Genomic DNA, 54,711 nt, shown 5'->3' with positions numbered 1-54,711 from the left:
CGGAGGCGAAGGCACGCGCCTGCGCCCCATGACCTCTAGCATGCCCAAGCCGCTCCTGCCGGTGGTCAACCGGCCGATCATGGAGCATGTGCTACGGCTGCTCAAAAGGCACGGGCTCACCGAGACCGTCGTCACCGTGCAGTTCCTGGCATCCCTCGTCAAGAACTACTTCGGAGACGGCGAAGAGCTCGGCATGGAGCTCACCTATGCCAATGAGGAGAAGCCACTCGGTACCGCCGGAAGCGTCAAGAACGCCGAAGAGGCGCTGAAGGACGATGCCTTCCTCGTGATCTCCGGTGATGCCCTGACCGACTTCGACCTCACCGAGCTGATCAATTTCCACAAGGAGAAGGGCGCGATGGTCACGGTCTGCCTGACCCGCGTGCCCAATCCACTGGAGTTCGGCATCACCATCGTCGACGAGGAAGGCAAGGTCGAGCGCTTCCTGGAGAAGCCGACCTGGGGGCAGGTCTTCTCCGACACTGTCAACACGGGCATCTACGTCATGGAGCCCGAGGTCTTCAACTACGTCGAAGCCGATGTACCCGTCGACTGGTCCGGCGACGTCTTCCCGCAGCTGATGAAGGAAGGCAAGCCGATCTACGGCTATGTCGCCGAGGGCTACTGGGAGGACGTCGGCACGCACGAGAGCTATGTGAAGGCCCAGGCGGACGTCCTCGAAGGCAAGGTCGACGTCGACATCGACGGCTTCGAGATCTCCCCCGGCGTGTGGGTGGCCGAAGGGGCCGAGGTGCACCCCGACGCCGAACTGCGCGGGCCGCTGTACATCGGCGACTACGCGAAGGTCGAGGCCGGCACGGAGATCCGTGAGCACACCGTCGTCGGCTCGAACGTCGTCGTCAAGAGCGGTGCCTTCCTGCACAGGGCCGTCGTCCACGACAACGTGTACGTCGGGCAGCACAGCAATCTGCGCGGCTGCGTCGTCGGCAAGAACACCGACATCATGCGTGCCGCCCGGATCGAGGACGGCGCGGTCATCGGTGACGAGTGCCTGATCGGTGAGGAATCGATCGTTCAGGGCAACGTCCGGGTCTACCCGTTCAAGACCATCGAGGCCGGCGCCTTCGTCAACACCTCGGTCATCTGGGAGTCCCGGGGGCAGGCCCACCTGTTCGGCGCCCGCGGGGTGACCGGCATCCTGAACGTGGAGATCACTCCCGAGCTGGCCGTGCGGCTCGCCGGCGCGTACGCCACGACCCTGAAGAAGGGCTCGACCGTCACCACCGCCCGTGACCACTCCCGAGGTGCCCGGGCGCTCAAGCGCGCCGTGATCTCGGCGCTCCAGGCCAGTGCCATCGACGTACGCGACCTGGAGAACGTGCCACTGCCCGTGGCCCGCCAGCAGACCGCGCGAGGAAGTGCCGGGGGCATCATGATCCGGACCTCGCCCGGCGTGCCGGACTCGGTCGACATCATGTTCTTCGACGGCAACGGCGCGGACCTCTCCCAGGGCAGTCAGCGAAAGCTGGACCGGGTCTTCGCCCGGCAGGAGTACCGGCGGGCGTTCCCCGGCGAGATCGGTGACCTGTACTTCCCGGCGAGTGTCTTCGACTCGTACACCGGGTCGCTGCTGCGGAACGTCGACACCACGGGGATAGCGGAGTCGGGTCTCAAGGTCGTCGTGGACGCTTCGAACGGAAGCGCCGGCCTCGTGCTGCCCAGTCTTCTCGGCAAGCTCGGCGTGGACTCGCTGACCATCAATCCCGGTCTGGACGAGTCCAGGCCCACCGAGACGGCCGAGGTGCGGCGCAACGGGCTGGTGCGGCTCGGGGAGATCGTGGCGTCCTCCGGTGCCGCGTTCGGTGTGCGCTTCGACCCCGTCGGCGAGCGGTTGTCGCTGGTGGACGAGAAGGGCCGGATCATCGAGGACGACCGGGCGCTGCTGGTGATGCTGGACCTGGTGGCCGCCGAGCGGCGCAGCGGGCGGGTGGCGCTGCCGGTCACCACCACCCGGATCGCCGAACAGGTGGCCGCTTACCACGGCACCCAGGTCGAATGGACCACCACCTCGCCCGACGACCTCACGCGCGTGGGCGGTGAGGAAGGCACCATCTTCGGCGGTGACGGAAAGGGCGGATTCATCGTCCCGGAGTTCAGCAGCGTGTACGACGGCACCGCGGCCTTCGTGCGGCTGATCGGGCTGGTGGCGAGGACGCAGCTGACCTTGAGCCAGATCGACGCCCGGATTCCGCGGGCGCACGTCCTCAAGCGGGATCTGGCGACGCCGTGGGCCGTCAAGGGTCTCGTGATGCGGCGGGTGGTCGAGGCCGCCGGGGATCGATTTGTCGACACGACCGACGGTGTGCGGGTCGTGGAGGCCGACGGGCGCTGGGTGATGGTGCTGCCCGACCCGGCCGAGGCGGTCACCCATCTGTGGGCGGAGGGTCCCGACGACGCCTCGGCGCAGGCCCTGCTGGACGAGTGGGCGGCCGTCGTGGACAGCGCCGGCCGGTGACGACGGGAAGGCCCGGGGCCGTCGGCAGGCGTCCCCGGGCGTGATCCGCCGTCGCAGGACGGCAGAAACGGCTGCACGCGTGCGTGCCGGACAAGTGTCCCCAAGGGGGCCTGTCCGGCACGCCGGTGGGGCCGTTCGGAGGTACCGCTCGCGGCATGCGACGATGTGCGGCATGCCGCAGCAACCCCCCGTTCGGAGCAGCCCCACGCGGCCGCAGCGCCCGGACGCCTCCATGTCGTTGATCACCAACGTCATGGATCACAGCCTCGACGACGGGTACGCCGAGGCCGCCGCCCGGAAGAAGTCCCAGGGCGAGGGTGGGCTGCCGAAGACGCTCCGGGCCAAGCTGGTCCTGGCCGCCGGTCTCGTCCTCGCGGCGCTCGTTGTGACCGTGGGGGCGGCACAGGCACGCGTGACGGCGCCCGTGGTGGCCAAGGAGCGCCAGGAGCTGATCGACCGTATCGACAGCGAGACCGCGGCCGCGGACAAGCTCGAGAGCACCGTTGACGAACTGCGCGACGACGTCGGCGCGCGCCAGCGGGCGGCCCTGAAGTCGAGCGGGGGCAGCGCCGACGCCGACCTCGCGGGCCTGCTGTCGGGTGCCACGGCGGTACACGGCCCGGGCGTCAAGCTGGTCGTGAACGACGCCAAGGAGGCCGGCACCGGCGGTGGCGGCGCCAATCCCCGGGAGACGTCGGACTTCTCGGACACCGGCCGGGTGCGCGACCGCGACATGCAGCGCGTGGTCAACGGCCTGTGGGCCTCCGGAGCCGAGGCGATCTCCATCAACGGGCAGCGGCTGACCGCCCTGTCCGCGATCAGGGCCGCGGGTGACGCGATACTGGTCGACAACAGGCCGCTGGTGCCGCCGTACACGGTGCTGGCGGTGGGGGACGGGGACAGGTTGAGCACGGGGTTCCAGAACAACGCCGACGGCCTGTATCTGCATGCCCTGGAGGAGCAGTACGGGATCCGCGCGACCATCTCGACGGAGGGCGAGCTCCGGTTGCCCGCCGCCCCCAGTGTGATCGTACGTACAGCACAGCCGAAGTCCGAGAAGACCGAGAAGGGCACATCGTGATCGCCGTACTGGGCCTCGTCGTGGGAGTCGTGGCCGGCCTGTTGGTCCGGCCCGAGGTTCCGGCGGTCGTCGAGCCTTATCTGCCGATCGCCGTCGTGGCGGCGCTGGACGCCGTCTTCGGCGGCCTGCGGGCCATGCTGGACGGCATCTTCGACGACAAGGTCTTCGTGGTGTCGTTCCTGTCGAACGTGGTCGTCGCCGCCCTCATCGTGTTCCTGGGGGACAAATTGGGCGTGGGCGCCCAGCTGTCCACGGGTGTCGTCGTGGTTCTGGGGATCCGGATCTTCTCCAACGCCGCGGCGATCCGGCGGCACGTCTTCCGGGCGTGACACCGATGAGTGAACAGAACGACCGGAACGACCGGAACGATCAGCCCGACAACCGGCTGCGCAGGGAACTGCCGGCCGAGGTGCCCGCGCCTTCGCCGGGGGCCGCGCCCCCGTCCGGGGCCGGGCAGGCGCCCCAGGAGCAGCCCCAGCCGCCGCTCACGGGCCGGCAGCGGCTCGTCAAGGGCCTGTGGCCGCCGCGCTTCACCCGGGCCCAACTCATCGTGGCGCTGCTGCTGTTCGGCCTCGGTTTCGGCCTGGCCGTGCAGGTGGCGTCCAACAGCGACACCGACAGCGCGCTGCGTGGCGCACGCCAGGAGGATCTTGTGCGCATCCTCGATGAACTCGATTCGCGCACTCAGCGTCTTGAGGACGAGAAGCAGGGACTGGAAAAGCAGCGGCAGGAGCTGCAGAGCAGCTCCGACCAGGCCGCGGAGGCGCGCAAGCAGACCGCCGAGAAGGAAAAGCAACTCGGCATCCTCGCGGGCACCGTGGCGGCACAGGGCCCCGGCATCACCATGGCGATCGAGGACACGAAGGGGACGGTCCAGGCGGACATGCTGCTCGACGCGATCCAGGAGTTGCGCGCCGCCGGCGCGGAGGCGATCCAGGTCAACGGGGTCCGGGTGGTCGCCGGCAGTTACTTCACCGACTCCGGCAACGGTGTGAGCGTCGACGGGAACAAGATCAACGCCCCGTATCGTTTCCAAGTCATCGGCAAGCCGCAGGACCTCGAGCCGGCGCTGAACATCCCTGGAGGCGTGGTGCAGACTCTGGAGAAGGAGCAGGCCACCGTGACGGTCGAGCGGTCGGACAAGATCGTCGTGGACGCCTTGCGACAGGCGAAGCGGCCTGACTACGCTCGGTCGTCCTCCCGGTGAACCGGTGGTGCATGGGGGTCGTCCGGCAGGGGCATGAGGTTGCGGGGGGTCGGCGCACCGAAGGAGTGGTGCGTGGTGGAAACTGTTTGGTGGATACGGACGTTGTGAGAATGTCCGGCTCGGCCGGTGTAGGCAATCAGGGTTCGTCCTGCCCCACGGGCGGGTCTGTTTCGGTCAAGGGGAATCGCCCGTGAAGTTGTTTGCGAAGTTGTTCGGGAAGAGCGCGCGAGAGGGTAGCGGCAACGCGACCGCTCGTCATCGTGCACAGCCTGACGCGGAGGGCCAGCGCCCGTTGTTCCGGGACCAGGTCGCTGGGCCGGGCGGGGACATTTCCGGAGGTCAGGGCGCGGCGTCTGTTGACCCTGCCCAGTCCGGCGGCATAGGTTTCGGGCAACCGTCAACCTCAGGTACGGGTGGAGGGTTTGGTCCCGGCCCGTACGCGTCCAACGCCCCGGCGGGGCAGCCGCGGCAGGAGGATCCGTCGATGTCGGTCCTGGTATGTACGAGGTGCGGTAACCGCAATGCGGAGAACGCCCGATTCTGTTCCAACTGTGGGGCGCCGCTGCGTCCCGGGGTGGCGCCGGAGCGGGCCTCCGAGACGACCTCGACGATCTCGATCTCGGGGCTCGAGGCGTACGACTCCGAGGTGACCGGTCAGACGCCGCTGCCGATGCTCTCTCCGGAGGCGCAGGCCGCGGTGGACGCGCTGCCGATGGGTTCGGCGCTGCTGGTGGTGCGCAGGGGTCCGAACTCGGGCAGCCGCTTCCTGCTGGACAGCGACCTGACGACGGCCGGCCGTCACCCGCAGAGCGACATCTTCCTGGACGACGTGACGGTCTCCCGGCGGCACGTGGAGTTCCGGCGCTCTCCTGACGGCTCCTTCACGGTGGCCGACGTGGGCAGCCTGAACGGCACGTACGTCAACCGCGAGCGCATCGACCAGGTGGCTCTGGCCAACGGCGACGAGGTGCAGATCGGCAAGTACCGGCTGGTGTTCCACGCGAGCCGGCAGGGCATCTGAGCCGCCCCCGGGCCGACGCCCGGGGGGACCCCAGGGAAGGTCCATGCCTCAAACACCGAGCGGCGGTGCCGGAAGCGGTACCGCCGCCAGGGACAGTGGGCTGATGAGCATCGGCACGGTGCTGAACGTGCTGCGCGACGAGTTCCCCGAAGTCACCATCTCCAAGATCCGCTTTCTGGAGTCGGAGGGGCTCGTCGAGCCGCGTCGGACCGCGTCGGGATACCGCAAGTTCAGCGCCGATGACGTCGAGCGCCTCGGTCACGTCCTGCGGATGCAGCGGGACCACTATCTGCCCCTCAAGGTGATCCGGGAGCATCTGGACGCCATGGGGCGGGGCGAGGCCGTCCCGCTGCCCCTGGTGGGGCGCCAGCGCACCGCTGAGGACGTGCCGGCGCCGGTGGAGGGGCCCACGGTGGCCAGGGTCGGCAAGGCCGAGCTGCTGGCCGCGGCGGAGCTCGACGAGGCCGAGCTGAAGGAGTGGGAGTCCTATGGGCTCATCGCTCCGCTGGAGGACGGGGTGTACGACGCCGAGGCCATCACCGTGGCCTCGCTCGTCGCCGAACTGGGCCGGTTCGGGATCGAGCCACGCCACCTTCGGGTGATGAAGGCCGCCGCCGATCGTGAGGCCGGTCTGGTCGACCAGGTGGTGGCCCCGCTCAAGCGCCACCGCAACCCGCAGACCAGGGCACATGCCGAGGCCCGTACGAAGGAACTGGCGGCCCTCACGATGAAGCTGCACGCGGCCCTGGTGAAGACCGCGCTCGGAGTGCGGTTCCCCTGAACCGGCGGGCGGACGTGCGGTGCGAGCGCGGGGGTGACGCGGCCACCGGCGGCGCCTTCCGGGAGGCCGGATCGGGCAGCTGTTCCCGGCCCGACTACCCAAACGTCCCGGGCACGGCCTAGGGTTGCTGTGTGAACGAGCTCGATGTCGTAGGTGTCCGGGTCGAAATGCCCTCCAACCAACCGATCGTGCTCCTGCGCGAAGTGGGGGGCGACCGTTACCTCCCCATCTGGATCGGGCCGGGGGAGGCGACGGCGATCGCCTTCGCCCAGCAGGGCATGGCCCCCGCGCGACCGCTGACCCACGACCTGTTCAAGGACGTGCTGGAGGCCGTCGGCCAGGAGCTGACCGAAGTGCGTATCACCGATCTGCGGGAAGGCGTCTTCTACGCGGAGCTGGTGTTCGCCAGTGGGGTCGAGGTCAGCGCCCGCCCCTCTGATGCCATAGCGCTTGCCCTGCGCACCGGTACGCCGATCTATGGCAGTGACACGGTGCTGGACGACGCGGGCATCGCCATTCCGGACGAGCAGGAGGACGAAGTGGAGAAGTTCCGCGAGTTCCTCGACCAGATCTCGCCCGAGGACTTCGGTACCAGCAGCCAGTGAACCGCGGGGCCGGCCGCCTGGCCCGGGGATTCCTCGGGCGCGGTCAGCGGCTCCGCAGGGTCGGCGCCCCGGCAATTGCCTCCGGCCAGTGAGAGCGTCCTACGGCTCCCCGTGAGCGCATTCGGCTAGCCTTTCCCCGCGGTGGGACACGGGAAACCACTCCTAGGGTGATTATCACTCGGCGTGCCGAGTGTGGCGATCGTTGACGCACCCCTGGTGACTGCCTACCGTCGAGAAGGCAGGTCAAGGACGGAGGTCGGCGTGAGAACCAGCGGCGACAGTACGGCTGGGGGTGCCCCCGGACGCAGTCTCGGGGAAAGCGGTCCGTACCCGCCCCCGAGTTCGCGGCTGAGCTCAGGCGGGGGACATGTCCGTCCAGGCAGCGCGGTGGAGCACGCGCCGCAGCTGTCGACGGCGGTGCCGAACGGCGGAGGGGGGGCGTCCATGACGTCCGAGGAGATCGGCTATCGCGGGCCCACGGCCTGCGCCGCTGCCGGCATCACCTACCGGCAGCTCGACTACTGGGCCCGTACCGGTCTCGTCGAGCCCAGCGTGCGGCCCGCCTACGGGTCGGGCACCCAGCGTCTGTACAGCTTCCGGGACGTCGTCGTCCTGAAGATCGTGAAGCGGTTCCTGGACACCGGGGTGTCGTTGCAGAACATCCGCACGGCCGTCCAGCACCTCAGAGAACGCGGTTTCCGTGACCTGGAGCGGATGACCCTGATGAGCGACGGCGCCACGGTGTACGAGTGCACCTCGCCGGACGAGGTCCACGCCCTGCTCCAGGGGGGTCAGGGCATCTTCGGAATCGCCGTCGGCGTGGTGTGGCGGGACGTGGAAAGCGCCCTCTCCCAGCTGCACGGCGAGCGCATCGACACCGGCGAGACCCTCGTCGGGCAGAACCCCGCGGACGAGCTGGCGAGGCGCCGCAACCGGGCGGTCTGACCGCCGGACCGCTGAGGGGGCGCCCCGGCACCACCGCATTGTCAGTGCCGTGGTGCAGCATCGGAGATGTGAGAAACGCGCCCACGATCCTGCATCTCGACATGGATGCCTTCTTCGCCTCGGTGGAGCAGGCATCCAAGCCGAGCCTGCGCGGGAAAGCGGTCGTCGTGGGCGGGCTCGGGCCGCGCGGTGTGGTGGCCACCGCGTCGTACGAGGCACGGGTGTTCGGGGTCCACTCGGCGATGCCCATGGCACAGGCGCGTCGGCTGGCACCCAACGCCGCGTACCTGGTGCCGCGCTTCACGCTGTACCGGGCGATCAGCGAGCAGGTGATGGCGCTGCTGCGGGAGCTGTCCCCGCTGATCGAGCCGCTGAGCCTGGACGAGGCGTTCGTGGACCTGGACGCCGGGGGAGTGGCCTGGGACGAGGAGTCGGCGCGGCGGGCCGGGACGAAGCTGCGCGAGGACATCCGGGCGGTCACCGGGCTCACCGGGTCGGTGGGGCTCGCCGCCTCCAAGATGCTCGCGAAGATCGCCTCCGAGCAGGCCAAGCCTGACGGCCTGGTGCTGATCGAACCGGGGACCGAGCGCGCGCTGCTGGCCCCGATGTCCGTGCGCACGCTGCCGGGGGTCGGACCGGCCACCGGCGACCATCTGCGCCGGGTCGGCATCAGCACGGTGGGGGAGCTGGCCGAGGCGGGTGAGGACGAGCTGGTACGGCTGCTGGGCAAGGCGCACGGGCACGCGCTGTACGCCATGGCACTGGCCCGGGACGAGCGTCCGGTGGTGGCCGAGCGGGAGGCGAAGTCGGTGTCGGTGGAGGACACCTACGACGTGGACATCCACGACCGGCTGCGCGTCGGTCTGGAGGTGCAGCGGCTGGCCGACCGGTGCGTGGGGCGGCTGCGCGGGGCCGGACTGTCCGGGCGGACGATCGTGCTCAAGGTACGGCGGTACGACTTCTCCACCCTGACCCGCTCCGAGACGCTCAGAGGGCCCACGGACGATCCGGCGGTCATCCGTGAGGCGGCGGCGCGGCTGCTGGACTCCGTGGACACCACGGGCGGGGTGCGGCTGCTCGGGGTGGGTGTGTCCGGGCTCGCCGACTACACGCAGGAGGACCTGTTCGCGCAGGCGATGCCGGTGCCGTCGGCGGAGGAAGCGGACAAGAGTGCGGTCGAGGTCGTGGTGGAGCGGCCGACGCCGGCCGAACGGCACTGGCGCGCCGGGCAGGATGTGCGGCACGCCGAGTACGGGCACGGGTGGGTGCAGGGGAGCGGCCTGGGGCGGGTCACCGTACGGTTCGAGACGCCGCAGTCCCCTCCGGGACGGGTCCGGACACTGCTCGTCGACGATCCTCTGCTGGAGGCCGCCGATCCGTTGCCCTTGGTGGCGGACCCCGACGTGGCCGCGGGCCGGGAGCACGGCGGGGACCGGGACGTGGGCGCGGACCGGGACCGCGGCGGCGGTGGAGGCTCGGGCGTGGGACGGGACGGTGGCGGCGGTGGGGACGTGGGCGTGGGACGGGAGCGTGGCGGCGGTGGAGGCTCGGGCGTGGGACGGGAGGTGGGCGCGGGCCAGGACGTGGGGCGGGTGGCCTCCTCCGAGCCCGTTCAGGTCTCCTCCGAGCCCGCCAGTTTGCCGAAGTCGTGGTCCGGGACCGTAGGGGGTGAGGCCACGTCCAGGCCGTAGTGGTGGTAGAGCTGGAGTTCCTGTTCCGGGGAGAGGTGGCGGCCCACGCCGAAGTCGGGGGCGTCCTTGATTAGGGCGCGGTCGAAGGGGACGCGCAACGTGCCCTCGACGAGTTCGCTGGGCTCCAGGGGGACGAAGGCGTCCCGGGAGAACAGGCCGGTGCGTATGGCCGCCCATTCGGGCACGCCGGTCGCGTCGTCCAGGTACACCTCGTCGATGGTGCCGATCTTGGTGCCTTTCCGGTCGAACGCCTTGCGGCCGATCAGGTTGCGCGGATCGATGTCGGTCTGCACGGCCCTTCTCCCTCCACTTGGTCGCAACTCATCCGTAAGCACTACAAAAGAGCACATTCAAGGTGGCGGCCACTCGAAGGCTCCGGCATTGACCTCGCTGGTAGGCTGACAGCGGCTGCTGAACCCGTGCGGGAGAGTCCTCCGATCATCTCGGAGGCGCCGAAGGAGCAACTCCTCCCCGGAATCTCTCAGGCTCACGTACCGCACGGACGAGGTCACTCTGGAAAGCAGAGCGGATGCCGATGGCTCCCGCTCTCACCGACGGTGAAAGCCGGCGCCCCCGTGCGTCGGTGAAGCTCTCAGGTCGAGATGACAGAGGGGGAGGCCGTCGGGGTACCCGCGCCGGGGTACCCCTCGCAGGTCGCGTCAGACCAGGAGGCCTCCGCAATGACCGCCCATCGCATTCCGCTCTCCGAGCTCGAAGCCGGCATTCCGTTCGAGCAGCGCCACATCGGGCCCGACCAGGAGGCGCGGGCCAAGATGCTCGCGCACGTCGGCTACGGCTCGCTCGACGAGCTGACCGCCGCCGCGGTCCCGGATGTGATCAAGAACGCCGACGCCCTGGACCTGCCGGGTGCCCGGACCGAGGCGGAGGTGCTCGCCGAGCTGCGCTCGCTGGCCGACCGTAACCAGGTCCTCGACTCCATGATCGGCCTGGGGTACTACGGCACCTTCACGCCGCCCGTCATCCTGCGCAACGTCATGGAGAACCCGGCCTGGTACACGGCCTACACGCCGTACCAGCCGGAGATCTCCCAGGGCCGCCTGGAGGCCCTGCTGAACTTCCAGACGACGGTCGCCGAGCTGACCGGCCTGCCCACCTCCGGCGCCTCCCTGCTGGACGAGGGCACCGCGGCCGCCGAGGCGGTGGCGCTGTCCCGCCGTATGGGCAAGAACAAGAAGGGCCTGTTCCTGATCGACGCGGACGCCCTGCCGCAGACCATCGCCGTGATCGAGACGCGTGCCGAGCCGACCGGCGTCGAGGTCGTCGTCGCCGACCTCAGCGAGGGCATCCCGGCGGAGATCGCCGAGCGCGAGATCAACGGCGTGCTGATCCAGTACCCGGGCGCTTCGGGTGCCGTACGCGACATCAAGCCCGTCATCGACCAGGCGCACGAGCTGGGCGCGCTGGTGACCGTGGCCGCGGACCTGCTGGCGCTGACCCTGCTGACCTCGCCGGGCGAGCTGGGCGCGGACATCGCCGTCGGCACCACCCAGCGCTTCGGTGTCCCCATGGGCTTCGGCGGGCCGCACGCCGGTTACATGGCCGTCCACGAGAAGTTCGCGCGCAGCCTGCCCGGCCGTCTGGTCGGCGTCTCCGTCGACGCCGACGGCCACAAGGCGTACCGGCTCGCGCTGCAGACCCGTGAGCAGCACATCCGCCGGGAGAAGGCGACCAGCAACATCTGCACCGCGCAGGTGCTGCTCGCCGTGATGGCCGGCATGTACGCCGTCTACCACGGGCCCGAGGGCCTGAAGACCATCGCCCGGCGCACCCACCGCTACGCGACCATCCTCGCCGCGGGCCTGAGGGCCGCGGGTGTCGAGATCGTCCACGGCGCCTACTTCGACACGCTCACCGTGCGCGTGCCCGGCAAGGCCGCCGAGGTCGTCGCCGCGGCCCGGGACAACGGGGTCAACCTGCGGCTGGTCGACGCCGACCACGTGTCCATCGCCTGTGACGAGACCACCAAGCGGGCCCAGGTGGCCGCCGTCTGGGCGGCCTTCGGTGTCGAGGCCGACATCGAGGCGCTGGACGCGACCGCCGAGGACACCCTGCCCGAGGCGCTGCTGCGCACCGACGCGTACCTCAACCACCCGGTCTTCCGGCAGTACCGCTCCGAGACCTCGATGCTGCGCTACCTGCGCAAGCTGTCCGACCGCGACTACGCGCTCGACCGCGGCATGATCCCGCTGGGCTCGTGCACCATGAAGCTCAACGCGACCACGGAGATGGAGCCGGTCACCTGGCCGGAGTTCGGGCAGCTGCACCCCTTCGCCCCGGCCGAGCAGGCGCAGGGCTACCTCACCCTCATCCACGAGCTGGAGGAACGTCTCGCCGAGGTCACCGGCTACGACAAGGTCTCCCTCCAGCCGAACGCCGGTTCGCAGGGCGAGCTGGCCGGGCTGCTGGCCGTCCGCGGCTACCACCGCGCCAACGGTGACGAGCAGCGCACCGTCTGCCTGATCCCGTCCTCCGCGCACGGCACGAACGCCGCCAGCGCCGTGATGGCCGGCATGAAGGTCGTCGTCGTCAAGACCGCCGGGGACGGCGAGATCGACATCGAGGACCTGCGCGCCAAGATCGAGCAGCACCGCGACGAGCTGGCGGTGCTGATGATCACCTACCCGTCGACGCACGGCGTGTTCGAGGAGCACGTCGCGGACATCTGCGCCCAGGTCCACGAGGCCGGCGGCCAGGTGTACGTCGACGGCGCCAACCTCAACGCGCTCGTCGGCCTGGCCAAGCCGGGTCACTTCGGCGGCGACGTCTCCCACCTGAACCTGCACAAGACCTTCTGCATCCCGCACGGCGGCGGCGGCCCGGGCGTCGGCCCGGTCGCGGTCCGCTCGCACCTGGCGCCGTACCTGCCCAACCACCCGCTGCAGCCGGAGGCCGGCCCGGAGACGGGCGTGGGCCCGATCTCGGCGGCCCCGTGGGGCAGCGCGGGCATCCTGCCGATCTCGTGGGCGTACGTCCGCCTGATGGGCGGCGAGGGCCTGAAGCGGGCCACTCAGGTGGCCGTGCTGTCGGCGAACTACATCGCCAAGCGCCTGGAGCCGCACTACCCGGTGCTCTACACCGGCCCGGGCGGCCTGGTCGCGCACGAGTGCATCATCGACCTGCGCTCGCTGACCAAGGAGACCGGCGTCAGCGTGGACGACGTGGCCAAGCGCCTGATCGACTACGGCTTCCACGCGCCGACCATGTCCTTCCCGGTGGCCGGCACGCTGATGATCGAGCCGACCGAGTCCGAGGACATCACCGAGCTCGACCGCTTCTGCGACGCGATGATCGCCATCCGCGCGGAGATCGAGAAGGTCGGCGCGGGCGAGTGGCCCGCGGAGGACAACCCGCTGCGGAACGCCCCGCACACCGCCGCCGCGCTCGGCGGTGAGTGGCAGCACGCCTACAGCCGCGAGGAGGCCGTCTTCCCGGCCGGTGCCCCCGCCGCGGACAAGTACTGGCCGCCGGTGCGCCGCATCGACCAGGCCTTCGGTGACCGCAACCTGGTGTGCTCCTGCCCGCCGCTGGACGCCTACGAGGACTGAGTGAGCGAGGCCGAGGGCCCCGTCCGTGCCGCGGACGGGGTCCTCACCCGTTCCTAGGCCGTCGCCAGCGAGACCTCCGTCGACTTGATCAGGGCGACGACGTCGGAGCCCACGAAGAGGCCGAGGTCTCCGGCCGCGTCCTTGGTGATCGCGGCGGTCAGCTCGCCGCCGTCCACGGCGACCTTGACGGAGGCCATGGACTCGCCGAGCGTGAGACGGATGACCGTGCCGGGGAGCTGGTTGCGGATCGACAGGCCCTCGACCCGGCTGCTGGCGAGGGAGACCTCCGTCGACTTCACCAGTGCGCGCACCGCGGAACCCGGGGCCAGGCCGAGTTGCTCCACGGCCTCGAGCGTGATGGCCGCGGTCAGCACCTGGCCGCCGGTGAGCCGGACCTTGACGGTCGCCATGACTTCGCCCGCGTGCACCTCGGTGATGGTGCCGGGCAGCTGATTTCGGATGCTCAGGGTCATGGGCACCCACGGTAGAGCTCCGGTCCGGTCAGGCCAGGTATGCGTGGGTCTGCGTCGCTTTGACCGTCGCCCAGACCGACGCACCCGGATGCAGGTCCAGCTCGGCGGCGGCGACCGTCGTCAGGTCGGCGGCGAGCGGCAGTTCGCCGGCGAGGTCGGCGCGGATCTGGTCGCCGTGGGTCTCCAGCCCGGCGACCTCGCAGCGCCACAGGTTGCGGGCGCTGGCGCCGGAGGGCCGGTCACGGAACAGGGTCACCGCGGACGGCGGGAACGCCACGAAGACCGGTCCGGACAACTCCTCGGTGGTCGTGATCGCGGGCCCCTCGTCGAGCCGTACCGTGTGCCCGGCGGCCTGCCCGCGGTAGAGGTTGAGGCCGACGAGCTGCGCGATGTAGTCCGTGCGTGGATGCCGGGCGATGTCGGCGGGGGTGCCCTCCTGCACGACGCGGCCGTGCTCCACGACCACCAGCCGGTCCGCGAGCACCATGGCGTCCAGCGGGTCGTGGGTGACCAGCACGGAGACCGCCTCGAACTCGGCCAGATGGTGGCGGAGCTGGGCGCGCACCTCCAGCCGGGTTCGGGCGTCCAGGGCCGCCAGCGGCTCGTCCAGGAGCAGCAGCCGGGGCCGGGTGGCCAGGGCGCGGGCGAGGGCCACGCGCTGGGCCTGGCCGCCGGAGAGGCGGCGCGGTTTGACGCCCGCGTGGGCCGCCAGGCCCATCCGCTCCAGCCAGGCCGCGGCCTGGGCCCGGGCCTCGGTCCTGCTCGCGCCCCGGCAGCGGGGGCCGAAGGCGACGTTGTCCAGGGCGGACAGGTGCGGGAAGAGCAGATAGTCCTGGAAGACCACGCCGACCGGACGGGACTCCGGAGGAGTGTCCTCCAACGAGGTGCCGTCCAGGCACAGGTGGCCGTCGGTGAGAGGGGTGAGACCGGCGAGGGCGCGCAGGGCGGTGGTCTTTCCGGCACCGTTGGGGCCGAGGAGGGCGACGACGTCTCCGGGGGCCGCGGTCAGGGTGATGTCCAGGCGGAAGGCGGCGCGGCGGACCACGAGGTGGGCGTCCAGGCCGGCGCCGTCGGGTGCCGTACGGCGGCTGTCCGTCATGATGTCGTCATCCAGCGGTCCCTGAGCCCCGCCAGTACCGCGATCGACACGGCGAGCAGTACCAGGCTGAGGGCGACGGCGGCCTCGGGGTCGTTCTGCAGCGCGAGGTACACCGCGAGGGGCATGGTCTGGGTGCGGCCGGGGAAGTTGCCCGCGAACGTGATCGTCGCGCCGAACTCGCCGAGTGCCCGGGCCCAGGCCAGCACCGCGCCGGCCGCGACGCCGGGCGCGATCAGCGGCAGCGTGACGCGCCGGAACGCGGTGAAGCGGGACGCGCCCAGTGTGGTGGCCGCCTCCTCGTAGCGCGGGTCGGCGGCGCGCAGGGTGCCCTCGACGCTGATCACCAGGAACGGCATCGCCACGAACGCCTCCGCGATCACGACCCCGGTGGTGGTGAACGGCAGGGTGATCCCGAACCAGGCGTCGAGCCACTTGCCGATGACGCCGTTGCGGCCCAGCGCGAGCAGCAGTGCCACACCGCCCACCACCGGCGGCAGCACGAGCGGGAGGGTCACCAGGGCCCGTACCAGGCCCCGGCCGGGAAACTCCGTACGGGCAATCAACCACGCCAGCGGCACGCCGAGGACGAGGCTGACGGCGGTCGCCGCGGTGGCGCTGAACAGGGAAAGCTGGAGCGCCTGCCACACCTCGGTGCTGGTCAGCTGGTCCGGCAGGCTGCGCCAGGGCGCGCGGACGAGCAGCGCGAGCAGGGGCAGCAGCAGGAACGCCAGCGCCAGCAGGCCGGGCAGCAGCAGCGGCAACGGCACCCCGCGTCGGATCCCCGCGCCGACGCTGCGACGCCGCGGCCGGCCCGTGCGGGGGCCGGCTGTGACGCCGGGCTTGTCGAGCGAGGTCACGGCTTGAGGAACCCGGCCTCGCTCAGCACCTTCTGGCCCTCGGCGGACCGCACGAGAGCGATGAACGCCTTGGCGGTCTCGGCGTTCGGCGCGTTCTTCAGCAGGGCGATCGGGTAGTCGTTGATCGCCTTGGCGGACTCGGGGAACTCCACGCCCTCCACCTTGCCACCCGCGGCCTTCACATCGGTCTTGTAGACGACGGCCGCGTCGGCCTCCTTCAGTTCCACCTTGTTCAGGGCGCTCTTGACGTCCTGCTCGTAGGAGGCCGGGGTGAGCTTGAGCTTGCCGGCGTCCAGGGCCTTCTGCACGGCGGCGCCGCACGGCACGGTCTTGTCGCACAGGACGACCTTCAGACCGGATGTGGTCAGGTCCTTCAGGGAGGACACCTTGTCGGGGTTGCCCGGCAGGGTGGCGATCTCCAGCTGGTTGCGGACGAAGGTGGCCGGGGTGCCGGTCGCGTCGCCCTTGTCCGTCACGATCTTCATCGTCCTGGGGCTGGCGGCGGCGAAGACGTCCGCCGGGGCGCCGCCGGTGATGCTGGCGGCGAGGGTGTCACTGCCGCCGAAGTTGAAGCTGATCTTGGTGCCGGGGTGCTTGTTCTCGAACTCCTTGCCCAGGGCCGAGAAGCTCTCCTTCAGGGAGGCCGCGGCGAACACGGTGACGTCGCCGGACAGCTTCAGGGAGGTCGACGCGTCCGGGGAAGCGGCCGCGTCCTTCGAGTCCGACGAGGAGGAGCAGGCGCTGAGTGCCATCAGGGCGGCGGCCCCCGCACCGGCCAGCTGGAGTATCCGGCGGGTCCGGCGCACGGAACGGGTCATCACTGATCACTCCTCGGGTTCTGAGGGACAACGGTCGCGCCCAGGCACGGCCGGGCATCGGCCGTGCGGCGATGATACTGCCGCATCTGCCAGGTGAAAGTCTCCTGTCGCATCGCATGAGCTGCGCACCCGCGACTTGTAGCTTGCATGTGCGTTTGTACGGCCCTGCCGGGCGGGTACGGTGCTGCGGGAGGTGGTCGACGGTGACGCTCACGGAACTCGCCCTGACCGGCGATCTGGTACCACCGGCCCGGATGACCGTGCCGGATCTGCTGCGCCGGCCGCAGCACCGGGCGGACGTCAGCTTCGACTGCGCGACCAGCGGTGTCCAGCACCACCGGTTCGCCGGCCCGCGCCTGTACGACGTGCTCTGAACGCGCCGGGTCAGACGCGGTCGATGTGCACGTTCGTGGACTTCACGCGCGCGGTGGCCTCCATACCGACCTCCAGGCCCAGCTCCTCGACGGCTTCCCGGGTCAGCAGCGAGACGAGCCGGTGCGGGCCCGCCTGGATCTCCACCTGCGCGGCGACGTCGCCGAGCTTGATCGCGGTGACGATGCCGGGGAAGGCGTTGCGCACGGAGGTGTGCGAGGCGTCGTCCTCGCCACCGCCGCCCTTGGCCAGCTCGACGGAGAACGCGGCGAGGTCCCGGCCGTCGATGAGCCGTCGTCCGGCCTCGTCGCGGTGGGTGGCCACACGGCCGGCGTCGGCCCAGCGGCGGGCGGTGTCCGGGCTGACGCCGAGCAGCCGCGCGGCCTGGCCGATCGTGTAGGACTGCATGCCGGTCACGATAGGGCCAAGGACCGGGAACCCTGGACGTGGGGTTGGCCGTCGGGTGTAACGCGATACGACTCCAGTGCGCGCCCGGTTCCGTGCCCCGGTCTCAGCCGGTGTGCACCCGCGGCCTTCGCTCCCGGTTCGGTTCCGCCTCGCGCAGTACCTCGCGGGTGACCGGGGCGACCTCGCCCTGGCCGAAGAGGAAGAAGCGCAGGAAGTTGGCGAACGGACTGCCCTCGGTCCACTCGAAGTAGATGTGCGGGGTGCAGCCCGTGACGTCACGGACGTGCAGCAGCAGCGCGGCGAGGGCGTTCGGGATGGAGGCGGACTCCAGTGTCAGCACCCGGTAGCGGCCGTGCAGCACCTCGCCGCGCACGGTCAGTCCCGCCTCGAACTCGGACGGGTCGGTGACGGTGACCTCGGCGAAGACGAAGTCCTCCTGCTCGGGCATGTCGTTGTCGGCGCGGATCTGCTCGACCTTGTCGCGGTACTCCGCCTTGTCGCGGTGGCCCGGCTCATTGGCGATGAACCGTATCTTCCGGCTGGCCATGTCCCGGATGAAACGTTCCGCCATCGGATCGAGCGTCACGCTCGTCACGCGCAGCTCGAAGGCACGGGCCAGCCGGGACAGCAGCGAGACCAGCATGATGCCCGCGATGAAGCAGGCGCCGATCTTCACACCGTCCGGGCGCTCGATGACGTTCACCACGGTCGTGTACAGGAACACCGCCGCGATCACCCCGAACCCGATGGTCCAGCCCCGCTGATCCGCCTTGTGCGCGGCGATGGTCACCGCGATCGCCGCCGAGCTGATCAGCACCAGCACACCGGTGGCGTAGGCGCTGCCCTGCTTGTCGACGTTGGCGTCGAAGATCCAGGTCACCAGGAAGGCGACCAGCGTGAAGACGATGACCATCGGGCGGACCGCCCGCGCCCAGTGCGGGGCCATGCCGTAGCGGGGCAGATAGCGCGGCATCAGGTTGAGCAGGCCGGCCATGGCCGAGGCGCCCGCGAACCACAGGATGGCGATGGTCGAGACGTCGTACACCGTGCCGAAGCCGCTGCCGATGTACTCGTGCGAGAGGTAGGCGAGCGCGCGGCCGTTGGCCGCGCCGCCCGGCTTGAACTCCTTCTCCGGGATCAGCAGCGTGGTGATGAAGCTGGTGGCGATCAGGAAGCAGCTCATGATCAGCGCGGCCGTGGTCAGGAGCTTCTTGGTGTCCCTGATCCGGCCGGCGGGCCGCTGCTCGGTGTCGCCCGGGTCGCCCTGGACGTGGGGCATGACGGCGACGCCGGTCTCGAAACCGGACAGACCGAGGGCGAGTTTCGGGAAGACGATCAGCGCGACACCGATCATCACGAAGACGTTTCCGTGCTCCGCGGTCAGAGCGCTGCTCCAGTCGGTGACGACATGCCCGGCGGTGACGACGTGCCACAGGCCGACGATCACGACGACGACGTTGAGCGCGAGGTAGATGCCGACCAGGGCGACCGCGACGCCGATCGCCTCCAGGAAGCCCTTGAGGAACACCGCGCCGAGCAGGGCCACCAGGAACAGGGTGATCACCATCTGATGGCCGTGCAGGGTGCCGGTGAGGTGCGGGTTCTCCACCAGGTGGGTGGAGGCGTCGGCGGCCGAGAGCGTGATGGTGATCAGGAAGTCGGTCGCCGCGAAGCCCAGCAGGGTGAGCACGAAGAGCTTGCCCTGCCAGAACGACAGCAGCCGCTCCAGCATCGCGATGGAGCCCTCGCCGCGCGGGCTCTCCTCGGACACCCGCCGGTAGACCGGCAGGGCGCCGGCCAGGGTCACGACGACCAGCACGATCGTCGCGATCGGTGACAGCAGGCCGGCCGCCAGGGCCGCGATGCCGGGCTGGTAGCCGAGGGTGGAGAAGTAGTCGACACCGGTCAGGCACATCACCCGCCACCAGCGCTGTCCCTGGTGCGGGGGCTCCGGCTCGGCGTGCGGTCCGGTGTGCCCACCGCCCTTGCCCATGTCGGACAGGCCCTCCAGCATCCAGGCGCGCAGGCGGCTGGTACTGGGAGGGCGCTCGATCGTGGCCATCGCGTGCTCCTGACGTGCGGCTCAGCTCTTTCCGGCCATCACGCGGACGGCGGCACCAGCGTAAGCAGAGCGTGACGCTCGGGCCCACGGATCACGGGGTCGGAGGCGTCAAGCCTGCGTTAAGAATCGCCTGGCGGCGGAGAGACCGCGCGAAGAAGGGGAGGCCGGGGGCCGTGGCCTCGCGGCGGGACCGAACGGGTGACCGGACCGGGGCCGGCCGGACGGCTGACGGACGGCCACGAGCGTCATGGCCTACGACCACCGAGCGTCATGGCCTACGACGGCCGGAGCCACCCGCTCGCCCAGCGCGTGGCCGCTGCTCCACGCCCGACGACCAGCTGATCCCGTACTGGATCCGTCATTCCCTGCCGGACGCCTGGCCCATCACTCCATGCCGGACGCCCTGAACACCTCCAGGGCCGTTTCGCTGTCGAGGTGGTGGGCCAGCCGGCGCAGGGCGGTCCTGCCGCACAGCAGGGTGCCGGTCGCCTCGGTGCGGCGGGCGCCCTCGTCGAGCCGGTACCACAGGTCCGGGTTGCCGATCAGCACCTCGGGATCGATCTCGACCCGGTCGCCGAGGGCGTCGAGCAGCACCAGCCGCCGGCTCACGCCGTCCACCGGACGGTGTCCTCGCACAGCGCCGAGGTGTGGTCGCGGTGTCTCTCACAGGCCCCGGGTGTCGATGCGCAGGTGCCATGTGCAGCGCCGGTGTACGGACAGCAGCTCGGACTGCAGCGGGGACGGGGGTACCGCCAGGACGGGGCAGACCGCGTGGGCCAGGCAGTGCCGGGAGACCCGGCCCGCGAAGGCCCGCCGCAGACCGCGCCGCCCCGCGCCCACGACCAGCACGTCGTCGTCCCGGTCCGCGGTCGCCACCAGGGCCGGGCCCGGGGCGCCGCGCACGACGACGGGGTGCATCGGCACCCCGGGCCCCTCCGTGCCGAAGATCTCCTCGAGCACCGAGGCCAGCCGCTGCTTGGCCAGTCGCTGCCACTCCCCGACCGGCAGACCGGCGGCGGGGGAACGCCGCGCGGCGGAGTCCCCGCCCGGTGGTTCCCAGGCCAACACCGGCCACAGCTGCGCGCCCACTCGGCGGGCGAGCGCGGTGGCCCGCCGCAAGGCCGTGACGCTGCCCAGGGATCCGCTCACGCCGACCACCACTCGCGCGACCGCCGGGGTCTCGTAACCGGACATGCTTCCACCGTTCCGCGCGGGCGCCTGCGGGGTGCACCCGCGGCGCGCCCGTCCGCAAGGACTCCGCCTCCCTTTCTCCATCCCACTCCCGCACCGGCGATTCGACCAGCCGGACAGCTCGGACACACCCCACAGCCCACTTCTGCCGCTGAGGTTCGGCGCCCGAGCCGAAAGTTTCGGCTCCCTTGCGGAGGCGAGCGCGCGGATCCGCGGCGACCCCGTCGTCCTCGGTTCGCACCGCGGACGGTCATCGGCGGGTGCGTCACCGAGGGTCGCGCCGCCTTCGACCGGTTCGGCCGCGCTCCGCCCCCTCGTGTGCGACATCTTGACGCTCCCCACGCGCCTTTCTAGAGTCGCGGTTCGGAACGTTCGGTAAATCAGTCGAATGTTTCGGCTCCACCGTGTTCCGGCGGACAGTTCGGCGACCCTCGGTGGTGCCCGCCTTCTTGGTCGGAACCCTCTCCGAAGCAACTGCGAAAGTTTCGAAGGAGCACATGATGGGCGACCCTGCACTGTCCCGCCGCGGCTTCCTCACGGCCTCCGTCGCCGCCGGTCTCGGTGCGACTGCGCTCAGCGGCTGCGGCGGAGGCTCGGACGGAGGGTCGTCCTCGGGGACGACCACCATCGAGTGGTGGAACATCTCGACCACGGAACCGACCAAGACCGTCTGGGCCGGCCTCGCCAAGAAGTTCGAGGCCCAGCACCCCAAGGTCAAGGTCAAGATCGTGCAACTGGAGAACGACGCCTACAAGTCGAAGATGACCGCGCTGACCGCCTCCGGGAAACTGCCGGACATCTTCCACACCTGGGGCGGCGGCGTCCTGAAGCAGCAGGTCGACGCGGGGCTCGTCGAGGACCTCACCGACAGCACCAAGAGCTGGGCCGACGGGCTGCTGCCGGTCGCGAAGGAGCCGTACCTCCTGGACGGCAAGGCGTACGGCATCCCGTTCGACATCGGCATGGTCGGGTTCTGGTACAACAAGGCGCTCTTCGAGAAGGCCGGGATCGGTGCGCCGCCGACGACCTGGAGCGGCCTCCTGGACGCGGTGAGCAAGCTGAAGTCGGCGGGTGTCACCCCCCTCGCCCTGGCGGGCAAGGAGAAGTGGCCCGAGATGTACTACTGGGCGTACCTGGCGATGCGCACGGCCGGTGTCGAGGCGCTCCGGCAGGCCGCCGACAGCAAGGACTTCACCGGCGCCGGATTCGTCGAGTCCGGAGAGCACCTGAAGGAGCTGGTCGCCCTCCAGCCGTTCCAGAAGGGCTTCCTCGGCGCCGCCTACTCCACCCCGACCGGCCAGGCCGCCACCGTCGGCAACGGCAAGGCGGCGATGGAACTCATGGGGCAGTGGGCCCCGGTCGTGGAGGCGGACGCGGGCAAGGGTCTCGGCGCGAAGCTGGGCTTCTTCCCCTTCCCCGAGGTCGAGGGCGGCAACGGGAAGATCACCGAGGTGTTCGGCGGAGGCGGCGGTCACGCCCTGCGCAGCGGAGCCCCCGAGGCCGCCGCCGACTTCCTGAGGTTCTTCGCCACCGAGACCACTGACCGGGAACTGGTGAAGAGGACCGGGGTCCTGCCGGTCGTCCCGGCCGCCGAGAGCGTCCTCACCGACCCCAACCTCAAGGCCGTGCAGACGCAGTTGAAGGCCGCCACCGGCTTCCAGCTCTACCTCGACCAGGCGTACGCGCCCGCCGTTGGCCAGGAGGTCAACGACAGCGTTGCCGCGCTCGTCGCCGGGTCCAAGTCACCGGAACAGGTCGCGCGATCCATCACCAGGACCGCCAAGGAAGCGCAGTAAGCGGCGATGACCTCCACCTTCCTCCCGGACAAACGCGGCGGCCCGGCCGTCGGCCCGCCGCCCCCGGCCGTACGCGCGGCCCGTGGGCGGTCCCGGCGGCGCGTGCTGAACTGGCTCACCGCGGTCGGCTTCCAACTGCCGGCGCTGGTGCTGTTCATCGCGCTGGTGCTGCTGCCGATGCTGTTCGCGCTGTACGCCGCCTTCTTCCGCTGGGGCGGCTTCGGCATGCCCTCCGACTACACCGGCGGCGACAACTTCACCCAACTCTTCCAGGACGACGTCTTCCTGGGCGACCTGTGGCGCTGCCTGGTCCTGGTCGTGCTCTCGCTCGCGCTCCAACTGCCCTTCGCGCTCGCCATGGCGGTGCTGCTCAACCAGCGGCTGCGGGGCCGGGCCGTGTACCGGATGCTGTTCTTCGCGCCGTACGTCCTGTCCGAGGCCATCACCGGCGTGCTGTTCAGCATGGTCTTCGCCCCGGAGGACGGACTGGCCGACCACGTCCTGGGCGCCGTCGGACTGGACGGTCTGGGCGGTGAGTGGTTCGCCGACCCCTCCTCGGTCATGGCGGTCCTCTTCCTCGTCATGACCTGGAAGTACTTCGGCTTCCACATGATGCTCTACCTGGCCGGACTGCAGTCCGTCCCGCCCGAGTTGACCGAGGCGGCACTGATCGACGGCGCCAATGCCTGGCAGCGGTTCCGCAACGTCACGCTGCCGCTGCTCGCACCGACCCTGCGTATCAGCGTCTTCCTTTCCGTGATCGGGTCGATCCAGCTGTTCGACCTGGTCTGGGTGATCACCCAGGGCGGCCCGGACCACCACTCCGAGACGATGGCCGTGACGATGTTCCAGTTCGGCTTCAGGCGCTACCAGGCCGGCTACGCCAGCGCGATCAGCGTGGTCATGTTCGGTATCTGCCTCGTCTTCGCCCTCGCCTACCAGCGGTTCGTGCTCCGCCGCGACCTCGAGGGCGCCACCACGACGATGAGGGGGGACGGCAAGTGACCCGGAAGACCAGGGCCGTACGGGCCCTGCCGCTGCACGGGATCCTCGTCGCGGTCGGCGCGCTGATGGCCGTGCCCCTGCTGTACGCCGTGCTGTCGGGTTTCAAGTCCACCGACGAACTCTCCCGCAACCCCTTCGGGATGCCCGAGCACTGGCTGACCGGCAACTACACCGGCATCCTCGGCTCGGGCGACTTCTGGCGGCTGGTCGGCAACAGCACGCTGATCGCGGTGGGCACGACCGTGCTGGTGGTCGCCGTGTCCGCGCTCGCGGCCTTCTCCTTCGCGCGGTTCGCCTTCCGCGGCCGGGAGGTGCTGTTCACCGTCTTCACGATGGGGCTGATGTTCCCCTTCGCCGTGGCCGCCCTGCCGCTGTTCCTGCTGCTGCGCCATGTGGGTCTGCTGGACAACCCGCTGGGTGTGGTCCTCCCGCAGGCCGCCTTCGGGCTGCCGATGACGATCATCATCCTGCGGGGCTTCTTCCGGGAGATCCCCGGCGAACTGGAAGAGGCGGCCACGCTCGACGGATGCACCGCCTTCGGGTTCTTCTGGCGGGTGCTGCTGCCCATGGCCCGGCCGGCGCTCGGCACGGTCTCGGTGCTGGCGGTGGTCACCAGCTGGAACAACTTCTTCCTGCCGCTGCTGGTGTTCACCGACAGCACCTGGTGGACGCTGCCCATCGGTGTCCAGCAGTTCCAGGGGCAGTACTCGGCGGAATATGCCCGCGTCTTCGCCTATCTCGTCCTGGCCATGGTCCCCGCCCTCGCCTTCTACACGGTCGCCGAACGCCAGCTGGTCGGCGGTCTCACCGCAGGGGCCACCAAGGGATAGCCCTCTCGCCTGGTGTCCGGCCACGGTCCGCGGCCACCTTCGGGCATGCGTCGGGGCCGGTCGCACCGGGATGCGTGCGGCCGGCCCCTCGGGTCACTGTGCCGTGCTCAGGCGGCGGTCATCACCTGATCCGCACCGAGCGGACGGTGCGGGGCGATGATGCGGCCGTCGGGCAGCAGCTCGCCGGTGTCCTCGAAGAGCAGGACGCCGTTGCACAGCAGGCTCCATCCCTGTTCCGGGTGGTGCGCCACGAGGCGGGCACACTCCCGGTCGGCGGATTCGGCTGGCGGGCAGGGCGGCTGGTGCTGGCACATGGGCGGGATCTCTCGGTCTGTTGTGATCATGTCCGTCCCCCGTGATGAAGAGTCGGTCTGCAACCAGTGTTGTCCTCCGCGAGTCATTCCGCAGGGATTTCACAGCACCGCTTCTCATAGGTTCATGACGCGTCACCCGCGCGGACGGTTCAGTCCAACTGCACTGTCACTTTGGGTGGTTCGCAGTGGTCGGATAGGACTAGTCCGGATGGCGGGTGGCGCGGACCGACGAAAAAACAGTCGTACCCCGCTTCCCTTCCGGGCAGCGGGGTACGCGGGCGTCGATCAGGCGGGCGAGCCGAGCACAGGCGAGCCGAGCAGGGGAAGAGGAGTCGCCCGATGGGTCAGTACCGGAAGCAACTCGGCGACCCGGAAGGGCCGGTGGGCCGAGATGCCGGGAGGGGCCGGCGCCAGTGGGACGAGCAGGTCGGTGGCGGCCGGATGGCCCTCCGTGCCGTCGCCGGAGCAGTCCCCGTGCAGCCACAAGGTGAGCATGTACAGACCGGGCACGGACAGCAGTCGCGCCTGGTACGGCTGTGGCAGCGCTTCGGCCTGTTGCAGCGCGCGCTCGGTGGAGACGACGTACGGACCCTCGAAGAAGTGCGAGAAGGCCCAGCCGTCGGGAGTGAGCATGGTCTCGGCCGCGGCCACCGCGCGATCGCCGCACCGGATCAGGAAGCGCCAGCCGGCCAGCCGGGTCGAGGACAGACCTTGCGCGGTGATCCGGTCCAGCACGTGGACGGGGAGCGGGAGTTCCGGTGTCGTCGGCCCCTGCGCGGCGCGCAGGGAGGGGGTGCGGGCCTCGCGGACCGCGGTGGGCGAGCCGAGGGCGGTGAGGACGGAGCGCAGGGCAGGCGCGGGGGCAGGGGGCACGTGCAGCGGCATGTGGGTCGCCTCTCATCTGACAGGCGCGGCGGCGCGAGGAGGGGTGGGGCGGACGGCGCTGTCTGCTCACGGAAGGCCGGAGAGGTGGGGGCCCAGGTCGGTGTGAACGAGGGTGCGGCTCGGTCTGCCGCCCGTCAACCGGGGCGGCAGGAACTCCTCGGAAACCAGGACCGAGGCTGCCACCTTCTGCCTTGTGAGCGAAGTTTATACGACGCGTGTTCGGCCGATGTTTCGGCTATCCGATTCCGGTTCGCGAGGCAAGGCTGAATTGCGCCGACGATTTGCGGAAATCATCCCCATTTCCGAGCCGGTCCCCGCGTCTGACCTCCCGATACGCGCCGGTAACGGTCGGCCGATTGTCGTCGGCGTTTTTCACGAGGCGTTCGGGGCACTCGAAGGTGCACCTTGCGGCATGCCTCGTGAATGTGCCGCCGGGAACATTGCGACAGAGTAGCGGGCAGCGGCCCCGCGCGGGACGTTATCGATCGCTTCGGCTGGGCATCATCCCACCTGACCCGGGAGAGCCCGGCGGCCGGATCGTCGGCCCGCCCATCCGAGGAGGGACACTTCGATGGGGGAGAAGGTGGTGGCGGGGCAGTTCGATCTGTCCGATCGCCAGCGCTACCGCGAAAAGCTCCAGCAGTGCTTGACGGGACTGGAGCGACTGTTGGGCGAGAAGCGATTCGACCGTCCCAAGAACCTCATGGGAGTCGAGATCGAACTGAATCTCGCCGGGTCCGACGGCATGCCTAAAATGTTGAACGGGCAGGTACTGGAGCGGATCGCCAGTCGCGATTTCCAAACAGAACTCGCCATGTTCAACCTGGAAGTCAACATCGCCCCGCACCGCTTGGGCGGCCGGGTATTCGACCGGCTCGCCGAGGAGCTGCGTACCTCGCTCGCCTACGCCGACCGCAAGGCCGGCGAGGTGGACGCGGGCATCGTGATGATCGGCATCCTGCCCACCCTCGACCGGGACGACCTGGTCTCCTCCAACCTCTCCGAGGTCGACCGCTACACCCTCCTCAACGACCAGATCGTCGCCGCCCGCGGAGAGGACTTCCGCCTCGACATCGAGGGCGAGGAGCACCTCGTCTGCACGTCCAAGTCGATCGTCCCCGAGGCCGCGTGCACCTCCGTGCAACTGCACCTCCAGGTCACCCCGGGACGGTTCGCGGACGTGTGGAACGCGGCCCAGGTGGCCTCCGCCCCCCAGATCGCCGTCGGCGCCAACTCGCCGTTCCTCTTCGGGCACGAGCTGTGGCGCGAGTCCCGGCCCCCGCTGTTCCTGCAGTCCACCGACACCAGGCCGCCCGAGCTGCAGGCGCAGGGCGTACGGCCGCGCACCTGGTTCGGCGAGCGGTGGATCTCCTCCGCCTACGAACTGTTCGAGGAGAACCTGCGGTACTTCCCGGCGCTGCTGCCGATCTGCGACGACGAGGAGCCGCTGGAGGTCATCGAGGCCGGCGGGGTGCCCCGGCTCGCCGAACTCGTCCTGCACAACGGCACGATCTACCGCTGGAACCGGCCGGTGTACGGCATCGCGGACGGCGTTCCGCACCTCAGGGTGGAGAACCGGGTGCTGCCGGCCGGGCCGACCATCACCGACGTGATCGCCAACGCGGCCTTCTACTACGGACTCGTCCGCGCCCTCGCCGAGGACTCCCGGCCGGTGTGGACGCGGCTGCCGTTCGCCGCGGCCGAGGCGAACTTCGACGCGGCGTGCCGGCACGGCATCGACGCGCGCTTCGTCTGGCCCCGGCGGGGACGGTACGGCGGCACGGGCGAGGTGGACGCGGTCACACTCATCCGTGACGAGCTGCTGCCGCTCGCCTCCGCCGGGCTGGACGCGTGGGGCGTGGAGGCCGCCGACCGGGACCTCTACCTGGGCGTGATCGAGGAACGCTGCCGGCGCCGGGTCAACGGCGCGTCCTGGCAGGCGGCCACCTTCCACCGGGCACTGGAGCAGGGGCTCTCCCGCGAGGCGGCCCTGGCGGCGACGACACGCCGGTATGCCGAGCTGATGCATGTGGGCGAGCCGGTGCACACGTGGCCGGTGGGGCTGCCGGAGGCGGTGCCGCTCGGCTGAGGGCCGGTTTCTCCGGGCGCGGCCGCGAGTGGCCGTACCCTTCTGCGATCCTTGCCGGGCGAAGGTGGGCCAGTGGCCCGTGAGCCGGCTGGAGGCAGGGGTGCAGGTGGAGGCTGACGCGGTGGGCGAATCCGTGGCCCCGGAGCGTGATCCGCGGCGGATCCTGCGGGACGAGACGCTGCTCGTCCTCGGGCTCTCACTCGGGGCGAGCGGAGTGTCCGCGCTGATCAGCTTCATCGGCTCGGTCACCAAGCCGGGCGGTCTGAAGGACCAGGCGGCCACCCTCAACGCCTCGGCCGCGCCCGGCCGTCCGTGGCTCGACCTCGCCTGGCAGCTCTTCGGCATCGCCTCCGCGCTGGTCCCCGTGGCTCTCGTCGCCCACCTGCTGCTGCGCGAGGGCCGGAGCATGCGGACCCTGGGCTTCGACCGCACCCGGCCCTGGCCCGACCTGGCCCGGGGCGCCGGGATCGCGGCCGTGATCGGCAGCACCGGCATCGCCTTCTACCTGGCCGCCCGCGGCCTCGGCTTCAACCTCACCGTCGTACCCGAGGCACTTCCGGACGTGTGGTGGAAGTACCCGGTGCTGATCCTCTCCGCGATGCAGAACGCGATCCTGGAAGAGGTCATCGTCGTCGGCTACCTGCTGCGCAGGCTGGGCCAGTTGGGCTGGACCCCGGGCACCGCGCTGGTGGCCAGCGCCGTCCTGCGCGGCTCGTACCACCTCTACCAGGGCATCGGCGGTTTCCTCGGCAACATGGTCATGGGCGTGGTGTTCGTCTGGCTGTACCGCCGCTGGAACCGGGTCGGTCCGCTGGTCGTCGCGCACTCCCTGCTCGACATCGGCGCCTTCGTCGGCTACGCCCTCCTCGCGGGCAAGGTGGGCTGGCTGCCGACGGCCTGAGCGCACGGGCCGTCGGCGGACCGTTCAGGCGCGCAGCTCACCCTCGATGACCGTCACGGCGCGGCCGATGAGCAGGGTGCGCTCCGCGCGGAGACCGGTCCGGACCAGTCCGGTGCGGCGGGATGCCTGGAGGCCGGTGAGGTCGTCGCGGCCCAGGCGGGCGGACCAGTACGGGGCGAGTGCGGTGTGGGCGCTGCCGGTCACCGGGTCCTCGTCGATGCCGACGTTCGGGAAGAAGCAGCGGGAGACGAAGTCGTAGCCACGGGCGGGATCCCCGGCGCGGGCGGTGGCGATGATGCCCCGCGAGGAGTAGGCGCCGAGGGCCTTGTGGTCGGGGGAGAGGCCGAGGACGGTCTTTTCGTCGGCCAGCTCCACCAGCAGGTCGCCGACGTTCGGGCCGGTGTCGAAGGCGGCGACCGGTTCCGCGCCGAGCGCCCCGGCGATCCCGGCCGGGACCTCGGCCGGGGTGAGCGGGGCGGTCGGGAAGTCGAGCGTGATCGAGCCGTCCTCGGCGGGCGTGGCGGTCAGCACACCGCTGCGGGTGGCGAACCGCACCGGCCCCTCGTGGGCGCCGGTGGTGTGCAGGACGTGGGCCGTGGCAAGGGTGGCGTGCCCGCACATCGCGACCTCGGCGACCGGCGTGAACCAGCGCAGCGCCCAGTCGGCCGCACCGCCCTCGGGCAGCCGGTGCGCGAACGCCGTCTCGGCGTGGTTGACCTCCATGGCGACGTTCTGCAGCCAGTCGTCGTCCGGGAAGACGTCCTCCAGGAGCAGGACTCCGGCCGGGTTGCCGGCGAAGGGGCGGTCGGTGAAGGCGTCCACGATTCGTATGCGCATGACGCCGACGCTAGTGCCCGCGCCGGCCCGCGGACCAAGGCCAATTCACGAGTCCCGGATCGTTTCCCGCCCGGCCGTCAGGCGTGCGCGGCCATCGGGCGAGCCGGGCGATGCCGAACGACGTTCGAGGCGGACCAGGTCATCGAGGACCAGCAGCCCTGTCTGGGGTCCCTCGGCTCCTGGGAGGCGTGGGAACGGTGGCGGGACGTGGTGGTCGAGCGCTACGAGGCTCAGGGGGACGAGCGCCCGCTCGGGTCGCTGTTCACCCGCGTTGTCGACCAGGACGTCGATACGGCCGCCGGGGACCTCGGTCGCCTCGCGCACCAGGGCCCGGAAGGCGGCGGCGCTTCCGTCCTGCGACCAGCAAATCGGACTTGCGAGTCCGGAATCTCACCCTGTCCTTCGCGAGCCCTCCTGGGCCCCTTCCCGTCCCTCCCCCCGCTGTCTCCTGTGACCCGCCCGTCCTTTGCGGGAACAAAACGCTCATCGCTGCCCTGGCCGCAGACGGCACCCCGCTCGCTGCTGGTCATTACCACCCAGCGAACGGCACCACCGAGATCGGCGGTGTCGGCACCCTTCCCACCGCCCGCCGCCAGGGCCTGGCCGCCGCCGTCACGGCGGCACTGGTCACCCACGCTCGCGACAACGGGGTGGGCACCGTCTTCCTCGCCTATGCGGAGGACACCGTCGCTCGCATCTACTCACGTCTGGGCTTCCGCCCTGCCGGCAGCACCCTTCTGATCGCCAACCAACCCGCGCGGTCGTAGGTTCGCAGGCTGGAAAAGCTTGCGCTGGTGGTCGGGAGCGTGCCGGCGCTTGCGTGTGCCGTCGTGCCAGTGCAGCCAGAACGGCTGTGAGGCGACCGCGACCACGTGCGGATCACGGTCCAGCAGGATCAGTCGGTCCCTCTCCAGCCACGGTTCGTAACCCACGTGATCCCGCATCGTCGACGAGCAGTACCAGCCGGCGAACCCCTGGCTGTCCTTGTGCCAGCTGAACTCCCGCACCAAAGAGGGTGGTCGGAGGGGGTTGTCAGCGACTTGCTTCCGATATATCGTTGAAGCATCGCGAACGATACGCGATGCATACGTGACAGATCGGCGATGGAATGGAGTGATCGCGATGCGTACCCACGGATTCGAGCGGGGACATCGGCACGAGGGCCGCGGCCGCCGGGGCATGGGCGGCTTCGAGGGCCGGCGGGCCGCCTTCGGTCCGTTCGGGCCTGGCGGTCCGGGCGGTCCGGGCTTCGGCCCCGGCGGACCTGGTTTCGGACCGGGCCCCTGGGGGCCGCGAGGGCGGGGCGGCCCACGGGGCCGGGCGCGGCGCGGGGACGTGCGCGCCTCGATCCTGGCCCTGCTCACGGACCGGCCCATGCACGGCTACGAAATGATCCAGGAGATCGCCGAACGCAGCGGCGGCGCCTGGAAGCCCAGCCCCGGCTCGGTCTACCCCACCCTCCAGCTGCTGGAGGACGAGGGCCTGATCGCCAGCGAGAGCGAAGGCGGGAAGAAGCTGTTCGCCCTGACCGAGAGCGGACGCACCGCCGCCGAGGGGGGTCCGGAGGCCCCCTGGGAGGAGGCTTCGCGCGGAGTCGACTGGGAGGCCCTCACCGAGATCCGCCAGGCGGGCTTCGGGCTGATGGAGGCATTCGGCCAGGTCTGGAAGACCGGCAGCAAGGAGCAGCGCGAGAAGGCGCTGGCCGTCGTCAACGACGCCCGCAAGAAGCTGTACCTCATCCTCGCCGACGAGCACTGAGGCTCGTACGGCAGCCCTGGGCGCCCCGTGCGGAATCCGCGCGGGGCGCCCTGGTGCGTGCTGCGCTCAGGACACCAGGCCGCCCAGCTTGCGCAGCGACTCGTGCAGGGCGCCCGTCGCCGAGTCCTTGAGCCTGCCCGCCATCAACGACACCGCGGCACCGGTGAACTCGCCGTCGATCCGGACCGTCGTGGCCTCGCCGTCCGGGATCAGCGTGTAGCGGGTCGCGACGGTCACCGCCATCGGGCCCTTGCCGCGGATGGCGAACAGCCGGGCGGGCTCCAGCTCCTCGATGGTCCAGTCGACCTCGGCCGGGAAGCCCATCAGCTTCATGTTCTCCTGGAACGTCCCGCCCACGGCCAGGGTCGCGGGGCCGCCTCCGGGGAAGCTGGTGTGGGTCGCGTTCCACGCCCCGTACGACGGCCAGTCGGTGAGCTGGGCCCACACCTTCTCGGCCGGTGCCTGGATGCGTGCCTCGGCGCTGACTTCGGCCATGCGACCACCCCTTCGGGTCGGGCGTATCGGGCTACCGTGTCGCGGAACGTAGCCGGAGGGGCGCCAACATTCAATACTGATGAACCGTCAGATCGGTTCGGGAGGCCGGCCCGGACCCACGCGCCGTATCAGCGCCGTGTCGAACAGCTCCCACGCGCGCGGGCGGGCGCTCTCGTCGTGGCAGTGCCACGCCTGCCGGAACAGGTCGGCGAGCAGCCCGTCCTCCGGAGCGTGGACCCGGTACACGTCCTGCTTGCCGTCGACCGCCGGCAGCGCCACAAGCCAGCACCCGCGTGCGCTTCCCATGTTGCTGTGGGACGTGCACCGGCACGCCGCGGTTGCTTTCGAGGCGCAGGGCAAGTCGGCACGCGCCCCCTTGCGCGGGATCGGCCGGATCTCCTCCGCAAGGATGAGATCCGGGTCGGCCATGTCCACTCCCCGTGGGACGCGGAAATGGTTCCCCTCGTGGATGCCCCGATCCGCGGCGGCTGATGAGCTAGGGGGTGTGCAACCCCGTACAGCCCGCCTGACCGCCCACGGCGCAGCGGTTCCGCACCAGGACGGCGCTGCCTGGCTCGATGCCGCGCCGGCAGCGGTGGTCGCCGGTGCCCGCCGCAGGGCCGTCCGGGACCGGGACCGGCAGACCGACACCGCCCATCTGCTCCACGCCCTGCTGGAACACGACCCCGAGGTCCGCGCCGCCGTGGGCGAGCCCCGGCGACTCGCCCGGCTCCTCGGCTACCTCGCGCAGCGCAGCATCGGCTACGGACTGCGCTGGCAGGGCAGCGTGGAGGATTCCGGCGCGATCCCCCCGGCCGCCGCCCCGGCCGGCCCCGAGGGGCCTACCGGAGCGGCCGAGGACCGGACCGCCGCCGCGCCTCCCGTCCCCGCCGCCGACCGGGACGGTGCCGACCGGCACCGTCCCGGCCGGGACGCCGGGAGCTGGTCTCCCGCCGCGGCCATGGCCCTCGCGGACGCCCGCGCCCGCGCCCGGCGCCGGGGCGCGCCCCGCGTCACCGGCACCGACCTGCTCGCGGCGCTCGCCGCGAACCCGCGGTGCCGGGCCGTCGAGGTCCTCGAACGCGCCGGCGTCCCGGCCCGCGAACTGGCCGCGCGGATCGAGGCCGGGGGCGGCGAGTACGCCCCCGAGGGGGAGGCGATCTGCTGACGGCCGGGCCGTCCACCAGCTGAGACAGGTGTCAACAGGGGTGACGCTCCTGTCGGCGGCTGTCATCATGTGCCGGTGCATACGTCTGTGAGCAATCAGAGCCCCGGCAAGGGAGCCGGACTCGGCCTCGCGCTCGCCTCGGCGCTGGCCTTCGGCGGATCCGGTGTGGCCGCCAAGCCGCTGATCGAGGCGGGACTCGACCCGCTGCACGTGGTGTGGCTGCGGGTGGCGGGCGCCGCCCTGGTGATGCTTCCCCTCGCCGTACGGCACCGCGCCCTGCCGCGCCGCCGGCCCGCCCTGCTCGCCGGGTTCGGGCTGCTCGCCGTCGCCGGTGTGCAGGCGTGCTACTTCGGCGCGCTCTCCCGGATCCCGGTCGGCGTGGCCCTGCTCGTCGAGTATCTGGCGCCCGCCCTGGTGCTGGGGTGGGTGCGCTTCGTGCAGCGGCGGCCCGTCGCGCGCGCCGCCGCGCTCGGCGTGGTCCTCGCCGCGGGCGGCCTCGCCTGTGTGGTGGAGGTCTGGTCGGGGCTGAGCTTCGACGCGCTGGGCCTGGTGCTCGCCCTCGGTGCCGCCTGCTGCCAGGTCGGCTACTTCGTCCTCGCCGACCAGGGCAGCGACGCGGGCGAGACGGCGCCCGACCCGCTCGGCGTCATCGCCTACGGGCTGCTCGTCGGCGCCGCCGTGCTGACGGCCGTCGCCCGCCCCTGGAGCATGGACTGGTCGGTGCTGGCCGGCTCAGCGGACCTGAACGGCACCGCCGTACCGGCCGTCGCCCTGCTCGCCTGGGTGGTGCTGGTCGCCACGGTGATCGCGTACATCACCGGCGTGCTGTCCGTGCGCCGGTTGTCGCCGCAGGTCGCCGGGGTCGTCGCCTGCCTGGAGGCGGTCATCGCGACCGTGCTGGCCTGGGTGCTGCTCGGCGAGCACCTGTCCGCGCCGCAGGTCACCGGCGGCGCGGTCGTCCTGGTCGGCGCGTTCATCGCCCAGTCCTCGGCCCCCGCCAAGAACTCCACGGAACCGGTCGCCTCGGGCGGCGCGGAGCGGGAGTTGTCCGCCCGTGGCACCGCTGCCTGAGGTGCGGACCATGCCGTCGAACGCACTCGGCCTTCCGTCTCCGGCCGTTTGAGGCGGGGTGCCGGGACACCGGCCCTCCGCCCGGCTGCTCATGGGCGAGCGGCTCGGTGCCGGCGGGAGCGGCGGCCGCCGGGCCGGCCGTGCTCAGCCATGCTCAGGACGGGCTCACCCTCGGGATCCAGTCCGGTCAGCGGCTCACGGCCACCTCGGCGGCCGGCACCCTGCTGATACTCGGAGCCGTCGCGGGCCTCGCGGTGCGCGAGACCCGCGGGGCCGGCCCCGGTGAGGTCGTCGGTCACAGCACTAGCGAGGCGCCAGGTACTCCGGCAGGTCGATGCCGGGCGCCAGGTCGGCGTTGGCGACCGGGGTGTCGTACCCCTTGCGGAGCGGGACGACCCCGGCCCAGTGCGGCAGGGAGAGGTCTTCCGGCTCGTCGTCGGCGCCGCCCGCGCGGACCTTGGCCGAGACTTCCTCCAGATCCAGGCGGATGACCGCGGTGGCGGCCAGCTCCTTCTTGTTCGCGGGCCGGGAGTCGGCGGAACGGCCCGGTACGACGTGGTCGACCAGCGCGTCCAGGGCCAGCCGCCGCTCCTCGGGGTCGGTGACTTCGTGCGCGATGCCGTGCACCACGACCGAGCGGTAGTTGATCGAGTGGTGGAAGGCGGAGCGGGCCAGCACCAGCCCGTCGACGTGGGTGACCGTCAGGCACACCGGCAGGCCGGGGTCGGTCCGGCCCGTCATCCGCAGCGGGCGCGAACCGGTGGACCCGTGGACGTAGAGCCGCTCGCCGACCCGGCCGTACAGCGTCGGCAGCACCACCGGGGCGCCGTCCCGGACGAAACCGAGGTGGCAGACGTATCCCTCGTCGAGTATCGCGTGCACCAGCTCCTTGTCGTACGAGGCCCGCTCCGCGGAGCGCGTGGGCACGGTCCGGTCGGTCGGCGTGTAGGCGGCGGCCCGCGGTTCCTCGGTCGTGCCCTGCATGACGTGGCCCTCCATGGTGATCGGGGTTTGAGAACTGTTTTCCACTAGTGCATAATGCTGTTTGTGCTAGGAGAATATCGGATCACGGGGCGTGGTGCAGCCGAGATCGCGGCGGACATCGAGGAGGCGGTCGGCGCCGGGGAGCTGGAGCCCGGCCAATCCCTCCCGCCCATGCGGGAGTTGGCGACGCGGCTGGGCGTGAACCCGAACACGGTCGCCGCCGCCTATCGCACCCTGCGCGAACGCGGGGTGATCGAGACGGCCGGCCGCCGGGGCAGCCGTATCCGCCCCAAGCCCGCCACCACCGGCCGTGCGCAACTGCGGGTGGAGGTGCCCCCCGGAGGCCGTGACCTCTCCACGGGCAACCCGGACCCGGCCCTGCTGCCCCGCCTGGCCCCGGCCCTGGCCGCGGCGGCCGAGCAGAGCGACCGGCGGCCCGCCCTCTACGGCGACGATCCCGTCGACGCCGGTCTCGTCCGCATCGCCCGCGCCGAACTCGACGCCGACGGCGTCCCCGCGGGCCCGCTGACCGTGACCTCCGGCGCACTCGACACCATCGAGCGCGTGCTCATCGCGCACCTCAGAGCCGGTGACACGGTCGCCGTCGAGGACCCCGGCTGGGGGAGCGTCCTCGATCTCGTCCCCGCCCTGGGCCTGCACACGGCCCCGGTCCGCGTGGACGACGACGGGCCCCGCGCGGACGACCTGCGCCGCGCCCTGGAGGCCGGGGCCCGCGCCCTGATCGTCACCGGCCGCGCCCAGAACCCGACCGGTGCCTCGGTGAGCGCCACACGCGCGGGTGCCCTGCGCGCGGTGCTGCGGGACCACCCGGGAACTCTGCTGATCGAGGACGACCACGGCCACGGCATCGTCGACCTGCCGCTGCACCCCCTCGCGGGCGTCACCCGTCACTGGGCCTTCGTCCGTTCCGCCGCCAAGACCTACGGCCCCGACCTGCGCCTGGCCGTCCTGGCCGGCGACCCCGTCACCGTCGACCGGGTCCGGGGCCGCCAGCGCCTGGGCCCCGGCTGGGTGAGCCTGCTCCTGCAACGGACCGTGACCCACCTGTGGACGGCCGGCGCGGTGGACCGGGCGGCGGTGGCGCGGTCGTACGGCGCCCGCAGGGACGCCCTGGTCGAGGCACTGGCGCAGCGCGGGGTCACCGCCCACGGCCGCAGCGGCATGAACGTCTGGGTACCGGTACCCGACGAGACGGGTGCGGTGGCCCGTCTCGTGCAGAGAGGCTGGGCGGTCGCCCCGGGGGCCAGCTTCCGCATCGCCTCCCCGCAGGGCATCCGCGTCACGGTCTCGACGCTCACGGCGGCGGACATCACCCCGCTGGCCGACGCGGTGGCGGCAGCGGTTCGCCCGAGCCCGGCGCGGGTCTACGGATAAGGGACCGCTGAGGGGGCCGCGGGACACGTGCGCACAACCGCACACCGGCCCCCGCGCCCGGGCATCCCCTCAGGCGCTCTTCGGCCTGAACTGAGTGAGTGCGGCCCCCGCGATGACGATGACCGCTCCCACCGGCGTGGTCCAGCGCAGCGACTCCCCGAGAATCGCCACGCCCGCAGCCGTGGCGATGACGGGGATGAAGTACGTGACCATCTGAGCGGTGGTGGGCCCGACCTCGGCGACCAGCCCGTACTGGATGAGCACCGCGAGCCCCGTGCCCAGCGCGCCCAGCGCGGCGACGGCCAGCAGCGGAACGAACGAGAAGTGCTCGGGAACGGTGGTGAACAGCGGGGTCACGACGGCCAGTTGCACCGTGGCCAGCAGCAGCTGCCCGCCGGTCATGGACAGATGCGAGTTCCCCGTGCCGGCCAGCGTCCGGCGGACGTAGATCCAGCCCACCGGGTAGCTCAACGAGGCCAGCAACGCCATCGCCGTGCCCGTGGCGTCCAGGCCCTGGAAGCCCTGCCAGACCCCCAGGACCGTCAGCACGCCCAGGAAGCCGAGCGCGAGGCCGGCGACCCGGACCCGGGTGGGCCGGTCCTCGGACAGCGCGACCAGCGACAGCACCATGCCCCACAGGGGAGACGTGGCGTTGCAGATGCTGGCCAGCGTGGACGGGACCGTCAGCTCGGAGTAGGCGAAGAGGGAGAACGGCAGGGCGTTCAGCAGGAAAGCGGCGACCGCCATGTGCCCCCACGGCCGGGCCCCGCGCGGCAGCCGCTCCCGCTTCACGGCCATCGCCGCCACCAGCACGGCCGTACCGAACGCGAGCCGTCCGAGAGTGACCTGGAACGGTGCGTACCCCTCGGTCCCCACCTTGATCAGCAGAAAACTGAAGCCCCAGATCAGCGACAGGGCGCCGAAGCGGAGCCGCCAGTCCAGGCGGGGACGGGCGGGGGCGGATGCGGAGGACCGCGTGCGGGACGTGGTGACCGTGCTCATGGGATCAAAGATGCCGGAGGCGACCTCGTAGGACAATCGAGAATTCACTGCGGATATCTCTTAGGATTGCTTACATGTTGAACCTGGAGCGCCTGCGCACCCTGGACGCACTGGCCCGGCACGGCTCGGTCAGCGCCGCCGCCGGCGCGCTGCACGTCACCACGTCCGCGGTATCGCAGCAACTGGGCAAGCTGGAACGGGAGATCGGCCAGCAGCTGCTGGCCAAGAACGGCCGCGGGGTACGGCTGACGGACGCCGGCCGACTGCTGTCGGAGCACGCGGCGCGCATCCTGTCGCAGGTCGAGCTGGCCGAGTCCGACCTGGAGGCGCACCGCGGCCAGGTCGTCGGCGAACTCCGGCTGTCGGCGTTCCCGACCGCCGCCCGCGGCCTGTTCCCCGCCGCGCTCGGCGCGCTGCGCACCGAGCACCCCGGCCTGCGCGTGCGCTCCAGTGAGCTGGAACCGGAGCAGGGCATCGCCGGGGTGGTCCGCGGCGATCTCGACCTCGCGGTGGTCCTGGACTGGTACAACAAGCCGATGCCCGTGCCCGACGGCCTGGTCAAGGCGCCCCTGCTGGACGACCCGGCCGATGTCGCCATGTCCGTCGGGCACCGGCTCGCGGACCGGGACGAGGTGGACCTGACCGAGTTCGCGGAGGACGAGTGGATCACCTGGGGTGAGGGCGAGTTCTGCCACGAGTGGCTGCTGTTCACCCTGCGGTCCAAGGGCGTGGAGCCGATCATCGGCCACCGTGCCGGCGAGACGCACACCCAGCTCGGCCTCGTCGCGGCCGATCTCGGCGTGTGCATCGCGCCGCTGCTGGGCCGGCAGCCGCTGCCCGAGGGCGTGACCCTCGTACCGCTCAAGCAGCGCGTGCGCCGCCATGTGTACGTGATCTGGCGGGCGGACGCCGACCGCCGCCCCTCCATCCGGGCTGCCGTGGAGGCGTTGCGCGAGACCGCCCGGAAACTCGGCTGACGCAGGACCGCCCGGGAAGGGTGACGCGCGGGGGCCGCCCGGGAAGGGTGACGCGCGAGGACCGCCGGAAAGGGCGACCCACGGGGACCGCCCGGGAGGGCTCACGCACGTGGGCCGTCCCGCACCCGCCGGAAGGCGCATCGGAGAACTCGCGCAGCCGCCCGGAAGGCGTCCCGAAGACCCCGGCGCCCCTACGCCCCGCCCAGCTTCCGGAAGTCCCAGGAGACGATCTTCTCCGGGGTCAGCCGGGCCCAGGCGTGGCGGCCGTCGTGCGGCATCTCGTCCAGGCCGAAGTTCTTGCGGGCGAACAGCGTCTCGGCCGTGTCCAGTTCCGCGCACAGCTCACCGGTGCGCGGCGCCTCGCCCACGAACTCCACCCGGCCGGACAGCTCCACCCCGCGCAACTGGTCGTACTCCTCGCCGGAGTCGACCACGACGGCCACCCGCGGGTCGCGGCGCAGCTGCGTCCAGCGCCGGCTGCGCACCACCGAGTACAGCCACAGCGAGGTGCCGTCCCAGGCGAACCACAGCGCGCTCACGTGCGGTGTGCCGTCCGCCGACACGGTCGCGACCCGGCAGGTGCGCTGCGTGGTGAGGAACTCGTCCAGTTCGCCCGGCGTCATCATGATCTTCCGGCCCCGGCGCTGCTCCGTGACGGTCATGCCGCCCCCTCTTCCTTCACGTCGTGTCGGATGAACTCCTCCGCTGTGGTGATCCTCTGACATGACGTCAGAAAAGGGAACCCACCCGGCTTCCGCTCGCCCCCCGATGTGGTTACGCTCACCGCCCGGACCCCGGCGAAAGGGTGGGCGATGCCGTCGTACGAGCAGCTCGGCGAGGTTCTCGATCCCGTGAGTACCGTCCTGCTCACCGTGGAATGCCAGCAGGGCGTCGTGGGACCGGACAGCGCCCTGCCCGAACTCGCCCGTGAGGCGCGCTCCTCCGGCGCCCTGCGCAATGTGGCCCGGCTGGTCGCAGCCGCCCATGAGACAGGGGTGCAGGTGATCCACGCGATCGCCGAGCGGCGCCCCGACGGCCGGGGCGCGAACCGCAACGCCCGCCTGTTCCGGGCCGCCGAACGGCTTCCCGTGCACCAGCTGGCCGGCAGCACGGCGGTCCGGGTCGCGCCCCCGATCGAGGTCACCGAGGAGGACTTCGTCCTACGGCGGCTGCACGGGCTGTCCCCGATCCACGGCACCGACGTCGACGCCCGGCTGCGCAATCTGGGCTGCCGCACGCTGATCGTCACCGGGGTCTCGGCCAACGTCGCCGTGCCCAACGCGGTGTTCGACGCCGTCAACCTCGGTTACACCGCCGTCGTCCCGGCCGACGCCATCGCGGGCGTGCCGGCCGACTACACCTCCGCGATGATCCGCAACACCCTCGCGCTGGTCGCCACGGTCGCGACCACCGACGAGGTGCTCCGCGGCCTGAAACGGGCGTACGGACGGAGCTGAGCCCGCTCACGCCAGCTTGATCTCGTCGCCGGAGACGGTGATCTTCGCGGTGGCCAGCGGCTGCGTCGCGGGCCCCTTCTTCACACTGCCGTCCTCCGCCGAGAACTGGCTGTTGTGGCACGGACAGAGGATCACGCCGTCCGCCACGCTGCCCACCGTGCAGCCCCGGTGGGTGCACGTGGACGAGAACGCCTTGTAGGTGCCCGCCGCCGGCTGGGTGACCACGACACCCTGGTCCTTGAAGACCTTGCCGCCGCCTTCGGGGATGTCCGCCGTCCTGGCGAGCGCGGCGCCGCCACCGTCCTGCGCGGAGCCGGTCGAGCCGGCCCCCGGGTCGGCGGTGTCGGAGTCGTCGCCCGAGCCGCAGGCGGTCAGCGCGGCGGCGAGCCCCGCCGCCCCGGCCGCCGCCACGACGGTGCGACGGGCCGGTCCCGCCGCGGGGTGGAGCGATGCGCTGGTCATGTGGGGTTCCCTTCCGCGGAGCTTCTCGTCGTCCGTCAGGGGGTACGGCCCCCGGGCGGCGGCCGTTCAGACCGGCGGCCGGATCCTCGCCGTCCGGCGACGAGCGGGCCGTGAGCCGGGGCCGCGCGTCAGCTGCCGGCCGGCCGCCCGGCCGCACCCGACCCCAGTAACCTGGGGCGATGCTCAAGGAAGTCACCGCGACCCGCTACATCACGCCCCTGCGTGAGGGGGGCTCGCTGCCGGGGCTCGTCGAGGCCGACGACTTCGGGACCTACGTCATGAAGTTCACCGGCGCCGGACAGGGCCGCAAGACCCTGGTCGCCGAGGTGGTGTGCGGCGAACTCGCCCGCCGCCTCGGACTCCGCGTGCCGCGGCTGGTCACCGTCCTGCTGGACCCGGTCCTCGGTCTCGGCGAGCCCGAGCAGCAGGTGCAGGACCTGCTCCGGGCCAGCGGCGGCACCAACCTCGGCATGGACTTCCTGTCCGGCGCCCTCGGCTACGACCCGCTCGCCTTCCCGGTGCGCCCCGAGGAGGCCGGCCGGATCGTCTGGTTCGACGCGCTGATCAACAACGTCGACCGCTCCTGGCGCAACCCCAACCTCCTGGTGCACCGGGGCGAGCTGTGGCTCATCGACCACGGCGCCACGATGATCTGGCACCACAACTGGCCCTCCGCCGAGACCTCGGCGGCCCGCCCCTACGACGCCTCGGACCACGCCCTCGCCCGGTTCGCCCCCGACATCGCGGCCGCCGCGGCCGAGCTGGCGCCCCGCGTCACCGAGGACCTGCTCGCCGAGGTCACCGCGGAGATCCCGGACGCCTGGCTCATCGACGAGCCCGGCTTCGACACCCCGGACGAGCTGCGCCGGGCCTACGCACGGCCCCTGCTCGCGCGGGCGGTCGTCATCGCCGGGCGGATCACCGGCATCGGCCCCGGAACCGAGGAGGGCAAGTGAGCGAGCGCCACATCCACATGGCCGGACACGTGACCGAGCGGCACATCACCCGGGCGGGCCAGGGCGGCGACCGGGACGTGTTCGAGTACGCGCTGCTGCGGGTCGTACCCCGGGTGGAGCGCGGGGAGTGCATCAACGCGGGTGTGGTCGTCTACTGCCGTGCCCGGGCCTACGTCGGTGCCCGCACCCATCTCGACGAGTCCAGGCTGCTCGCCCTGGACCCGGCCGCCGACATCGCCGCGGTACGCGCCGCGCTCGGGGCGATCGAGCGGCACTGCGCGGGCGGCGAGGAGGCCGGACAGGCGGCCGGCGACGACGCCGGGCGCCGTTACCGCTGGCTGATCGCGCCCCGTTCCACGGTGGTCCAGCCCGGGCCCGTGCACACCGGCCTGACCACCGACCCGGCCGCCGAGACGGAGCGGTTGCTGGACCTCCTGGTGAGGTAATGGATCACACCGGCCGGGTGTGCCGTTGACACCGGGTGCCAGGGCTTCTAGCGTCACGGGTGCTGAAGGTACTAAGCGGTCGCTCACCGCACGAGGGACTCTCTCCGAGGGTCCGACAGGTTCTCTCAAGGGCGAGGAGAAACAGCAATGTCCACCACTGAACAGCGGGTCGCGGTAGTCACCGGTGCGGCGCGCGGCATCGGCGCCGCGACTGCCGTACGGCTGGCCGCCGAAGGTCACGCGGTCGCCGTGATCGACCTGGACGAGGCCGCCTGCAAGGACACCGTCGAGAAGATCACCGCCGCCGGCGGCAAGGCCGTCGCGGTCGGCGCGGACGTCTCCGACGAGGCGCAGGTCGAGGCGGCCGTCGCCCGGATCGCCGAGGAGCTGGGTGCCCCGACGATCCTGGTCAACAACGCGGGCGTGCTGCGCGACAACCTGCTGTTCAAGATGAGCGCGTCCGACTGGGACACGGTCATGAACGTGCACCTGCGCGGCTCGTTCCTGATGACCAAGGCCGTCCAGAAGCACATGGTGGACGCGGGCTGGGGCCGGGTCGTCAACCTCTCCTCCTCGTCGGCGCTCGGCAACCGCGGCCAGGCCAACTACTCCGCCGCCAAGGCCGGCCTCCAGGGCTTCACCAAGACCCTCGCCATCGAACTGGGCAAGTTCGGCATCACCGCCAACGCCGTCGCCCCCGGCTTCATCGCCACCGAGATGACCAAGGCCACCGCCGACCGCGTCGGCATGGGCTTCGACGACTTCAAGAAGGCCGCCGCCACCCAGATCCCGGTGCAGCGCGTCGGCGAGCCGGAGGACATCGCCAACGCCGTCGCGTTCTTCACCGGCGAGGCGGCCGGCTTCGTCTCCGGCCAGGTGCTGTACGTCGCCGGCGGACCGCTCAACTAAGGGATTCAGAGGTAGCACGGACATGACTGAACTCCCGGAGCTCTCCGGCAAGGTCGCGATCGTCACGGGCGCGAGCCGTGGCATCGGCTACGGCATCGCCGAGGCGCTGGTCGCGCGCGGCGACCGCGTGTGCATCACCGGCCGCAACGAGGACGCCCTGAAGGAGGCCGTCGAGCAGCTCGGCGCCGAGCGGGTCATCGGCGTCGCCGGCAAGGCCCACGACCTGGACCACCAGGCCGCGGCCGTCGAGCGCACCATGGAGGTCTTCGGCCGGGTCGACTTCCTGGTCAACAACGCGGGCACCAACCCGGTCTTCGGGCCGATCGCGGACCTCGACCTGGATGTCGCACGCAAGGTCTTCGAGACCAACGTGATCTCCGCCCTCGGCTTCGCCCAGAAGACCTGGCACGCCTGGCAGAAGGACAACGGCGGCGCGATCGTCAACATCGCCTCGGTCGCCGGGCTCGCGCCCTCGCCGTTCATCGCCGCCTACGGCGTCAGCAAGGCCGCGATGATCAGCCTGACCCAGCAGCTGGCGCACGAGTTCGCACCGAAGGTGCGGGTCAACGCCATCGCCCCGGCCGTGGTCAAGACCAAGTTCGCGCAGGCCCTGTACGAGGGCCGCGAGGAGGAGGCCGCGGCCGCCTATCCGCTCGGCCGGCTCGGCGTCCCCTCCGACATCGGCGGGGCCACCGCCTTCCTCACCTCCGCGCAGTCCGACTGGATCACCGGTCAGACGCTCGTCGTGGACGGCGGCATCTTCCTCAACGCCGGCGTGGGCTGAGCCACCTTCCGGGCGCCGATATCCGGACGGATCGGCGCCCGGAACACCCCAGGGAATCCGCACAGCGAACTGACAACGTCGTCATCGCCGAATCGATCAAGAAGTCCTGTTCCGGGGGAGGTTCAGGCGCCCGAGCGCTGCGGTATGGTCTGCCGACCCTTGGTATGGCAGATCGAGGAGCGTGCGCGTGTTCAACCGGAACCGATTCCTGCGGAGAGTCGCGGCGATCGCGTCCATATCGCTGGTGGCCGGATGCAGTCTGCTGTCCGACGGCGACCCCGACGACCAGAAGCCGATCGTCGTGGGCACCACCAGTGTCCCCAGCACGCTGGACCCGGCCGGTGCCTGGGACGGCTCCTGGGAGCTGTACCGGAACATCTTTCAGACGCTCCTCGCCTACCCGAACGGCGCCACCACCCCCCAGCCCGACGCCGCCCAGAGCTGCGCCTTCACCGACTCCACGAGCCGGACCTACCGCTGCAAGCTGCGCGCCGGCCTGAAGTTCGCCGACGGCGACCCGCTGACCGCCGAGGCCGTCCGGTACTCGATCGAGCGCATCCGCACCATCGACGCCCCCGGCGGGCCCGCCGGGCTGCTCGGCAGCCTGGACCGGGTGGAGACGTCCGGCGACCGCGAGGTCGTCTTCCACCTCAACCAGCCCGACGCCACCTTCCCGTTCGTGCTGGCGACCCCCGCCATGTCGGTCGTCGACCCGGACGACTACCCGGCCGAATCCCTGCGCAAGGGCACCGACGTGCACGGCTCCGGGCCGTACAAGCTCCAGTCCTACCAGGAGGACGGCGAGGCCGTCCTGGTCCGCAACGGCAACTACCAGGGCTTCGCCAAGCGGGAGAACGACGCGGTGACGATCCGCTACTTCAAGGACTCCGCCGGCATGGTCAAGGCGCTGCGGGACAAGCAGATCGACGTCACCTACCGTGGCCTCGCCGCCGACGACATCCTCGCCCTGCAGGAGCACGACAGCGAGGACCTGCAACTGGTCGACGGCGCCGGCACCGACATCAGCTACCTGGTGTTCAATCCCAAGGACCCCTGGGCCAAGCAGCCCGCCGTACGCAAAGCCGTCGCCCAGATCGTCGACCGGGGCGCGATCGCGCACAAGGTCTACAAGGACACGGTCGACCCGCTGTACTCGATGGTCCCCAAGGGCCTGACCGGCCACGCCACCGGCTTCTTCGACGACTACGGCGACCCCAGCGTCCCCAAGGCCCGCAAGATCCTCTCCGATGCTGGCATCACCCAGCGCGTACCGCTCACCCTCTGGTACACCACCGACCGCTACGGCTCCGAGACGGCCCTGATGTTCCAGGAGCTGAAGCGGCAGCTGGAGGACTCGGGCCTGTTCACCATCACCCTCAAGAGCCGCCCCTGGAAGACGTACGTGGTCGGCTACCAGAAGGGCGAGTACCCGGTGTTCGGGCGCGGCTGGTTCCCGGACTTCCCCGACGCGGACAACTTCATCGCCCCGTTCGTCGGCGAGCACAACGCCCTCGGTACGCCCTACCCGGCCAAGGACATCACCGGCAGGCTGCTGCCGCACGCGCGCGCGGAGAGCGACCGGGCCGAGACCGTCAAGGACATGGAGGCGGCCCAGCAGATCTTGGTCGACGACGCCCGGCTGATCCCGCTGTGGCAGGGCCGGCAGTTCGTGGCGGCCAGCGTCGACGTCTCCGGCGGCGAGCAGGCCCTGGACCCGTCGACGATCATGATGATGTGGACGCTGCACCGCAAGACCAGCTGGTGAGCGGCGCTCGGGGCACCGGTTGTCAGTGGTCGCCTGTAGGTTCTGAATCCTGCAAGTGACCGCACGCCGAAGTTGCTAGACATCGTGAGGACGTTGACGTGACCGACATCGCCATGCTGCCCGAGTCCTGGCGCGGGGTTCTGGGCGACGAACTGCAGCAGCCCTACTTCAAGGAGCTGACCGAGTTCGTCGAGGACGAGCGGGCGAAGGGTCCCGTCTACCCGCCCCGCGAGGAGGTCTTCGCGGCGCTGGACGCGACGCCGTACGAGCGGGTGAAGGTCCTCGTCCTGGGCCAGGACCCGTACCACGGCGAGGGCCAGGGCCACGGCCTGTGCTTCTCGGTCCGTCCCGGTGTGAAGACCCCGCCCTCGCTGCGGAACATCTACAAGGAGATGCAGGAGGAGCTGGGCCTGCCCGTCCCCGACAACGGCTATCTGATGCCGTGGGCCGAGCAGGGCGTGCTGCTGCTCAACGCCGTTCTCACCGTGCGGGCCGGTGAGGCCAACTCGCACAAGGGCAAGGGCTGGGAGAAGTTCACCGACGCCGTGATCCGGGCGGTGGCCTCCCGCCCCGACCCGGCGGTCTTCGTCCTGTGGGGCAACTACGCGCAGAAGAAGCTCCCGCTGATCGACGAGACCCGTCATGTGGTGGTCAAGGGCGCGCACCCCTCGCCGCTCTCCGCTAAGAAGTTCTTCGGCTCGCGCCCGTTCACGCAGATCAACGAGGCGATCGCCCGCCAGGGCCACGACCCGGTGGACTGGCGCATCCCGAACCTGGGCTGACGCCGCGCGCGGCGGCCGGGGCCGGCCGGCGTCCGTAGTGGCGCGGGGCCGTGACGGTGCGCGGCCCAGCCACCGGGGCGCGACCGGTCACCAGGGACCCGTGGTCGACCACGGGCCCCGCGCAACGGCGGGACCGGCGGTCGACCACGGGCCCCGCGCAACGGCGCCGCCTGACCAGGAATGCTCGCGGCGCCGGTTAGCGTCAGCAGCGGACCATTGCCGACGGCCCGGAGGAACACCGTGGCGGAGCGACAGGAGCAGGCGGCCCCGGATGCCGTGCTGACGCGGATCGGGCAGGTCGTGATGCTGCACCACGGCGGCGACCGTGAGGAGGCCCGCAGCCGTTTCCTGGACCTGTGGGCGGAGATCGGCGAGGACGGCGACCCGCTGCACCGCTGCACCCTGGCCCACTACCTGGCCGACACCCAGGACGACCCGGCCGACGAACTCGCCTGGGACCTACGGGCCTTGTCGGCGGCCGAGGAGGTGGCCGGCGGCCACGCGGGCGGCGACCCGGCCAGCGTGCAGGGCTTCTTCCCGTCCCTGCACCTCAACCTGGCCGCCGACTACGTCAAGCTCGGCCGCGCCGAGGCCGCCCACAGCCATCTGCGCAGCGCCCGCAGCGCCGCGGGTTCCCTGGCCCACGACGGCTACGGCGAGGGGGTCCGGTCCGCGATCAGCAGGCTCGCGCTGCGGCTCGAGGAGGACGGCACCCCGGGCAACGACGGCTGGAGCCCGCCCCGGCAGCGCTAGGCGCTCCGCGGTGGTGCCGCCCGGTGAGCGGTTGTCGGGCCGCCGCGCGTGCCGCGCGGCGGGAGGTGTGGGGCCGCTGTGCGTGCCGACCGGTGAGCGGCTGTTCGGTCGCGGCGGCGTCGTGGGCGGTCGCACCCGCGCGGCGCATGTCCACGGTGTCCGGGGGCGGCCCCGAAGTCCCCGGGTGCCGCACCGTCACACAGCCGGAGAGGGCCGAGACGGCCACGGTGACCAGTAGCGCTGCGGTGGTCGTCGTTCGACGCACCCGCGCAACTCTGCCGGCTCACCACCCGCCTTGACACCGGTGAGCCGAACACCATGCACCGTACGGGTGACCGCGTACCCCGGGCGGAGGGTTCCGCCGTGCCGGAGCTGACGTTCAGTCGCCGGTGGCGCCGTCGATCCGCTCGCGGATCAGGTCGGCGTGGCCGTTGTGCCGCGCGTACTCCTCGATCATGTGGGTGTAGATCCAGCGGAGGTTGAAGGGCTGGCCGGTGGACCTGCTCGTGCCCTTGGAGAAGTCGTCGAGCGCGAGGCCCGCCGTGTTGCGGCGGGACGTGTCGATCTGGGCCCGCAGGGCGGCGTACGTCTCCTCCCAGGTGTCCGCTTCCGTGATGTGGAAGTCGCCGTCCGGGTCCTCCTCGGTGCAGTACAGGACACCCGGGTCCTCGTCCAGCAGCACCTCGTGGAACCAGAACCGCTCCACCTCCGCCAGGTGCCGGGCCAGGCCCAGCAGGGTCAGCCCGGAGGGCGCCACGGACCGGGTCCGCAACTGGGCGTCGGTCAGTCCTTCGCACTTCTGGACGAGGGTCTGGCGGTGGTAGTCGAGCCAGCCCTCCAGCATGGTGCGTTCGTCGGCGTGCGTGGGCGGCTCTTCCCGCTTGATCGTCATGCCCACATCCTGGACTTTGGGGGCCGGTGCCGGCCAGGGGTTTTCAGGGGCGGAGCATCCCGTGAGCGTGCGGCTCCGACGGCAGCGCCGACCGGTGGCCCCCGTATGCTTCCGTCAGACAACACGCAGGCCAGCGGTAGAGGAGAGCACGTGAAGGTCGGCTGCATCGGACTCGGGGACATCGCGCAGAAGGCTTACCTGCCGGTGCTGGGCGCGCAGCCGGGGCTCGACCTCCATCTGCAGACCCGCACGCCCGCCACACTGGACCGGGTCGGGGACACCCTGCACCTGCCCGGCGAACAGCGCCACACGACCCTGGACTCGCTGCTCGCCGCCGGCCTGGACGCGGCCTTCGTGCACGCGCCCACCGCCGTCCACCCCGAGATCGTCGCCCGGCTGCTCGAAGCCGGCGTCCCGACGTACGTGGACAAGCCGCTCGCCTACGAACTCGCCGACTCCGAGCGGCTGGTCGAACTCGCCGAGCGGCGCGGTGTCTCACTGTCCGTCGGCTTCAACCGCCGGTACGCCCCCGGGTACGCGCAGTGCCTGGACCACCCGCGCGAGCTGATCCTCATGCAGAAAAACCGGGTCGGGCTGCCCGAGGAGCCGCGCTCGATGATCCTGGACGACTTCATCCACGTCGTCGACACCCTGCGGTTCCTGGTGCCGGGCCCGGTCGACGACGTCACCGTCCGCGCCCGGGTCGAGGCCGGGCTGCTCCACCACCTCGTGCTCCAGCTCGGCGGGGACGGCTTCACCGCGCTCGGTGTGATGAACCGGCTCAGCGGCTCCAACGAGGAGATCCTGGAGGTGTCCGGGCAGGACAGCAAGCGCCAGGTGGTCAACCTCGCCGAGGTGATCGACCACAAGGGCCAGCCGACCGTGCGCCGACGCGGCGACTGGGTGCCGGCGGCCCGCCAGCGCGGCATCGAGCAGGCGGTCCTCGCCTTCCTCGACGCCGTAAGGGCCGGAAAGGTGCTCAGCGCCAGGGACGCGCTGGCGACCCATGAACTGTGCGAGCGGGTGGTACGAGCGGTTCAGCACCGCTCCGGCGCAGCCTGAGCGCCCGCACCCCTTCGGTCACGCCCAGCGCGGCCAGCACCAGCAGCGCGCCGGGCACCGGCCAGTCCCCGTAGCGGACGTACGGCGTGACACCGTGCGCGAGCGGTACGTCGTACACGCGCGCGGTGCTCGCGTTGGTGCCGAGCCACGGGCCGAGGCGCGCCCCGTCCGGGCCGTACACCGCGGACACCCCCGTGAGCGTGGCGTGCACCATCGGGCGGCCGGTCTCGGCGGCGCGCAGCGCGGCCAGCGAGGCGTGCTGCTCCGGCGCCCAGCTGTGCTGGAAGGACGAGGTGGAGGACTGGCCGAGGAGGATGTCCGCGCCGTCCTCGGCGAGGTGCCGGCCCATGTCCGGGAACGCGGTCTCGAAGCAGATCAGCGGCCCGATCCGCAGCCCGTGCCCGACGTTCATCACCGTCTGCCCGGTGCCCCGGTGCCGGTTCTCACCGGCGGCCCGGCCCACCGAGGTGGCCCAGCCGAGCAGCGAGCGGGCCGGTATGTACTCCCCGAACGGGACCAGCCGCATCTTGTCGTAGCGGTCCCCGGTCGGACCGTCCGGGCCGACCAGCACGGAACTCTTGTAGATGCCGGGCCGGTCGGAGCGGCGGGCGTCCACGTTCACCAGGACGTCGGCGCCGGTCGCCCGGGACAGTGCGGCGAGCCGCCGGGCCAGGTCGGGGCGGTCGTCCAGGTCGAAGCCGACGCTGGACTCGCCCCACACCACCAGGTCGACGTCCCGCCCGGCCAGCCGCCGGGTCAGCTGCTCCTCCCGGTCGAACCGCCTGTCGCCGCTGTCCTGCCCGGCCACCACACCCGGCTGCACGACGGCGACCCGCACCCGCTCGTCGACGGCCGGGCGCGGGGCCCACGCCCACGCGGCCGACGTGGCGGCGGCCGTGGCGACCAGCGAGGCCAGGGCGGGCACGCGCGACGCGCGCACCGAGACCAGCACGGCCACCGCCACATTGACGGCCACGACCAGGAAGCTGAGCAGCCACACACCGCCCACCGAGGCCAGTCGCAGCGCCGGGCCCACCTGCCACTGACTGGAGCCCAGCATGCCCCACGGGCCGCCGAGGCCCTGCCAGGACCGGACCAGCTCCACCGCCAGCCAGGCCGACGGCAGCACCAGCAGCGCGGCGGCGACCCGGCCCGGCGACGGCACCCCGCCCAGGAAGCGTCGCACCAGCCGGCCCCAGGGCGCCCACAGCAGGCCCAGCAGGGCGGCGATCAGGAAGATGAACACGTGCAGGCTCGGCAGCAGCCAGTGATGAACGGCGACCAGGAAGCCGAAGCCCCCGCACCAACCGTCGTGAGCGGCCCGCCGCCCGGTGGGCGCCGAGCGGGCCAGCAGGATCCACGGCACCAGGGCGACGTACGCGAACCACCACAGTGCCGGGGCCGGGAAGGCGAGCACGGGCAGGGCACCGGCGAGGGCGGCGGCACCCGAGCGGCGCCAGGGGGAGGTCAGCCAGCGGTCGATCGTCCTCATAGGGAACCTCCCTACCCAGCGAGAGTTCCAGTGTGCGCGTCGGGGCCGATCTTTGTCAGGTCCCGTGCAATCGAGGCCCGTCCGCCCCGGAGGCCGGGCGGGGCCGGTCGGTCGGCGGCCACCGGGCCGTCGGCGCCGGGTCGCGGCTGTGGAGCTGCTAGGGGGTGGTGGGCAGGCGGCGCCTTTTCTCGTGCACGAGGCCGGGTCGCGGCTGTGGAGCCGTTACGGGGTGGTGGGCAGGCGGCGCCATTTCTCGTGCACGACGACCTCGCGCAGGCGCCAGCCGTCCGGTGTGCGCAGCAGCGCGAAGTCGTAGCGGCCACCGCAGACCAGATCCGGTGCGGCGGAGCCGTCGGGACCGGCGAACCGCATCGGGTTGAGGTAGTCGGCCCGCACCCGGGCGGTGTCCCCGGTGTCGTTCTCCAGGAGGCCGAACCGCACCTGCCGGTTGACGATCAGGTGCTGGCGCATGGCGAACAGCGCCAGGCTCTCGGCGAGCCAGGCGGCGACCCGCGTCGCGTCACCGTCGATGCCGCCCGCGGAACGGTAGTCGGCCCGCCCGTCCACGGTGAACAGCTGCTGGTACGCCGTCCAGTCGCCGTCGTCCACCGCCACCGCGTACGCGGTGACCAGGTCGTCCACGGCCAGTCGGTCTCTCACGGTCGCGAACTCCGCGCGCTGCGTCATCGGCACAGTGTTGGGCACGGCGGACGCGGAGCCAAGAGGCCTGCGGGGTGAATATTCGGTGGTGCGGGGCGGGGGCGGCGGCCGAACCTGTGCCGGTGAACGAACAACGCGTCGAAAACGAACCCGAGTTCCGCGTCCGCGCCCGGTACACGGACGCCACGGTGACCGTCTACCAGGCATACCGTCCCGGGATCGGCGGCCCGGCCGCCCGCAGCGGGCGCTTCCCGTCCGCCTGGAAGCGGGAGCGGATGACCTGGATCAAGCCGTCCTTCCTGTGGATGATGTACCGCTGCGGCTGGGGGACCAAGGAGGGCCAGGAGACCGTCCTCGCCATCGACATCACCCGTGAGGGCTTCGAGTGGGCCCTGCGGCACGCCTGCCTGTCCCACTACGTGCCCGCCCTCCACCCGGACCAGGCCGCCTGGAAGCGGGAGTTGGCCCGCAGCCCGGCCCGTGTCCAGTGGGATCCGGAGCGGGATCTGCACCACAGCCCGTTGCCGTACCGCTCCTTGCAGCTCGGGCTCGCCGGGGAGGCGGCGGCCCGGTACGCCGACGAGTGGATCGTCGGCATCGAGGACGTCACCCCGCTGGCCACGGAGATCCACGCGCTGGTGCGGGCGGGCGAAGGGGAACGGGCCGGCGGGCTGCTGCCCGAGGAGCGGCCGTATCCGGTGGCCGACGAGGTGCTGGCGCATCTGCGGGCGTAGAGGGCGTCGGCCGGTGTCAGGCCGCCTCGATGACCTGGCCGCGGATCGCCGCAGCCCACTCGATCACCAACAGCTCGTACTCCGCGCGCTCCTCGGCCGACAGGGTGCCGCCCGCACGCATCCACAGCGTCCGGATCTGCTCGTTCACCTCGGCGGCAGACCGCACGGAACCAGGGGGCAGGGAATCGGGGGACATGTCGAACAGCCTAGGGGCAGCAACTGACTGTGCGCTACCGGGTGGCTACGCAGAAGGTATGGGGTTGGTCACCGGCACCGCGCGGTCATGCGTTCGTTTTCGTGAAGTGACCGGCGCCCACCGGGTGTTGCCCAGATCGTGAGCGGGCGGCCGCGCTACGGAAGATGTCCGAAACCGAGGCGGTGGGGCGGGCCGTCAACTCGCCGATTCCGCCGCGTGCGGGCTCAGGACGCCGGCGGTGACCAGGGCGATGATGACGATGCCGAGAGCGATGCGGTACCAGACGAACGGCATGAAGCTCTTGTTGGAGATCCACTTCATGAACCACGCGATCACCGCGTATCCCGACGCGAACGCGATCACCGTGGCGAACAGGGTGGGCCCCCACGCCACATGGCCCTCGCTCAGCGAGTCCTTCACCTCGAAGGCGCCGGAGGCGAGGACGGCCGGGATGGCGAGCAGGAAGGAGTAGCGGGCCGCGGCCTCGCGCTTGTAGCCCATGAACAGGCCGCCGCTGATGGTCGCGCCGGAGCGGGAGACGCCGGGGATGAGGGCGCATGCCTGGCACAGGCCGTAGATCAGGCCGTCCCTGGCGCTGAGGTGCTCCAGTGTCTTGCGCTGCTTGGGCGCCCGGTGCCGGCCGCCGGTCTCGTCGCGGGCCGCCATCCGGTCGGCGACGCCGATGACCACGCCGACGACGATGAGCATGGTGGCGGTGATCCGCAGGTCGCGGAAGGGGCCCTCGATCTGGTCCTTCAGTGTCACGCCCAGCACGCCGATCGGGATCGAACCGACGATCACCAGCCAGCCCATCTGCGCGTCGTGGTTCCGCCGCATCGTCTTGTCGAACAGTGACCGGAACCAGGACGTGATGATCCGGCCGATGTCCTTGCGGAAGTAGATGAGGACGGCGGCCTCCGTGCCGATCTGCGTGATCGCGGTGAAGGCGGCCCCGGGGTCCTTCCAGCCAGAGAACGCCGCGGTCAGTCGCAGATGCGCACTGGAGGAGACGGGCAGGAACTCTGTCAGCCCCTGGACGAGTCCGAGGACGAGGGATTCGAACCAAGACATGAAGGTATGACGTCCAAGTACTGGGGAGAAATGGTGATCATGTGACGAGGGCAGCGTAGCGGGCCCCGGTGGCGGCCCGGAAACAGGGGCCGGGCGGTCCGCTCGTGCAATCCGCGGGCGTACACGGGCGGTTGTCGGCACGTTCGGACGGACGCCGGCACGCTCGGGCGGCTGTCCGTGCGCTCATGCGGACGCCGGCACGGCTCGGGCGGCTGCCGGCGCGCTCGGGCGGTCGTCGGTGCGTCCAGGCGGCTGCCGGTGCCGCCTCAGGTGGCCGCCGGGCCGGCGACGGTCCAGCCCGGGGCCTGCGGGTGGGCCGTCAGGTCCTCATGGCGTACGGGCTCCCGGCAGGCACGGCAGGTGACCACCGGCACCAGTTCGCTGCCGCAGGCGTGCTCGACGGCCATCGGCAGGTCGGTGCCCTTGCGGAGGTGGCGGTCGCCCCACTCCTTGAGGGTCATCAAAACCGGTTCCAGCTCCAGTCCCGCCTGGGTGGGCAGGTACTCGAAGCGCTGAGGACGCTCGCTGTACATGCGCTTGACCAGGATGCCGGCCTCCACGAGCCGGCGCAGCCGGGTGGCCAGGATGTCGCGCGGGGCGCCGATGTTGCGCACGAGCTGGTCGAAGCGGCCGTTGCCGAGGCACACCTCCCGCAGGACGAGCAGGGAGTACTTCTCGCCGACCAGTGCGAGGGCGTCGGCGATGGAGCAGGGGCGCGGATCTTTCGTGGCGGCCATGAGCACCAGTCTAGAGGAGGGTTTGAATTTCCAACCTTCCGAGCTATGGTGAGTCCGGATTTCCTACTCACCGGTAGCTCCCTACGGGTAGCCAGGGCGGCCAAGGAGGCCCGCACCATGCGAGACGCAGTCATCGTCGAAGCCGTACGCACCCCCGTCGGCAAGGGCAAGCCGAACGGCTCCCTCGCCCACGTCCACCCCGTTCAGCTCCTCGCGCACACCCTGCGCACCCTGGTCGAGCGCTCCGGCGTCGACCCCGCACTGATCGACGACGTGATCGGCGGCACCGTCGACCAGGTCGGCGAGCAGGCCATGAACACCACCCGCTACGCCGTCCTCGCCGCCGGACTGCCCGAGTCGGTCCCGGCGACCACCGTGGACCGCCAGTGCGGTTCCTCCCAGCAGGCCGTGCACTTCGCCGCGCAGGGCGTGATGTCGGGCGCGTACGACATCGTCGTCGCCTGCGGCGTGGAGTCGATGAGCCGGGTGCCGATGTGGTCCAACGTGCCCGCAGGGAAGGACCCCTTCGGCCCCGGCGTCGCTGAGCGCTACCCGGAGGGCCTGGTACCGCAGGGGATCAGCGCCGAACTCATCGCCGCCAAGTGGTCCCTCACCCGCGCGCGGATGGACGAGTTCGCCGTCTCCTCACACCACAAGGCCGCCGCCGCGTGGCAGGCGGGGCTCTTCGACGCCGAGGTCGCGCCGTTGGACGGCCTCGCCCGTGACGAGTGCGTACGGCCCGGCAGCACCCCGGAGATCCTCGCCGGCCTCAAACCCGCCTACTACGACCCCGCCTTCGCCGAGCGCTTCCCGCAGATCGAGTGGAACGTCACCGCGGGCAACGCGAGCCCGGTCAACGACGGCGCCTCCGCCGTCCTCGTCACCTCCGGCGAGACCGCGGCCCGCCTCGGCCTGCGCCCGCTGGCCCGCCTGCACAGCTTCGCCGTGACGGGCTCCGACCCGCTGCTGATGCTCACCGGTGTCATCCCGGCCACCGAGAAGGTGCTGCGCCGGGCGGGACTGGACCTCGCCGACATCGACCTGTTCGAGGTCAACGAGGCGTTCTCCAGCGTGGTGCTGGCCTGGCAGCAGGAGACCGGCGCCGACCTCGCCAAGGTCAACGTGCACGGTGGCGCTATCGCCCTCGGCCACCCACTCGGCGCGAGCGGCACCCGGCTGACCACGACCCTGGTCCACGCGATGCGCGAACGCGGCGCCCGCTACGCCCTGCAGACGATGTGCGAGGCCGGTGGACTCGCCAACGCCATGATCCTGGAAGGGGTCTGACCCGGGGCGGGGGGGCCCCGCCGCCCCCCCCGCCCCCCCCCCCCCCCCCCCCCCCCGCCCCCCCCCCCCCCCCCCCCCCCCCCCCCCGCGGGGGGGCCCCCCCCCG

General features: G+C 71.3%; 58 protein-coding genes, 1 pseudogene and 1 riboswitch (1 of these 60 cut by a window edge). Of the genes and pseudogenes, 33 read left to right on the top strand and 26 right to left on the bottom strand.

Translation table 11 applies throughout. The features are described from left to right. From ACIGYR_RS30810 to ACIGYR_RS30770, 9 genes are all read left to right on the top strand, one after another. Positions 1-2,476 carry the 3' portion of a sugar phosphate nucleotidyltransferase gene (locus ACIGYR_RS30810; RefSeq protein WP_391843162.1) on the top strand. Its footprint begins 20 nt before the window's first position, so only the last 2,476 of its 2,496 coding nucleotides appear in the window; the start codon falls outside the window, past its left edge; its stop codon occupies positions 2,474-2,476. A 172-nt stretch (positions 2,477-2,648) separates the two neighbouring features. Further along, positions 2,649-3,557 carry a DUF881 domain-containing protein gene (locus tag ACIGYR_RS30805; RefSeq protein ID WP_399604795.1) on the top strand — a complete coding sequence of 303 codons (909 nt, stop codon included), beginning with the start codon at positions 2,649-2,651 and terminating at the stop codon, positions 3,555-3,557. Beyond that, positions 3,554-3,886 (top strand): small basic family protein, encoded by a 333-nt coding sequence (locus tag ACIGYR_RS30800; RefSeq protein WP_003988855.1) that lies wholly within the window; start codon positions 3,554-3,556, stop codon positions 3,884-3,886. Before ACIGYR_RS30805 ends, ACIGYR_RS30800 begins: the two co-directional genes overlap by 4 nt. Before the next feature lie 5 nt (positions 3,887-3,891). Continuing rightward, positions 3,892-4,764 (top strand): DUF881 domain-containing protein, encoded by an 873-nt coding sequence (locus ACIGYR_RS30795; protein ID WP_399604797.1) that lies wholly within the window; start codon positions 3,892-3,894, stop codon positions 4,762-4,764. 190 nt (positions 4,765-4,954) lie between these two features. Next, positions 4,955-5,785 carry an FHA domain-containing protein gene (locus ACIGYR_RS30790; protein ID WP_399604799.1) on the top strand — a complete coding sequence of 277 codons (831 nt, stop codon included), beginning with the start codon at positions 4,955-4,957 and terminating at the stop codon, positions 5,783-5,785. 43 nt (positions 5,786-5,828) lie between these two features. Next, a complete protein-coding gene (locus ACIGYR_RS30785; RefSeq protein ID WP_399604801.1) occupies positions 5,829-6,566 on the top strand; it encodes a MerR family transcriptional regulator in 738 nt (245 codons plus the stop codon). Positions 6,567-6,697: 131 nt separating this feature from the next. Continuing rightward, complete coding sequence (locus ACIGYR_RS30780) at positions 6,698-7,171, top strand: bifunctional nuclease family protein (RefSeq protein WP_026253112.1); 474 nt, start codon at positions 6,698-6,700, stop codon at positions 7,169-7,171. A 261-nt stretch (positions 7,172-7,432) separates the two neighbouring features. Continuing rightward, on the top strand, positions 7,433-8,116 hold the full coding sequence (locus tag ACIGYR_RS30775; RefSeq protein ID WP_399604804.1) for a MerR family transcriptional regulator: 684 nt from the start codon (positions 7,433-7,435) through the stop codon (positions 8,114-8,116). Between the two features lie 68 nt (positions 8,117-8,184). After that, positions 8,185-9,807 carry a DNA polymerase IV gene (locus ACIGYR_RS30770; protein ID WP_399604805.1) on the top strand — a complete coding sequence of 541 codons (1,623 nt, stop codon included), beginning with the start codon at positions 8,185-8,187 and terminating at the stop codon, positions 9,805-9,807. On the opposite strand, the gene ACIGYR_RS30765 is transcribed toward ACIGYR_RS30770, so the two are convergent. Continuing rightward, complete coding sequence (locus ACIGYR_RS30765; protein WP_391843175.1) at positions 9,729-10,100, bottom strand: PRC-barrel domain-containing protein; 372 nt, start codon at positions 10,098-10,100, stop codon at positions 9,729-9,731. The genes ACIGYR_RS30770 and ACIGYR_RS30765 overlap by 79 nt on opposite strands. Before the next feature lie 119 nt (positions 10,101-10,219). Next, positions 10,220-10,314, top strand: a riboswitch (glycine riboswitch). A gap of 173 nt (positions 10,315-10,487) precedes the next feature. Here ACIGYR_RS30765 and gcvP point away from each other — a divergent pair. Then, on the top strand, positions 10,488-13,373 hold the full coding sequence (gene gcvP, locus ACIGYR_RS30760; RefSeq protein ID WP_399604807.1) for an aminomethyl-transferring glycine dehydrogenase: 2,886 nt from the start codon (positions 10,488-10,490) through the stop codon (positions 13,371-13,373). A 53-nt stretch (positions 13,374-13,426) separates the two neighbouring features. On the opposite strand, the gene ACIGYR_RS30755 is transcribed toward gcvP, so the two are convergent. Genes ACIGYR_RS30755 through modA form a run of 4 tightly spaced genes read right to left on the bottom strand, consistent with a single transcriptional unit; the run spans position 13,427 to position 16,620 of the window. After that, positions 13,427-13,846, bottom strand: coding sequence for a molybdopterin-binding protein (locus ACIGYR_RS30755; protein WP_399604809.1), 420 nt, complete (start codon positions 13,844-13,846; stop codon positions 13,427-13,429). A 28-nt stretch (positions 13,847-13,874) separates the two neighbouring features. After that, positions 13,875-14,945, bottom strand: coding sequence for an ABC transporter ATP-binding protein (locus ACIGYR_RS30750; RefSeq protein WP_391843180.1), 1,071 nt, complete (start codon positions 14,943-14,945; stop codon positions 13,875-13,877). Then, on the bottom strand, positions 14,942-15,802 hold the full coding sequence (modB, locus tag ACIGYR_RS30745; protein WP_399604812.1) for a molybdate ABC transporter permease subunit: 861 nt from the start codon (positions 15,800-15,802) through the stop codon (positions 14,942-14,944). The genes ACIGYR_RS30750 and modB overlap by 4 nt, the downstream gene beginning before the upstream one ends. Continuing rightward, a complete protein-coding gene (gene modA / locus ACIGYR_RS30740; RefSeq protein WP_399604814.1) occupies positions 15,799-16,620 on the bottom strand; it encodes a molybdate ABC transporter substrate-binding protein in 822 nt (273 codons plus the stop codon). Before modA ends, modB begins: the two co-directional genes overlap by 4 nt. Before the next feature lie 203 nt (positions 16,621-16,823). On the opposite strand from modA, the gene ACIGYR_RS30735 reads away from it, so the two are divergent. Next, entirely contained in the window at positions 16,824-16,994 is a 171-nt protein-coding gene (locus ACIGYR_RS30735) for a hypothetical protein (protein ID WP_399605292.1), read from the top strand. 10 nt (positions 16,995-17,004) lie between these two features. On the opposite strand, the gene ACIGYR_RS30730 is transcribed toward ACIGYR_RS30735, so the two are convergent. The 4 genes from ACIGYR_RS30730 to ACIGYR_RS30715 form a co-directional block, all read right to left on the bottom strand. Continuing rightward, on the bottom strand, positions 17,005-17,400 hold the full coding sequence (locus tag ACIGYR_RS30730) for a molybdopterin-binding protein (protein WP_391843186.1): 396 nt from the start codon (positions 17,398-17,400) through the stop codon (positions 17,005-17,007). A 103-nt stretch (positions 17,401-17,503) separates the two neighbouring features. Further along, complete coding sequence (locus ACIGYR_RS30725; RefSeq protein WP_399604816.1) at positions 17,504-19,462, bottom strand: amino acid transporter; 1,959 nt, start codon at positions 19,460-19,462, stop codon at positions 17,504-17,506. 384 nt (positions 19,463-19,846) lie between these two features. Then, positions 19,847-20,080 (bottom strand): hypothetical protein, encoded by a 234-nt coding sequence (locus ACIGYR_RS30720; RefSeq protein ID WP_399604818.1) that lies wholly within the window; start codon positions 20,078-20,080, stop codon positions 19,847-19,849. A 45-nt stretch (positions 20,081-20,125) separates the two neighbouring features. Then, positions 20,126-20,656, bottom strand: a complete 531-nt coding sequence (locus tag ACIGYR_RS30715; RefSeq protein ID WP_391843190.1) for a universal stress protein — start codon at positions 20,654-20,656, stop codon at positions 20,126-20,128. 497 nt (positions 20,657-21,153) lie between these two features. Between ACIGYR_RS30715 and ACIGYR_RS30710 the strand changes: the two genes are divergently transcribed. The 3 genes from ACIGYR_RS30710 to ACIGYR_RS30700 all read left to right on the top strand — a co-directional run bounded on the left by ACIGYR_RS30710 (position 21,154) and on the right by ACIGYR_RS30700 (position 24,284). Beyond that, complete coding sequence (locus ACIGYR_RS30710) at positions 21,154-22,449, top strand: extracellular solute-binding protein (protein ID WP_399604821.1); 1,296 nt, start codon at positions 21,154-21,156, stop codon at positions 22,447-22,449. 6 nt (positions 22,450-22,455) lie between these two features. Further along, positions 22,456-23,454 (top strand): carbohydrate ABC transporter permease, encoded by a 999-nt coding sequence (locus ACIGYR_RS30705; protein WP_399604823.1) that lies wholly within the window; start codon positions 22,456-22,458, stop codon positions 23,452-23,454. A 65-nt stretch (positions 23,455-23,519) separates the two neighbouring features. Further along, complete coding sequence (locus ACIGYR_RS30700) at positions 23,520-24,284, top strand: carbohydrate ABC transporter permease (protein ID WP_399605275.1); 765 nt, start codon at positions 23,520-23,522, stop codon at positions 24,282-24,284. 107 nt (positions 24,285-24,391) lie between these two features. Here the strand turns inward: ACIGYR_RS30700 and ACIGYR_RS30695 are convergent, their stop codons facing one another. Together ACIGYR_RS30695 and ACIGYR_RS30690 are read right to left on the bottom strand one after the other, a co-directional pair. Continuing rightward, positions 24,392-24,598, bottom strand: coding sequence for a DUF5999 family protein (locus ACIGYR_RS30695; RefSeq protein WP_391844088.1), 207 nt, complete (start codon positions 24,596-24,598; stop codon positions 24,392-24,394). A 285-nt stretch (positions 24,599-24,883) separates the two neighbouring features. Then, a complete protein-coding gene (locus tag ACIGYR_RS30690) occupies positions 24,884-25,483 on the bottom strand; it encodes a hypothetical protein (RefSeq protein ID WP_391843196.1) in 600 nt (199 codons plus the stop codon). Between the two features lie 571 nt (positions 25,484-26,054). Between ACIGYR_RS30690 and ACIGYR_RS30685 the strand changes: the two genes are divergently transcribed. Beyond that, positions 26,055-27,572 carry a glutamate--cysteine ligase gene (locus tag ACIGYR_RS30685; protein ID WP_391843198.1) on the top strand — a complete coding sequence of 506 codons (1,518 nt, stop codon included), beginning with the start codon at positions 26,055-26,057 and terminating at the stop codon, positions 27,570-27,572. A 100-nt stretch (positions 27,573-27,672) separates the two neighbouring features. Next, a complete protein-coding gene (locus tag ACIGYR_RS30680; RefSeq protein ID WP_391844090.1) occupies positions 27,673-28,473 on the top strand; it encodes a CPBP family intramembrane glutamic endopeptidase in 801 nt (266 codons plus the stop codon). A 24-nt stretch (positions 28,474-28,497) separates the two neighbouring features. Here the strand turns inward: ACIGYR_RS30680 and ACIGYR_RS30675 are convergent, their stop codons facing one another. Both ACIGYR_RS30675 and ACIGYR_RS30670 read right to left on the bottom strand, forming a co-directional pair. Further along, positions 28,498-29,310 (bottom strand): PhzF family phenazine biosynthesis protein, encoded by an 813-nt coding sequence (locus tag ACIGYR_RS30675; protein ID WP_399604826.1) that lies wholly within the window; start codon positions 29,308-29,310, stop codon positions 28,498-28,500. A gap of 45 nt (positions 29,311-29,355) precedes the next feature. Continuing rightward, positions 29,356-29,634 (bottom strand): hypothetical protein, encoded by a 279-nt coding sequence (locus ACIGYR_RS30670; RefSeq protein WP_399604828.1) that lies wholly within the window; start codon positions 29,632-29,634, stop codon positions 29,356-29,358. Between the two features lie 50 nt (positions 29,635-29,684). Here ACIGYR_RS30670 and ACIGYR_RS30665 point away from each other — a divergent pair, with 50 nt between their 5' ends. After that, positions 29,685-30,077 (top strand): GNAT family N-acetyltransferase, encoded by a 393-nt coding sequence (locus ACIGYR_RS30665; RefSeq protein ID WP_399604830.1) that lies wholly within the window; start codon positions 29,685-29,687, stop codon positions 30,075-30,077. A 27-nt stretch (positions 30,078-30,104) separates the two neighbouring features. Here the strand turns inward: ACIGYR_RS30665 and ACIGYR_RS30660 are convergent. Next, positions 30,105-30,365: pseudogene (locus tag ACIGYR_RS30660) on the bottom strand (hypothetical protein); the annotation flags it as partial. Positions 30,366-30,432: 67 nt separating this feature from the next. Between ACIGYR_RS30660 and ACIGYR_RS30655 the strand changes: the two are divergent. Continuing rightward, positions 30,433-31,068 (top strand): PadR family transcriptional regulator, encoded by a 636-nt coding sequence (locus ACIGYR_RS30655; protein ID WP_391843212.1) that lies wholly within the window; start codon positions 30,433-30,435, stop codon positions 31,066-31,068. A gap of 66 nt (positions 31,069-31,134) precedes the next feature. On the opposite strand, the gene ACIGYR_RS30650 is transcribed toward ACIGYR_RS30655, so the two are convergent. Together ACIGYR_RS30650 and ACIGYR_RS30645 are read right to left on the bottom strand one after the other, a co-directional pair. Beyond that, positions 31,135-31,563, bottom strand: a complete 429-nt coding sequence (locus ACIGYR_RS30650) for an SRPBCC family protein (protein ID WP_391843214.1) — start codon at positions 31,561-31,563, stop codon at positions 31,135-31,137. A gap of 87 nt (positions 31,564-31,650) precedes the next feature. After that, positions 31,651-31,842, bottom strand: a complete 192-nt coding sequence (locus tag ACIGYR_RS30645; protein ID WP_399605277.1) for a hypothetical protein — start codon at positions 31,840-31,842, stop codon at positions 31,651-31,653. A 226-nt stretch (positions 31,843-32,068) separates the two neighbouring features. On the opposite strand from ACIGYR_RS30645, the gene ACIGYR_RS30640 reads away from it, so the two are divergent. Continuing rightward, complete coding sequence (locus tag ACIGYR_RS30640; protein ID WP_399604832.1) at positions 32,069-32,731, top strand: Clp protease N-terminal domain-containing protein; 663 nt, start codon at positions 32,069-32,071, stop codon at positions 32,729-32,731. A gap of 69 nt (positions 32,732-32,800) precedes the next feature. Beyond that, positions 32,801-33,802, top strand: a complete 1,002-nt coding sequence (locus tag ACIGYR_RS30635) for an EamA family transporter (RefSeq protein ID WP_399604834.1) — start codon at positions 32,801-32,803, stop codon at positions 33,800-33,802. Between the two features lie 303 nt (positions 33,803-34,105). On the opposite strand, the gene ACIGYR_RS30630 is transcribed toward ACIGYR_RS30635, so the two are convergent. Then, the gene (locus ACIGYR_RS30630; protein ID WP_399604836.1) at positions 34,106-34,786 is read right to left on the bottom strand and encodes a pyridoxamine 5'-phosphate oxidase family protein; all 681 of its coding nucleotides are present in this window, start codon (positions 34,784-34,786) and stop codon (positions 34,106-34,108) included. A 63-nt stretch (positions 34,787-34,849) separates the two neighbouring features. On the opposite strand from ACIGYR_RS30630, the gene ACIGYR_RS30625 reads away from it, so the two are divergent. After that, a complete protein-coding gene (locus ACIGYR_RS30625) occupies positions 34,850-36,181 on the top strand; it encodes an aminotransferase class I/II-fold pyridoxal phosphate-dependent enzyme (RefSeq protein WP_399604838.1) in 1,332 nt (443 codons plus the stop codon). Positions 36,182-36,250: 69 nt separating this feature from the next. Here ACIGYR_RS30625 and ACIGYR_RS30620 read toward each other — a convergent pair whose 3' ends face one another. Continuing rightward, positions 36,251-37,183 carry a DMT family transporter gene (locus tag ACIGYR_RS30620; protein ID WP_399604840.1) on the bottom strand — a complete coding sequence of 311 codons (933 nt, stop codon included), beginning with the start codon at positions 37,181-37,183 and terminating at the stop codon, positions 36,251-36,253. Between the two features lie 74 nt (positions 37,184-37,257). Here ACIGYR_RS30620 and ACIGYR_RS30615 point away from each other — a divergent pair, with 74 nt between their 5' ends. Further along, on the top strand, positions 37,258-38,160 hold the full coding sequence (locus tag ACIGYR_RS30615; RefSeq protein WP_399604842.1) for a LysR family transcriptional regulator: 903 nt from the start codon (positions 37,258-37,260) through the stop codon (positions 38,158-38,160). 191 nt (positions 38,161-38,351) lie between these two features. On the opposite strand, the gene ACIGYR_RS30610 is transcribed toward ACIGYR_RS30615, so the two are convergent. Then, the gene (locus ACIGYR_RS30610) at positions 38,352-38,822 is read right to left on the bottom strand and encodes a pyridoxamine 5'-phosphate oxidase family protein (RefSeq protein ID WP_391843230.1); all 471 of its coding nucleotides are present in this window, start codon (positions 38,820-38,822) and stop codon (positions 38,352-38,354) included. Between the two features lie 150 nt (positions 38,823-38,972). On the opposite strand from ACIGYR_RS30610, the gene ACIGYR_RS30605 reads away from it, so the two are divergent. Then, positions 38,973-39,617 carry a cysteine hydrolase gene (locus ACIGYR_RS30605; RefSeq protein ID WP_399604844.1) on the top strand — a complete coding sequence of 215 codons (645 nt, stop codon included), beginning with the start codon at positions 38,973-38,975 and terminating at the stop codon, positions 39,615-39,617. Positions 39,618-39,623: 6 nt separating this feature from the next. On the opposite strand, the gene ACIGYR_RS30600 is transcribed toward ACIGYR_RS30605, so the two are convergent. Continuing rightward, on the bottom strand, positions 39,624-40,079 hold the full coding sequence (locus ACIGYR_RS30600; RefSeq protein WP_399604846.1) for a Rieske (2Fe-2S) protein: 456 nt from the start codon (positions 40,077-40,079) through the stop codon (positions 39,624-39,626). A 179-nt stretch (positions 40,080-40,258) separates the two neighbouring features. Here ACIGYR_RS30600 and ACIGYR_RS30595 point away from each other — a divergent pair, with 179 nt between their 5' ends. The 7 genes from ACIGYR_RS30595 to ACIGYR_RS30565 all read left to right on the top strand — a co-directional run bounded on the left by ACIGYR_RS30595 (position 40,259) and on the right by ACIGYR_RS30565 (position 46,474). Then, complete coding sequence (locus tag ACIGYR_RS30595) at positions 40,259-41,035, top strand: HipA family kinase (RefSeq protein WP_399604848.1); 777 nt, start codon at positions 40,259-40,261, stop codon at positions 41,033-41,035. Then, a complete protein-coding gene (locus tag ACIGYR_RS30590) occupies positions 41,032-41,481 on the top strand; it encodes a DUF3037 domain-containing protein (RefSeq protein ID WP_391843238.1) in 450 nt (149 codons plus the stop codon). Before ACIGYR_RS30595 ends, ACIGYR_RS30590 begins: the two co-directional genes overlap by 4 nt. Before the next feature lie 147 nt (positions 41,482-41,628). After that, the gene (gene fabG / locus ACIGYR_RS30585) at positions 41,629-42,390 is read left to right on the top strand and encodes a 3-oxoacyl-ACP reductase FabG (protein WP_391843240.1); all 762 of its coding nucleotides are present in this window, start codon (positions 41,629-41,631) and stop codon (positions 42,388-42,390) included. 22 nt (positions 42,391-42,412) lie between these two features. Further along, on the top strand, positions 42,413-43,174 hold the full coding sequence (locus ACIGYR_RS30580) for an SDR family oxidoreductase (protein ID WP_391843242.1): 762 nt from the start codon (positions 42,413-42,415) through the stop codon (positions 43,172-43,174). A gap of 187 nt (positions 43,175-43,361) precedes the next feature. Continuing rightward, positions 43,362-44,939, top strand: a complete 1,578-nt coding sequence (locus ACIGYR_RS30575; RefSeq protein WP_391843244.1) for an ABC transporter substrate-binding protein — start codon at positions 43,362-43,364, stop codon at positions 44,937-44,939. A 98-nt stretch (positions 44,940-45,037) separates the two neighbouring features. After that, positions 45,038-45,721 (top strand): uracil-DNA glycosylase, encoded by a 684-nt coding sequence (gene ung, locus ACIGYR_RS30570; RefSeq protein ID WP_391843246.1) that lies wholly within the window; start codon positions 45,038-45,040, stop codon positions 45,719-45,721. A gap of 240 nt (positions 45,722-45,961) precedes the next feature. Next, positions 45,962-46,474 (top strand): hypothetical protein, encoded by a 513-nt coding sequence (locus tag ACIGYR_RS30565; RefSeq protein WP_391843248.1) that lies wholly within the window; start codon positions 45,962-45,964, stop codon positions 46,472-46,474. Positions 46,475-46,853: 379 nt separating this feature from the next. Here ACIGYR_RS30565 and ACIGYR_RS30560 read toward each other — a convergent pair whose 3' ends face one another. Beyond that, the gene (locus ACIGYR_RS30560) at positions 46,854-47,366 is read right to left on the bottom strand and encodes a DinB family protein (RefSeq protein ID WP_399604852.1); all 513 of its coding nucleotides are present in this window, start codon (positions 47,364-47,366) and stop codon (positions 46,854-46,856) included. Positions 47,367-47,516: 150 nt separating this feature from the next. On the opposite strand from ACIGYR_RS30560, the gene ACIGYR_RS30555 reads away from it, so the two are divergent. Continuing rightward, positions 47,517-48,428 (top strand): Gfo/Idh/MocA family protein, encoded by a 912-nt coding sequence (locus tag ACIGYR_RS30555; RefSeq protein WP_399604853.1) that lies wholly within the window; start codon positions 47,517-47,519, stop codon positions 48,426-48,428. Here the strand turns inward: ACIGYR_RS30555 and lnt are convergent. Next, entirely contained in the window at positions 48,346-49,920 is a 1,575-nt protein-coding gene (lnt, locus tag ACIGYR_RS30550) for an apolipoprotein N-acyltransferase (RefSeq protein WP_399604855.1), read from the bottom strand. The two genes, ACIGYR_RS30555 and lnt, sit on opposite strands and share 83 nt — an antisense overlap. Positions 49,921-50,142: 222 nt before the next feature. After that, entirely contained in the window at positions 50,143-50,607 is a 465-nt protein-coding gene (locus ACIGYR_RS30545; protein ID WP_399604857.1) for a nuclear transport factor 2 family protein, read from the bottom strand. A 95-nt stretch (positions 50,608-50,702) separates the two neighbouring features. Here ACIGYR_RS30545 and ACIGYR_RS30540 point away from each other — a divergent pair, with 95 nt between their 5' ends. Further along, on the top strand, positions 50,703-51,314 hold the full coding sequence (locus ACIGYR_RS30540; RefSeq protein ID WP_399604859.1) for a DUF4291 domain-containing protein: 612 nt from the start codon (positions 50,703-50,705) through the stop codon (positions 51,312-51,314). Between the two features lie 16 nt (positions 51,315-51,330). Here the strand turns inward: ACIGYR_RS30540 and ACIGYR_RS30535 are convergent, their stop codons facing one another. The 3 genes from ACIGYR_RS30535 to ACIGYR_RS30525 form a co-directional block, all read right to left on the bottom strand. Then, the gene (locus ACIGYR_RS30535; protein ID WP_399604860.1) at positions 51,331-51,510 is read right to left on the bottom strand and encodes a hypothetical protein; all 180 of its coding nucleotides are present in this window, start codon (positions 51,508-51,510) and stop codon (positions 51,331-51,333) included. A gap of 195 nt (positions 51,511-51,705) precedes the next feature. Next, positions 51,706-52,581, bottom strand: a complete 876-nt coding sequence (locus ACIGYR_RS30530; protein WP_391843261.1) for an undecaprenyl-diphosphate phosphatase — start codon at positions 52,579-52,581, stop codon at positions 51,706-51,708. A 266-nt stretch (positions 52,582-52,847) separates the two neighbouring features. Continuing rightward, on the bottom strand, positions 52,848-53,318 hold the full coding sequence (locus ACIGYR_RS30525; RefSeq protein WP_399604862.1) for a winged helix-turn-helix transcriptional regulator: 471 nt from the start codon (positions 53,316-53,318) through the stop codon (positions 52,848-52,850). A 117-nt stretch (positions 53,319-53,435) separates the two neighbouring features. On the opposite strand from ACIGYR_RS30525, the gene ACIGYR_RS30520 reads away from it, so the two are divergent. Next, positions 53,436-54,605, top strand: a complete 1,170-nt coding sequence (locus ACIGYR_RS30520) for a thiolase family protein (RefSeq protein WP_399604864.1) — start codon at positions 53,436-53,438, stop codon at positions 54,603-54,605. Positions 54,606-54,711: the final 106 nt, after the last annotated feature.

Origin of the sequence: Streptomyces sp. NPDC053076, assembly GCF_044546845.1 — a bacterium.
GTDB lineage: Bacteria > Actinomycetota > Actinomycetes > Streptomycetales > Streptomycetaceae > Streptomyces.
Note: the sequence above shows the minus strand (reverse complement) of the source record. Positions and strands in the feature narration are given on the sequence as shown.

Bases quoted from the DNA above. Each gene is read 5' to 3' on its own strand.
- ACIGYR_RS30805 (WP_399604795.1), top strand. From the start codon at position 2,649: ATGCCGCAGCAACCCCCCGTTCGGAGCAGCCCCACGCGGCCGCAGCGC.
- ACIGYR_RS30795 (WP_399604797.1), top strand. From the start codon at position 3,892: ATGAGTGAACAGAACGACCGGAACGACCGGAACGATCAGCCCGACAAC.
- ACIGYR_RS30785 (WP_399604801.1), top strand. From the start codon at position 5,829: ATGCCTCAAACACCGAGCGGCGGTGCCGGAAGCGGTACCGCCGCCAGG.
- gcvP (WP_399604807.1), top strand. From the start codon at position 10,488: ATGACCGCCCATCGCATTCCGCTCTCCGAGCTCGAAGCCGGCATTCCG.
- ACIGYR_RS30755 (WP_399604809.1), bottom strand. From the start codon at position 13,846: ATGACCCTGAGCATCCGAAATCAGCTGCCCGGCACCATCACCGAGGTG.
- ACIGYR_RS30750 (WP_391843180.1), bottom strand. From the start codon at position 14,945: ATGACGGACAGCCGCCGTACGGCACCCGACGGCGCCGGCCTGGACGCC.
- modA (WP_399604814.1), bottom strand. From the start codon at position 16,620: ATGACCCGTTCCGTGCGCCGGACCCGCCGGATACTCCAGCTGGCCGGT.
- ACIGYR_RS30730 (WP_391843186.1), bottom strand. From the start codon at position 17,400: ATGCAGTCCTACACGATCGGCCAGGCCGCGCGGCTGCTCGGCGTCAGC.
- ACIGYR_RS30725 (WP_399604816.1), bottom strand. From the start codon at position 19,462: ATGGCCACGATCGAGCGCCCTCCCAGTACCAGCCGCCTGCGCGCCTGG.
- ACIGYR_RS30715 (WP_391843190.1), bottom strand. From the start codon at position 20,656: ATGTCCGGTTACGAGACCCCGGCGGTCGCGCGAGTGGTGGTCGGCGTG.
- ACIGYR_RS30710 (WP_399604821.1), top strand. From the start codon at position 21,154: ATGGGCGACCCTGCACTGTCCCGCCGCGGCTTCCTCACGGCCTCCGTC.
- ACIGYR_RS30705 (WP_399604823.1), top strand. From the start codon at position 22,456: ATGACCTCCACCTTCCTCCCGGACAAACGCGGCGGCCCGGCCGTCGGC.
- ACIGYR_RS30700 (WP_399605275.1), top strand. From the start codon at position 23,520: ATGGCCGTGCCCCTGCTGTACGCCGTGCTGTCGGGTTTCAAGTCCACC.
- ACIGYR_RS30695 (WP_391844088.1), bottom strand. From the start codon at position 24,598: ATGTGCCAGCACCAGCCGCCCTGCCCGCCAGCCGAATCCGCCGACCGG.
- ACIGYR_RS30690 (WP_391843196.1), bottom strand. From the start codon at position 25,483: ATGCCGCTGCACGTGCCCCCTGCCCCCGCGCCTGCCCTGCGCTCCGTC.
- ACIGYR_RS30685 (WP_391843198.1), top strand. From the start codon at position 26,055: ATGGGGGAGAAGGTGGTGGCGGGGCAGTTCGATCTGTCCGATCGCCAG.
- ACIGYR_RS30675 (WP_399604826.1), bottom strand. From the start codon at position 29,310: ATGCGCATACGAATCGTGGACGCCTTCACCGACCGCCCCTTCGCCGGC.
- ACIGYR_RS30655 (WP_391843212.1), top strand. From the start codon at position 30,433: ATGCGTACCCACGGATTCGAGCGGGGACATCGGCACGAGGGCCGCGGC.
- ACIGYR_RS30650 (WP_391843214.1), bottom strand. From the start codon at position 31,563: ATGGCCGAAGTCAGCGCCGAGGCACGCATCCAGGCACCGGCCGAGAAG.
- ACIGYR_RS30630 (WP_399604836.1), bottom strand. From the start codon at position 34,786: ATGCAGGGCACGACCGAGGAACCGCGGGCCGCCGCCTACACGCCGACC.
- ACIGYR_RS30620 (WP_399604840.1), bottom strand. From the start codon at position 37,183: ATGAGCACGGTCACCACGTCCCGCACGCGGTCCTCCGCATCCGCCCCC.
- ACIGYR_RS30615 (WP_399604842.1), top strand. From the start codon at position 37,258: ATGTTGAACCTGGAGCGCCTGCGCACCCTGGACGCACTGGCCCGGCAC.
- ACIGYR_RS30610 (WP_391843230.1), bottom strand. From the start codon at position 38,822: ATGACCGTCACGGAGCAGCGCCGGGGCCGGAAGATCATGATGACGCCG.
- ACIGYR_RS30605 (WP_399604844.1), top strand. From the start codon at position 38,973: ATGCCGTCGTACGAGCAGCTCGGCGAGGTTCTCGATCCCGTGAGTACC.
- ACIGYR_RS30600 (WP_399604846.1), bottom strand. From the start codon at position 40,079: ATGACCAGCGCATCGCTCCACCCCGCGGCGGGACCGGCCCGTCGCACC.
- ACIGYR_RS30595 (WP_399604848.1), top strand. From the start codon at position 40,259: ATGCTCAAGGAAGTCACCGCGACCCGCTACATCACGCCCCTGCGTGAG.
- fabG (WP_391843240.1), top strand. From the start codon at position 41,629: ATGTCCACCACTGAACAGCGGGTCGCGGTAGTCACCGGTGCGGCGCGC.
- ACIGYR_RS30580 (WP_391843242.1), top strand. From the start codon at position 42,413: ATGACTGAACTCCCGGAGCTCTCCGGCAAGGTCGCGATCGTCACGGGC.
- ACIGYR_RS30560 (WP_399604852.1), bottom strand. From the start codon at position 47,366: ATGACGATCAAGCGGGAAGAGCCGCCCACGCACGCCGACGAACGCACC.
- lnt (WP_399604855.1), bottom strand. From the start codon at position 49,920: ATGAGGACGATCGACCGCTGGCTGACCTCCCCCTGGCGCCGCTCGGGT.
- ACIGYR_RS30545 (WP_399604857.1), bottom strand. From the start codon at position 50,607: ATGACGCAGCGCGCGGAGTTCGCGACCGTGAGAGACCGACTGGCCGTG.
- ACIGYR_RS30535 (WP_399604860.1), bottom strand. From the start codon at position 51,510: ATGTCCCCCGATTCCCTGCCCCCTGGTTCCGTGCGGTCTGCCGCCGAG.
- ACIGYR_RS30530 (WP_391843261.1), bottom strand. From the start codon at position 52,581: ATGTCTTGGTTCGAATCCCTCGTCCTCGGACTCGTCCAGGGGCTGACA.
- ACIGYR_RS30525 (WP_399604862.1), bottom strand. From the start codon at position 53,318: ATGGCCGCCACGAAAGATCCGCGCCCCTGCTCCATCGCCGACGCCCTC.
- ACIGYR_RS30520 (WP_399604864.1), top strand. From the start codon at position 53,436: ATGCGAGACGCAGTCATCGTCGAAGCCGTACGCACCCCCGTCGGCAAG.